This is a genomic window from Paraburkholderia phenazinium (genome assembly GCF_900100735.1).
In the GTDB taxonomy this organism is placed as follows: domain Bacteria; phylum Pseudomonadota; class Gammaproteobacteria; order Burkholderiales; family Burkholderiaceae; genus Paraburkholderia; species Paraburkholderia phenazinia.
The window spans coordinates 1-55,221 of sequence record NZ_FNCJ01000028.1; the positions used below are offsets into that span (position 1 = coordinate 1).

55 protein-coding genes (1 of these 55 only partly in view) are annotated in these 55,221 nt (G+C 62.3%); 28 read left to right on the top strand and 27 right to left on the bottom strand.

The window, feature by feature from the left end:
* Positions 1-385: 385 nt before the first annotated feature.
* Both hpnH and ispH read right to left on the bottom strand, forming a co-directional pair.
* Positions 386-1,537, bottom strand: coding sequence for an adenosyl-hopene transferase HpnH (hpnH, locus tag BLQ92_RS35695; protein WP_090694608.1), 1,152 nt, complete (start codon positions 1,535-1,537; stop codon positions 386-388).
* Between the two features lie 10 nt (positions 1,538-1,547).
* Positions 1,548-2,492: a 4-hydroxy-3-methylbut-2-enyl diphosphate reductase gene (ispH, locus tag BLQ92_RS35700; protein ID WP_090694614.1), complete on the bottom strand. Its 945-nt coding sequence runs from the start codon at positions 2,490-2,492 to the stop codon at positions 1,548-1,550.
* A gap of 295 nt (positions 2,493-2,787) precedes the next feature.
* Here ispH and hpnC point away from each other — a divergent pair, with 295 nt between their 5' ends.
* Together hpnC and BLQ92_RS35710 are read left to right on the top strand one after the other, a co-directional pair.
* Positions 2,788-3,654 carry a squalene synthase HpnC gene (gene hpnC / locus BLQ92_RS35705; protein ID WP_090694619.1) on the top strand — a complete coding sequence of 289 codons (867 nt, stop codon included), beginning with the start codon at positions 2,788-2,790 and terminating at the stop codon, positions 3,652-3,654.
* Positions 3,654-4,829, top strand: coding sequence for a glycosyltransferase (locus tag BLQ92_RS35710; RefSeq protein ID WP_090694623.1), 1,176 nt, complete (start codon positions 3,654-3,656; stop codon positions 4,827-4,829). Before hpnC ends, BLQ92_RS35710 begins: the two co-directional genes overlap by 1 nt.
* A gap of 119 nt (positions 4,830-4,948) precedes the next feature.
* On the opposite strand, the gene BLQ92_RS35715 is transcribed toward BLQ92_RS35710, so the two are convergent.
* Together BLQ92_RS35715 and hpnA are read right to left on the bottom strand one after the other, a co-directional pair.
* A complete protein-coding gene (locus BLQ92_RS35715; protein ID WP_090694627.1) occupies positions 4,949-5,572 on the bottom strand; it encodes a hypothetical protein in 624 nt (207 codons plus the stop codon).
* A gap of 138 nt (positions 5,573-5,710) precedes the next feature.
* Positions 5,711-6,721, bottom strand: coding sequence for a hopanoid-associated sugar epimerase (hpnA, locus tag BLQ92_RS35720; RefSeq protein WP_090694631.1), 1,011 nt, complete (start codon positions 6,719-6,721; stop codon positions 5,711-5,713).
* Positions 6,722-6,878: 157 nt separating this feature from the next.
* Between hpnA and BLQ92_RS35725 the strand changes: the two genes are divergently transcribed.
* Complete coding sequence (locus tag BLQ92_RS35725) at positions 6,879-7,175, top strand: acylphosphatase (RefSeq protein WP_090694637.1); 297 nt, start codon at positions 6,879-6,881, stop codon at positions 7,173-7,175.
* A gap of 67 nt (positions 7,176-7,242) precedes the next feature.
* On the opposite strand, the gene egtD is transcribed toward BLQ92_RS35725, so the two are convergent.
* A complete protein-coding gene (gene egtD / locus BLQ92_RS35730; RefSeq protein WP_090694641.1) occupies positions 7,243-8,211 on the bottom strand; it encodes an L-histidine N(alpha)-methyltransferase in 969 nt (322 codons plus the stop codon).
* 376 nt (positions 8,212-8,587) lie between these two features.
* Here egtD and rarD point away from each other — a divergent pair, with 376 nt between their 5' ends.
* Positions 8,588-9,484, top strand: coding sequence for an EamA family transporter RarD (gene rarD / locus BLQ92_RS35735; RefSeq protein WP_090694645.1), 897 nt, complete (start codon positions 8,588-8,590; stop codon positions 9,482-9,484).
* Between the two features lie 75 nt (positions 9,485-9,559).
* Here the strand turns inward: rarD and BLQ92_RS35740 are convergent, their stop codons facing one another.
* Entirely contained in the window at positions 9,560-10,105 is a 546-nt protein-coding gene (locus BLQ92_RS35740; RefSeq protein WP_090694649.1) for an Mpo1 family 2-hydroxy fatty acid dioxygenase, read from the bottom strand.
* Between the two features lie 104 nt (positions 10,106-10,209).
* Here BLQ92_RS35740 and BLQ92_RS35745 point away from each other — a divergent pair, with 104 nt between their 5' ends.
* Positions 10,210-10,932 carry a Crp/Fnr family transcriptional regulator gene (locus BLQ92_RS35745; RefSeq protein ID WP_090694653.1) on the top strand — a complete coding sequence of 241 codons (723 nt, stop codon included), beginning with the start codon at positions 10,210-10,212 and terminating at the stop codon, positions 10,930-10,932.
* A gap of 119 nt (positions 10,933-11,051) precedes the next feature.
* Here BLQ92_RS35745 and BLQ92_RS35750 read toward each other — a convergent pair whose 3' ends face one another.
* The 5 genes from BLQ92_RS35750 to BLQ92_RS35770 form a co-directional block, all read right to left on the bottom strand.
* The gene (locus BLQ92_RS35750; RefSeq protein ID WP_090694656.1) at positions 11,052-11,465 is read right to left on the bottom strand and encodes a hypothetical protein; all 414 of its coding nucleotides are present in this window, start codon (positions 11,463-11,465) and stop codon (positions 11,052-11,054) included.
* Between the two features lie 286 nt (positions 11,466-11,751).
* Complete coding sequence (locus BLQ92_RS35755) at positions 11,752-12,906, bottom strand: glycosyltransferase family 4 protein (RefSeq protein ID WP_244106120.1); 1,155 nt, start codon at positions 12,904-12,906, stop codon at positions 11,752-11,754.
* Between the two features lie 194 nt (positions 12,907-13,100).
* Entirely contained in the window at positions 13,101-13,361 is a 261-nt protein-coding gene (locus BLQ92_RS35760) for a hypothetical protein (protein WP_090694660.1), read from the bottom strand.
* A complete protein-coding gene (locus BLQ92_RS35765) occupies positions 13,354-14,103 on the bottom strand; it encodes a DNA/RNA non-specific endonuclease (RefSeq protein WP_090694664.1) in 750 nt (249 codons plus the stop codon). The genes BLQ92_RS35760 and BLQ92_RS35765 overlap by 8 nt, the downstream gene beginning before the upstream one ends.
* Before the next feature lie 123 nt (positions 14,104-14,226).
* Entirely contained in the window at positions 14,227-14,586 is a 360-nt protein-coding gene (locus tag BLQ92_RS35770) for a DUF3564 domain-containing protein (RefSeq protein WP_090694668.1), read from the bottom strand.
* Positions 14,587-14,816: 230 nt separating this feature from the next.
* On the opposite strand from BLQ92_RS35770, the gene BLQ92_RS35775 reads away from it, so the two are divergent.
* From BLQ92_RS35775 to BLQ92_RS35790, 4 genes are all read left to right on the top strand, one after another.
* The gene (locus tag BLQ92_RS35775; RefSeq protein ID WP_090694671.1) at positions 14,817-15,239 is read left to right on the top strand and encodes a rubrerythrin family protein; all 423 of its coding nucleotides are present in this window, start codon (positions 14,817-14,819) and stop codon (positions 15,237-15,239) included.
* 216 nt (positions 15,240-15,455) lie between these two features.
* Positions 15,456-16,793, top strand: coding sequence for a heterodisulfide reductase-related iron-sulfur binding cluster (locus BLQ92_RS35780; protein ID WP_090694676.1), 1,338 nt, complete (start codon positions 15,456-15,458; stop codon positions 16,791-16,793).
* 28 nt (positions 16,794-16,821) lie between these two features.
* Entirely contained in the window at positions 16,822-17,403 is a 582-nt protein-coding gene (locus tag BLQ92_RS35785) for a DUF3501 family protein (protein WP_090694681.1), read from the top strand.
* Between the two features lie 30 nt (positions 17,404-17,433).
* Positions 17,434-18,471 carry a type II toxin-antitoxin system PemK/MazF family toxin gene (locus BLQ92_RS35790; protein ID WP_090694684.1) on the top strand — a complete coding sequence of 346 codons (1,038 nt, stop codon included), beginning with the start codon at positions 17,434-17,436 and terminating at the stop codon, positions 18,469-18,471.
* A gap of 155 nt (positions 18,472-18,626) precedes the next feature.
* Here BLQ92_RS35790 and BLQ92_RS35795 read toward each other — a convergent pair whose 3' ends face one another.
* From BLQ92_RS35795 to BLQ92_RS40340, 7 genes are read right to left on the bottom strand one after another with little or no spacing between them, the layout of a single operon-like run.
* A complete protein-coding gene (locus tag BLQ92_RS35795; protein ID WP_175772165.1) occupies positions 18,627-19,835 on the bottom strand; it encodes a multidrug effflux MFS transporter in 1,209 nt (402 codons plus the stop codon).
* A 14-nt stretch (positions 19,836-19,849) separates the two neighbouring features.
* Entirely contained in the window at positions 19,850-21,091 is a 1,242-nt protein-coding gene (locus BLQ92_RS35800; RefSeq protein WP_090694694.1) for an aminotransferase class V-fold PLP-dependent enzyme, read from the bottom strand.
* 45 nt (positions 21,092-21,136) lie between these two features.
* The gene (locus BLQ92_RS35805) at positions 21,137-22,258 is read right to left on the bottom strand and encodes a trans-sulfuration enzyme family protein (RefSeq protein WP_090694698.1); all 1,122 of its coding nucleotides are present in this window, start codon (positions 22,256-22,258) and stop codon (positions 21,137-21,139) included.
* The gene (locus BLQ92_RS35810) at positions 22,258-23,547 is read right to left on the bottom strand and encodes an adenosylhomocysteinase (RefSeq protein ID WP_090694702.1); all 1,290 of its coding nucleotides are present in this window, start codon (positions 23,545-23,547) and stop codon (positions 22,258-22,260) included. The genes BLQ92_RS35805 and BLQ92_RS35810 overlap by 1 nt, the downstream gene beginning before the upstream one ends.
* A gap of 52 nt (positions 23,548-23,599) precedes the next feature.
* A complete protein-coding gene (locus BLQ92_RS35815; protein WP_090694707.1) occupies positions 23,600-24,442 on the bottom strand; it encodes a class I SAM-dependent methyltransferase in 843 nt (280 codons plus the stop codon).
* A gap of 22 nt (positions 24,443-24,464) precedes the next feature.
* Positions 24,465-25,343 carry a homocysteine S-methyltransferase family protein gene (locus BLQ92_RS35820; protein ID WP_175772164.1) on the bottom strand — a complete coding sequence of 293 codons (879 nt, stop codon included), beginning with the start codon at positions 25,341-25,343 and terminating at the stop codon, positions 24,465-24,467.
* A 50-nt stretch (positions 25,344-25,393) separates the two neighbouring features.
* Positions 25,394-26,209, bottom strand: a complete 816-nt coding sequence (locus BLQ92_RS40340; protein WP_175772163.1) for a crotonobetainyl-CoA--carnitine CoA-transferase — start codon at positions 26,207-26,209, stop codon at positions 25,394-25,396.
* A 345-nt stretch (positions 26,210-26,554) separates the two neighbouring features.
* Here BLQ92_RS40340 and BLQ92_RS35825 point away from each other — a divergent pair, with 345 nt between their 5' ends.
* On the top strand, positions 26,555-27,232 hold the full coding sequence (locus BLQ92_RS35825) for an autoinducer binding domain-containing protein (RefSeq protein ID WP_244106119.1): 678 nt from the start codon (positions 26,555-26,557) through the stop codon (positions 27,230-27,232).
* 78 nt (positions 27,233-27,310) lie between these two features.
* Here BLQ92_RS35825 and BLQ92_RS35830 read toward each other — a convergent pair whose 3' ends face one another.
* On the bottom strand, positions 27,311-28,132 hold the full coding sequence (locus tag BLQ92_RS35830; RefSeq protein ID WP_090694717.1) for a dienelactone hydrolase family protein: 822 nt from the start codon (positions 28,130-28,132) through the stop codon (positions 27,311-27,313).
* Between the two features lie 94 nt (positions 28,133-28,226).
* Between BLQ92_RS35830 and BLQ92_RS35835 the strand changes: the two genes are divergently transcribed.
* On the top strand, positions 28,227-29,210 hold the full coding sequence (locus BLQ92_RS35835; protein WP_090694721.1) for a GlxA family transcriptional regulator: 984 nt from the start codon (positions 28,227-28,229) through the stop codon (positions 29,208-29,210).
* A 66-nt stretch (positions 29,211-29,276) separates the two neighbouring features.
* Here BLQ92_RS35835 and BLQ92_RS35840 read toward each other — a convergent pair whose 3' ends face one another.
* Positions 29,277-30,431: an MFS transporter gene (locus BLQ92_RS35840; protein ID WP_090694725.1), complete on the bottom strand. Its 1,155-nt coding sequence runs from the start codon at positions 30,429-30,431 to the stop codon at positions 29,277-29,279.
* Positions 30,428-31,222, bottom strand: a complete 795-nt coding sequence (locus BLQ92_RS35845; RefSeq protein WP_090694728.1) for a DeoR/GlpR family DNA-binding transcription regulator — start codon at positions 31,220-31,222, stop codon at positions 30,428-30,430. Before BLQ92_RS35845 ends, BLQ92_RS35840 begins: the two co-directional genes overlap by 4 nt.
* Positions 31,223-31,769: 547 nt before the next feature.
* On the opposite strand from BLQ92_RS35845, the gene BLQ92_RS35850 reads away from it, so the two are divergent.
* Positions 31,770-32,702, top strand: coding sequence for a LysR family transcriptional regulator (locus BLQ92_RS35850; RefSeq protein ID WP_090694732.1), 933 nt, complete (start codon positions 31,770-31,772; stop codon positions 32,700-32,702).
* 20 nt (positions 32,703-32,722) lie between these two features.
* On the opposite strand, the gene BLQ92_RS35855 is transcribed toward BLQ92_RS35850, so the two are convergent.
* The 4 genes from BLQ92_RS35855 to BLQ92_RS35875 all read right to left on the bottom strand — a co-directional run bounded on the left by BLQ92_RS35855 (position 32,723) and on the right by BLQ92_RS35875 (position 36,038).
* Complete coding sequence (locus BLQ92_RS35855; RefSeq protein WP_090694736.1) at positions 32,723-33,124, bottom strand: nuclear transport factor 2 family protein; 402 nt, start codon at positions 33,122-33,124, stop codon at positions 32,723-32,725.
* A complete protein-coding gene (locus BLQ92_RS35860) occupies positions 33,121-33,672 on the bottom strand; it encodes an FMN-dependent NADH-azoreductase (protein WP_090694741.1) in 552 nt (183 codons plus the stop codon). The genes BLQ92_RS35855 and BLQ92_RS35860 overlap by 4 nt, the downstream gene beginning before the upstream one ends.
* 433 nt (positions 33,673-34,105) lie before the next feature.
* Entirely contained in the window at positions 34,106-34,738 is a 633-nt protein-coding gene (locus tag BLQ92_RS35865) for a class I SAM-dependent methyltransferase (protein ID WP_090694744.1), read from the bottom strand.
* A gap of 547 nt (positions 34,739-35,285) precedes the next feature.
* Positions 35,286-36,038, bottom strand: a complete 753-nt coding sequence (locus BLQ92_RS35875; protein ID WP_090694748.1) for an SDR family NAD(P)-dependent oxidoreductase — start codon at positions 36,036-36,038, stop codon at positions 35,286-35,288.
* Positions 36,039-36,701: 663 nt separating this feature from the next.
* Between BLQ92_RS35875 and BLQ92_RS35880 the strand changes: the two genes are divergently transcribed.
* Positions 36,702-37,370, top strand: coding sequence for a DUF4410 domain-containing protein (locus BLQ92_RS35880; RefSeq protein ID WP_090694752.1), 669 nt, complete (start codon positions 36,702-36,704; stop codon positions 37,368-37,370).
* A gap of 133 nt (positions 37,371-37,503) precedes the next feature.
* Here the strand turns inward: BLQ92_RS35880 and BLQ92_RS35885 are convergent, their stop codons facing one another.
* Positions 37,504-39,201 carry an acid phosphatase gene (locus tag BLQ92_RS35885; protein WP_090694756.1) on the bottom strand — a complete coding sequence of 566 codons (1,698 nt, stop codon included), beginning with the start codon at positions 39,199-39,201 and terminating at the stop codon, positions 37,504-37,506.
* A gap of 198 nt (positions 39,202-39,399) precedes the next feature.
* Here BLQ92_RS35885 and BLQ92_RS35890 point away from each other — a divergent pair, with 198 nt between their 5' ends.
* Positions 39,400-40,356 (top strand): IclR family transcriptional regulator, encoded by a 957-nt coding sequence (locus BLQ92_RS35890; RefSeq protein ID WP_090694760.1) that lies wholly within the window; start codon positions 39,400-39,402, stop codon positions 40,354-40,356.
* Between the two features lie 80 nt (positions 40,357-40,436).
* Here the strand turns inward: BLQ92_RS35890 and BLQ92_RS35895 are convergent, their stop codons facing one another.
* Positions 40,437-41,477, bottom strand: a complete 1,041-nt coding sequence (locus BLQ92_RS35895; protein WP_425194904.1) for a porin — start codon at positions 41,475-41,477, stop codon at positions 40,437-40,439.
* A 473-nt stretch (positions 41,478-41,950) separates the two neighbouring features.
* On the opposite strand from BLQ92_RS35895, the gene BLQ92_RS35900 reads away from it, so the two are divergent.
* From BLQ92_RS35900 to BLQ92_RS35965, 14 genes are all read left to right on the top strand, one after another.
* Positions 41,951-42,265 carry a non-heme iron oxygenase ferredoxin subunit gene (locus BLQ92_RS35900; protein WP_090694765.1) on the top strand — a complete coding sequence of 105 codons (315 nt, stop codon included), beginning with the start codon at positions 41,951-41,953 and terminating at the stop codon, positions 42,263-42,265.
* A 1-nt stretch (position 42,266) separates the two neighbouring features.
* Positions 42,267-42,578, top strand: coding sequence for a recombinase-like helix-turn-helix domain-containing protein (locus tag BLQ92_RS35905; protein WP_090694770.1), 312 nt, complete (start codon positions 42,267-42,269; stop codon positions 42,576-42,578).
* A gap of 59 nt (positions 42,579-42,637) precedes the next feature.
* On the top strand, positions 42,638-43,738 hold the full coding sequence (locus tag BLQ92_RS35910; RefSeq protein WP_090694775.1) for an aromatic ring-hydroxylating dioxygenase subunit alpha: 1,101 nt from the start codon (positions 42,638-42,640) through the stop codon (positions 43,736-43,738).
* Positions 43,731-44,504 (top strand): SDR family oxidoreductase, encoded by a 774-nt coding sequence (locus BLQ92_RS35915; RefSeq protein WP_090694779.1) that lies wholly within the window; start codon positions 43,731-43,733, stop codon positions 44,502-44,504. The genes BLQ92_RS35910 and BLQ92_RS35915 overlap by 8 nt, the downstream gene beginning before the upstream one ends.
* A 27-nt stretch (positions 44,505-44,531) precedes the next feature.
* Positions 44,532-45,059: a cupin domain-containing protein gene (locus tag BLQ92_RS35920; RefSeq protein WP_090694782.1), complete on the top strand. Its 528-nt coding sequence runs from the start codon at positions 44,532-44,534 to the stop codon at positions 45,057-45,059.
* Positions 45,060-45,188: 129 nt separating this feature from the next.
* Positions 45,189-46,088 (top strand): alpha/beta fold hydrolase, encoded by a 900-nt coding sequence (locus tag BLQ92_RS35925; protein WP_090694786.1) that lies wholly within the window; start codon positions 45,189-45,191, stop codon positions 46,086-46,088.
* Positions 46,089-46,973, top strand: a complete 885-nt coding sequence (locus BLQ92_RS35930; protein ID WP_090694791.1) for an IclR family transcriptional regulator — start codon at positions 46,089-46,091, stop codon at positions 46,971-46,973.
* Positions 46,973-47,779 carry an SDR family oxidoreductase gene (locus BLQ92_RS35935; protein WP_090694795.1) on the top strand — a complete coding sequence of 269 codons (807 nt, stop codon included), beginning with the start codon at positions 46,973-46,975 and terminating at the stop codon, positions 47,777-47,779. Before BLQ92_RS35930 ends, BLQ92_RS35935 begins: the two co-directional genes overlap by 1 nt.
* Entirely contained in the window at positions 47,772-49,430 is a 1,659-nt protein-coding gene (locus BLQ92_RS35940; protein ID WP_090694884.1) for a thiamine pyrophosphate-binding protein, read from the top strand. The genes BLQ92_RS35935 and BLQ92_RS35940 overlap by 8 nt, the downstream gene beginning before the upstream one ends.
* The gene (locus BLQ92_RS35945; RefSeq protein WP_090694798.1) at positions 49,423-50,253 is read left to right on the top strand and encodes an aspartate dehydrogenase; all 831 of its coding nucleotides are present in this window, start codon (positions 49,423-49,425) and stop codon (positions 50,251-50,253) included. The genes BLQ92_RS35940 and BLQ92_RS35945 overlap by 8 nt, the downstream gene beginning before the upstream one ends.
* Positions 50,254-50,280: 27 nt before the next feature.
* Positions 50,281-51,786, top strand: coding sequence for an aldehyde dehydrogenase (locus BLQ92_RS35950; protein WP_090694888.1), 1,506 nt, complete (start codon positions 50,281-50,283; stop codon positions 51,784-51,786).
* Between the two features lie 17 nt (positions 51,787-51,803).
* On the top strand, positions 51,804-52,769 hold the full coding sequence (locus BLQ92_RS35955; protein ID WP_090694802.1) for a VOC family protein: 966 nt from the start codon (positions 51,804-51,806) through the stop codon (positions 52,767-52,769).
* Positions 52,762-54,018 (top strand): NAD(P)/FAD-dependent oxidoreductase, encoded by a 1,257-nt coding sequence (locus BLQ92_RS35960; protein ID WP_090694806.1) that lies wholly within the window; start codon positions 52,762-52,764, stop codon positions 54,016-54,018. The genes BLQ92_RS35955 and BLQ92_RS35960 overlap by 8 nt, the downstream gene beginning before the upstream one ends.
* 24 nt (positions 54,019-54,042) lie before the next feature.
* Positions 54,043-55,221, top strand: partial view of an MFS transporter gene (locus BLQ92_RS35965; RefSeq protein ID WP_090694809.1) — the 5' portion only. 225 nt of this gene lie beyond the right edge of the window; 1,179 of the gene's 1,404 nt are visible here — the first part of the coding sequence; the start codon lies at positions 54,043-54,045; its stop codon lies off the right edge, out of view.

Genomic DNA, 55,221 nt, shown 5'->3' on the forward strand with positions numbered 1-55,221 from the left:
GGGGCGCGCAGCGCGACGCTGGAACGGATGACTGCTGTGTCACTAACGTGGGAAATGCGAGGGCAGGTCTCGTCTTGGGCCGTTTCCGGCTCAAGACGAGAGATGGCTCACTACGAGCTAGCGGTGTGAAGCCCGCTTTCTTTGCTTACTTTCTTTGCGGCGGCAAAGAAAGTAAGTGCCGCCCCGCGCAGGGGCGAAGCTAATAGACCACTAAGAAATCAAGGAAAGGCCAACACCCTAAGAAAACCAAAAGCGCCGCAGGCAAAACCCACCTGAAAAGGGCAACAAAAAAAGCAAAAAGCGCACCGTCAAAACCCCGATGCGCTTCAAGCAAACAACAAGAGCAAGAGGAAGCCCCGCGAAGGGCCCCAAAAGCGGGCAGCTTTTAGTGAGCTGTAGCCGTTTGAACCTTCTTCCCCTTCCCAGCCCTGCCAATTTCCTCAAGCTTAATCTCAACATGCCGCGAGAAAACATACTCAGCAGGCCGCTGCTTATCCAGAGGAATATCCTTAACAAACTCACCAGTAACCTTAGGCCCGCGCAGCGAAACCTTAAGAGCCTTCAGCGGATGAGTCACCGTATCCATCACAGCGGTAGCCTCAAACCCACAGTGCACCATGCAATCAGCACACTTCTCATAGTTACCGGTACCGTACTTCTCCCACTCCGTCGTCTCCATCAGTTCCTTGAAGGTCTTCACATACCCTTCGCCGACCAGATAGCACGGCTTCTGCCAGCCAAACACCGTACGCGCCGGATTGCCCCACGGCGTGCATTGATACGTCTGATTGCCGGCCAGGAAGTCCAGGAACATCGCCGACTGGCTAAACGACCAGTTCTTGCCATTGTTGCCGCGCTTGAAAATCTCGCGGAACAGGTGCTTCGTCTTGTCCCGGTTCAGGAAGTGCTGCTGATCCGGCGCGCGTTCATACGCATAACCCGGCGAGACGGTAATGCCGTCCACGCCCATTTCCTTGACCGTATCGAAGAACTTCGCAACGCGCTCCGGCACGGCGTCGTTGAACAGCGTGCAGTTGATGTTGACGCGGAAACCGCGGCGCTTCGCTTCCTTGATCGCGGCGACGGCCTTCACGTACACGCCTTCTTGCGACACCGAGTGATCGTGCGCCTGCTCGTCGCCGTCCAGATGCACCGACCACACGAAGTACGGATTCGGCTGGTAGTCGTCCATCTTCTTTTCCATCAGCAGCGCATTCGTGCACAGGTACACGAACTTCTTGCGCGCGATGATGCCCTTCACGATCCGCGGCATTTCCTTGTGCAGCAGCGGCTCGCCGCCTGCAATCGAAACGACCGGTGCGCCGCATTCGTCCACTGCGCCGAGACACTCTTCGAGCGACAGGCGTTGGTTCAGGATGGGATCCGGATAGTCAATCTTGCCGCAACCATTGCACGCAAGATTGCAGCGGAACAGCGGCTCGAGCATCAGTGCCAGCGGATAGCGCTTATTGCGCGACAGGTGCTGACGCATGATGTATGCGCCAACCCGGACTTTCTGGAGCAACGGAATAGACAAGATGTCCTCCTTAAACTTCGCGTGCGGCGAGAGGTTGCGTCAGCTTTGACGGCAACTTGAACTCAACTTTTTCTTCACGGCCCGCCATCGTCGATACGTCGACAGGCCCCAATGCGCGCAGCGCATCGATTACGTTTTCAACCATTTCTTCAGGCGCCGAAGCACCTGCCGTGATGCCGACCGTCTGCACATTCGCAAACCATTCCGGCTTCACTTCCGAACCATCCGCAACCAGATAGCTCGGGACGCCCGTTTCGCTGCCAATCTCGCGCAGCCGGTTCGAGTTCGAACTGTTCGTCGCGCCCACCACCAGCAACACTTCAACCTGCGTGCTCAACTCGCGCACCGCTGCCTGGCGGTTTTGCGTGGCATAGCAGATGTCCCGCGTATCCGGGCCGACAATGTTGCTGAAGCGGCGCTGCAATGCGTCGATGATGCCGCGCGTGTCGTCCACCGACAGTGTCGTCTGCGTCACGTAGGCAAGCGGTGCGTCCAGCGGCAAGTCCAGATGCGCGACCTCGGCCTCGCTTTGCACCAGCAGCACCGGGCCGGGGATCTGGCCAATCGTGCCTTCAACCTCGGGATGCCCCGCGTGGCCGATCAGGATCAGCGTGCGGCCGGCGCCCACGTACTGGCGCCCCTGCACGTGCACCTTGGTGACGAGCGGGCAGGTCGCGTCGAGCACGTCGAGGCCGCGTTGTTCCGCGGCGCGTTCGACGCTCTGGGCTACGCCGTGCGCGCTGAAAATCGCCACGGCGCCTTCCGGCACCTCATCGAGTTCTTCGACAAAGCGCGCCCCTTTTTGACGCAGGTTGTCGACCACATGCCGATTGTGGACGATTTCGTGACGCACATACACAGGTGCGCCGTGTTGCTGCAACGCGCGATCGACGATTTCGATCGCCCGGACCACCCCCGCACAAAAGCCACGGGGTTGAGCAAGGATGACTCGCATAGGCTGCCGAACTCCGACTGACGCAGGTTTCGAAGAAGCCGGTAAAAACGACTTTATCGCCGCGACCATGATAATAATTGATGTCTAAAACCCGACGTAAAGCCGGTAGACGAAAACCAAACGCGCATTCTAACGCTATCGGGCGCGCTTTGCTCTGGCCGGGTCCGCCTCAAGTAGCCTGTAAGGCCCGTCCGGCAAGAATTGCGCGCTGCAGTCCCGGTGCGGAACCCTTAAACTATGTGGCCCTGCGGTGGATTATTACAACCGCATTACGAATAGATTCGAGGCTCGCCGCATGGAAGCCGACCAATACGAAAACTTTCCGATCGCCGGTGCATTTCTGCCAAAGGCGTTGCGGGCTCCCGTCGGCGTGATCTATCAGGTCGCCCGTACGGCTGCGGATATCGTCGAGGAAGGCGACTGGAGCGCCGCTGAGCGCCATGCGCGCCTCGCCGATTTCCATGCTGGCCTCGACGCCGTGGCCAGCGGCTACCTGGCGCCGGTGCATCCGCTGCTGTTCGGCAAGCTCGCTGGCGTGGTTGCACAGTATAAACTGCCGCTCGCGCCGCTCTACGATCTGGTCGCGGCGCTCCATCAGGAGATCGACACCACCCGCTTCGCGGACCGCTCGGTATTGCTCGCGTATTGCGGGCGTTCCGCGCACCCGGTGGGTCAGTTGTTGCTGCACCTGTTCGGCGCGGCGAGCCCGGCCAATCTGGCCGATTCCGATACGATCTGCACGGCGCTGCATCTGATCAATTTCTGGCAGGACATCGCGATCGACTGGAAAAAAGGCCGCGTCTACCTGCCGCAAAGCGATCTCGCGCGCTTCAAGGTGCGCGAGGCCAGCATCGCTGACGGCGTGGTCGACGATGCGTGGCGCGCCATGATGGCCTACGAGGTCGCCTGCGCGCGCACGATGCTGATCCGCGGGGCGCCGCTCGCGCTGCGCCTGCCCGGCCGCGCGGGGCTCGTGCTGTGCGGCATTGTCCAAGGTGGTCTGCGGATTCTGGAGCGCTTCGAGCGCGCAGGCTACGATGTTTTCCGCCATCGGCCGGCGCTCGATGGCTTCGACTGGTTTGTTGTCACGGCGCGCGCGCTCGCGATGTGGCTGTCCCGGCGCGTCAGCATGCGCGCCACTTCGATTGAGGGCAACGCGTAATGCAGGTGGTTCTGTTTCTTCTGTCGTGTCTTTCGCTACTGATCTGGTGTGTGCTGCTGTTTTTCCGCGGCGGGTTCTGGCGGGCGCGTCCCGCGGCGCCGCTCGCGAGCACGCCGCGCGACGCCTGGCCGGCGGTGGCCGCCGTGGTGCCGGCGCGCAATGAAGCCGATGTGATCGCGCAAGCGGTCAGCACGCTGCTCGCCCAGGAGTACCCGGGTCCGTTCCACGTGATCGTCGTCGACGATCACAGCACCGACGGCACCGCCGACGCTGCCCGCGCCGCCGCGCTGCAGTTGCAGTGCCCCGACCGCTTGACGGTGCTCACCGCAAAGCCGCTGCCGCCGGGCTGGTCCGGCAAGGTCTGGGCGCAGTCGCAAGGTATCGAGGCGGTGCGGACGTTGGGTCTGCCGGCCGACTTTCTGCTGCTGACCGATGCGGACATCGGCCACCCTGCGGATGCGGTGACGCAGCTCGTCGCCCGTGCCGATGCGGAACAGCGCGACCTCGTCTCGCTGATGGTGCGGCTGCGCTGCGACTCGTTCTGGGAAAAGGCGCTGATTCCCGCCTTCGTGTTTTTCTTCGCCAAGCTGTATCCGTTCTCGTGGGTCAACAACCCGCGCAACAAGACGGCCGCGGCGGCCGGCGGCTGCATGCTGGTGCGGCGCACGGCGCTGGAAGAAGCGGGCGGTATCGAGTCGATCCGTGCCGAACTGATCGACGATTGCAGTCTCGCTGCGCGTATCAAGCATCGGGGCCAAGGGCGTCATCCGATCCGGCTGGACGTGGCGGCGCGCAGCATCTCGCTGCGCCCCTACGACAACTGGCGCGAGATCTGGAACATGATCGCGCGCACCGCGTTCACGCAGTTGCACTACTCCGCGTGGCTGCTGGCCGGGACGCTGGCGGGTATGACGATCATCTATCTGATCCCGCCGGTCGCGGCGCTGGCGCTCGGGCCGCTGTGCTGGCCCGCGTGGCTCGCCTGGGCGGCGATGTGCTGCGCGTATGCGCCAATGCTGCGCTATTACGGCCGCTCGCCGCTGTGGGCGCCGTTTCTGCCGCTCGTGGCGTTGTTCTATGTCGGCGCGACGTTTGCGTCAGCGGTGCGTTATTGGCGCGGCAAGGGTGGTCAGTGGAAGGCGCGTGTGCAGGCGCCGGTGCAGCAGGATCGGTAAGGCCGCGAGGTAGAACTGCAGGGCGCGGCGGCGTGCAAGGCGTCGCCGCTTGTTGCAACACGGGTTTCAAGACGGTGCGGCCAGCGCGGCGGTAGCGCCGCCGCATCAAAACCCGTGAATTACCGCTGCGTCAGCAGCGCGTACAACTGAATCACGTTATCCGGCGACAACGAGAACGGCACCCAGCCGTGGCCGGTATGACGCATGATCAGCAAGCGGTCGCCGTTCGACTGCTTCTGCACGGCCATGACCGGATTGCGGGTCGACACGAAGCGCCAGCCGGGCGGCACGCCCATGGGCGGCTCGGGCGTCATCGAGGCACGCGCATTCGACAGCTCCTCGATCAACTGACCCACCTGCTCGGGACGCAGCGACACCGTCTTGCCACTGATGGTCATCGTGATTTCGTTCTGGGCCGGGCGGCCGATCGATAGCGTGGGCTTCTCTTCTTGCGCGGCGGTTGCTGCTGCGGCAGCTTGCGTTGCCACTTCTGCGTGCGTTTCTTCCGGTGCTGCCGCTGCAGCATCCGTCGCAACTGCCGGCGTGTTTTCGCTCGCCACGGCCGGTGCCGAGGCCGGCGTGGATGCAGCCTGCACAGCCGCTCCAGCCTGCTGAGCAGGCGCCTCGGGCGTTGCGTTTGCTGCGGATGTCTCTGGGATGTTTTGGGCCTGCGGGGCCACGACAGCCTGGATAAGCTGATCGACGCCCACTTCAAGCGCGCCGAGCTGTTCGTGAAGGTTCATGCGAGGATTCTCTGGTAAGACCCGCGATTTTACCTGTTGCGCGCGGGCTGCGGCCCGCCGCGGGTCGGGCGACGTTGTAACAAAGTGCGTGCGGGTCTGTCCAGAGGTTTGATGCGGGTCAGTCCAGATGACCCGTCGTTACGCCTTCAGATACCCCGCTTGCCTGAACCACTCGAGCGCATCGGCCAGACCCTCGCGGTAGGGCCGGGCACGGTAGCCGAGCTCGCGTTCCGCCTTCGCGGACGTGAAGTACATCTTGTTCTTCGACATCTTCAGACCGTCGACGGTCACAAACGGTTCTCGCTTGGTGATCTTCGCGACCGCCTCGGCGCCCATCGCCAGCGGGTAGAGCGGCCAGCGCGGCAGGCTGATGGTCGGAGCTTTGCGCCCGGTGAGCGCGGCGATATCGGCGAGCATCGCCTGCAGCGGCAGGTTCTCGCCGCCGAGAATATAGCGCTCGCCGATCTTGCCGCGTTCCAGCGCAAGGAAGTGCCCGGCCGCGACGTCATCGACGTGCACGAGGTTCAGCCCCGTGTCCACGAAGGCCGGGATCTTGCCGAGCGCCGCCTCGACGATGATGCGGCCGGTCGGCGTGGGTTTGACGTCGCGCGGGCCGATGGGCGTCGACGGATTGACGATCACCGCGGGCAGGCCGTCCTTCGCAATCATCCGCTCGACCGCGCGCTCGGCCAGCACCTTGCTGCGCTTGTACACGCCGATCGCCTGGTCGGCCTTGAGCGGCGACGTCTCGTCGGCCGACTGGCCGGAGCTTGTCACCTTCAGCGTCGCCACGCTGCTGGTGTAGACGATGCGTTCGACACCTTCCTTGAGCGCCGCACGCATGGTGGCTTCGGTGCCTTCCAGATTCGAGCGTTCGATCTCGCTCGGGTCCGGCGCCCACAGCCGATAGTCGGCCGCGACGTGCAGCAGATAGCGCACGCCGCGCAGCGCGACGCGCATCGATGCTTCGTCGCGCATGTCGCCCACGACGATTTCCGCGTCGAGCGCCTCGACGTTACGGCGCGGACTGGTGGCGCGCACCAGCACGCGCACCTTGAAACCCTTCTCTTGCGCGATGCGCGCTACCGCCGAGCCGACAAAGCCGGAAGCGCCGGTGACGAGTACGAGATCGCGGTTCTGATCCATCATTCTTTTCCAATTCCCTGCGTGGCGGTCGTCGGATTGTACGTGGCGCGTGCGCCGCGTGTCGCGCCGCGAGTCATTCTTATGCTTAATCTCGTGCAAGCATTCTCGTCACGACGCGACTAGAATGCCGGCTTGAAAGATTGCTCACAGAGAGGATGGCATGACAGGCCCGGATCTGGATTCGCGGATCGAAACGTATTACGTGCGGGTGCGCGGCGTCGTGCAAGGCGTGGGTTTCCGCCACGCGACGGTACGCCAGGCGCACGCGCTCGGTATCAAAGGATGGGTGGCCAACCTCGACGATGGTTCGGTTGAAGCCATCTTGCAGGGACCGGCCAATCAGGTAGACCGGATGCTCTCGTGGCTGCGCCACGGGCCGCCGGCCGCTCGCGTGAGCGAAGTGGCCGGCGAAGAGCGGTTGACGGAGAAGCGCTACGACCGCTTCGAGCAGCACTGAGCGAAGTGCCGCGGATGACGTGGCGCGCGTGATGGCGAGACGCCGTCGCGCGCACGTCAAACCAACCCTATTGCGCCACCAGCAGGCTCTCCGCGAATCCCCATTCCCGCTCGACCCACTGATGACTGCAGGCGAAACCGGCGTCGTCGGCGATCGCATGAACTTCTTCGGCCCGGTACTTGTGGCTGCTCTCGGTCCAGATGGTCTCGCCTGCTTCGAGCGTCACCGTCAGTTGCGCGGCGCGCACGTGCGCCGTGACGGGACGCCGCGCGCGCAGATGCATTTCGATGCTGCGTGCGTCGGGATTGAAGCGCGCCACGTGCTCGAACGCATCGAGCGGAAAATCGCCGCCCAGTTCGCGATTGATGCGCGCGAGCAGGTTCAGGTTGAAGGACGCGGTGACGCCGATCGGATCGTCGTAAGCGGCCACCAGCACCGGGATCGGCTTCTCGAGATCGGTGCCGAGCAGCAACGCGTCGCCGGGCGCCAGCATGCTGCGGATCGAACGCAGAAAGCGCGTCGCTGCGAGGCGGCCGAAATTGCCGATCGTGCTGCCGAGAAACAGCACCAGCAACCGTTCGCCGGACGCGCGTTTCTTGCTCACCTCCGCGAGACCCGCCAGGTAATCGCGCTCGTAGCCGACGATCGAAATGCGCTCGATATCGCCCAGTTCGCGCCGACACAATTGCAACGCGCTGCGCGAAATTTCAATCGGACAGTACGAAGTGGGGCGCTTTTTACACAGCGCTTCCAGAATTCGCCGCGTCTTGCGCCCGCTGCCGCTACCCAGTTCGGCAACGGTGACGTCGTGCGGAAGCTGCGCCACGATGTCCGCCGCGTGCTTGGCGAGGAGCCGCTCTTCCGCACGCGTGACGCCGTATTCGGGCAGCACGGTGATCACTTCGAACAGCGCGGAGCCGACTTCGTCATACAGGTATTTGGACGGCAACTCCTTCTGCGGCGCATGGGTGAGCCCGGCGCGAACCTCGGCGGCGAAATCGGGCGAGACATCCTGCGATAGGGCTGGCTGAGTCATGCTTGCTCCAGTTTTCACGTTCCGGTGACGGTTTTCTGTCAGCAGGGGTGTTTACGGGCGCGACACTGAACGGTGTCGCGAGCGTCAGGAAGGAGCGGACTGAGTGTCCGCAGGGACGGCGCATTCGCCGGACGAGCCGGGGTGATCAAGCAAGAAGCGCGCTTGCGCGCAAACACGCGGCGGCGCGTCTTACCGGCAAGACGTCTAGAATGCCGGCTTGCGTCATGAGCATCATCAAACTGAAACGAATCGCGATGACTAGCGCCGCATGTCAGGCGCTGCGCGTTTGAGAGACAAATTTTCCAATGAGAATACACCGTGCCGCGTCGCCTTGCTCGGCGCGTGCTACGCATGCCCGCATGAGGGCATCCATCCGATGAACACTTATGAACCGGGACGGGGCATCGCACTGTCGGTCAGCGCCTCGACGTTGTTTGCATTGCTATCGGCCTACGTCAAACTGCTCGCGCCTTTGAGCGGGCTCGATATTTTCGCGTGGCGCGTGGTCTGGACCGTCCCCGGCGCACTCTTGCTGATTGCCCTGCGGCAGCGCCTGCCGCTGTTGCGGCAACTGGTGGCGCGAGCCGTGAGTGAGCCGCGTATCGGCCTTGCGCTCGCGGCCAGCGCGGCGATGCTCGGTGCGCAGCTTTGGGTGTTCCTGTGGGCGCCGTTGCACGGTCGCATGCTGGAAGTCTCGCTCGGTTACTTCCTGCTGCCGCTGACGATGGTGTTAGTGGGGCGCCTCTACTATCGCGAACGCATCGACGGCTTGCAGTGGCTCGCGGTGGCCTGCGCGGCAGTGGGCGTCGCACATGAACTCTGGGCGACGGGAGCGTTTTCATGGCCGACGCTGCTGGTCGCGCTCGGCTATCCGCCGTACTTCGTGCTGCGCCGCAAAATCAACGCGGATTCACTGACGGCGTTCGCGCTGGAAATGACCTTGCTGCTGCCGTTCGCGATTGCGCAAGTGGTGATCGGCGGTTCGCTGACGTTGGTGGCGGGGCGCCTCGATATGATTTTCCTGCTGCTGCCCGGCCTCGGCGCGCTGAGCACGGTTGCGCTGGCGTCGTATCTGAAGGCGAGCCGCCTGTTGCCGATGGCGCTGTTCGGCATCCTCGGCTACGTGGAACCGGTCTTGCTGGTGCTGGTGTCCGTCACGCTGCTGGGCGAGACGTTGACCGCGCAACAACTTGCCACCTATGTGCCAATCTGGCTGGCGGTAGGCCTGACGGCATTGCACGGCGTGCGGCTGGTGCGTTTTGCGCCGCGCTGAAGCGCGTTCAGCGAACGCTAACCCCAGCGTATTACAGCGTTTGTGCGATTGATTCTGTCTGCGCCGCCGGACGCGTCAACGCCCGTGATGCGCTGGCGCGCGATCCGGATTGATACGCGTCGCGCCCACTTCGGCTTCGATCGCTTCGCGTAGCGCCGGGCGCCAGCCAAAACCGAACAACGCTTCGGCCAGCACGAACAGCGGACCGATCAGCAGCCCGACCAGATCGTCGACGAAGGCGGGCTTGCGATGCTCGTAGGCCATGTGGCCGACAAACTGAAACACCCAGCCGACCACGAAGAGACCAATGCCGGCAGCCAGCCAGGTCAGCGTGGATTGGGCGGCAAGCCATTGGCCGCAGGCGAGGCATAGTGCCGAGACGACGACCATCATCAGGCCGAGCGGCACATCGAGCACAAGATAGTAGAGCGTGGCCACTACGAACAACACCCATGCCGGGGAGACCGGTAACGGCAGCGCGGCGACCATCCATGCAGGGCGGCTCAACAGTACCGCGAGCGCCAGCACGATCATTGGAATGCCGACGAAATGCGTGGCGATATTGCGCCGGTCGCGGTGGTAGGCCGCGTACTGGGTCAACTGCTCGGTCAGCGTTCTCATGGGTGCCGCTCCTCGGTCAAAGTCATCATAATCGTGCCCAAACGGAATTCAAACCTTCGGGTAGCCGACAATCCCCGCACTTCAGTCCTGCACGGTGCCAGCCTATGAGTTCATCCTTCTCCTCGAATGACCCGCTCGCGGTGCTCGAACGCAGCGCGTGGTTTCGCGCGGCGCCCGAGGCGTTGCGCTCGCAACTAGCGGAACTCGGCCGCGTGGAGCGCCTGCAGGCAGGCGAGCGGCTCTTCATGCGCGGCGATCCCGACGACGGACTCTACTGCCTGCTGGATGGTCTCGTGCGCATTGGTGCGGCGAGCGCTGCCGGCAAGGAGGCGTTGCTCGCGGTGATCGAGCCGGTCAACTGGTTCGGCGAGATTGCATTGTTCGACGGTCGCGCGCGCACGCACGACGCGTATGCCGAACGCGACTCCGTGTTGTTTCATATCCCACGTGCGGAACTGGCGGCGCTACTCGAACGCATGCCGCAATACTGGCACCCGTTCGGCCTGCTGCTGACGCAAAAGCTGCGGCTTGCTTTCGATGCGATCGAGGAAGCCGCGCTGTTGCCGGCGGCGCAGCGCATCGCGCGCCGCTTGCTGCTGATGGCGGGCGGCTACGGCGAACCGGGCGTGTCGCGGCGCGTGCTGAAGGTGCCGCAGGAAGATCTCGCGATGATGCTGGCGTTGTCGCGGCAAACAATCAATCAGATTCTTAAGCAGTTCGAAATGCAGGGCGCATTGCAACTGCGGTATGCGGAAATAGAAATCGTCGACGTCAATAAATTGATGGCGTTAGCCGATCCCGACGAAAATAGACGCCCGTCGGTTTGAACACGGTCCGCATGGCAACTACGTAAAAAAGGCGAGTCCGCAAACTCGCCTTCCCCAACGGCATATTCGGCTTCGACTGTTAAGACCTGGCGGCCGGATTATGTCGAGAACCGAGCACCTTAATTGGTTTTAGCGGTGTCGGTCTTGGCGCCGTCCGTCTTGACCGGCGCGGTGCTGGCCTCCTTGCTGGCTTCCCCGGTGGCTTTGGTCTTTTCAGCGCTGGCAACGGCGGCGTGCTTCTTCTTGCTGACCTTCTTGGCCTGGGTCTTTTGTACGTGAGCAGTTCCGCTCTTGGTCTTCTTGGCCTTCACCTTGGCTTCGGTCTTGTCGGCACCCGTGCTGGCTTGCTTGGCCGAGGCGTCGGTCTTCGCTGCGTCGTTGGAGGTGGCGCCGCCAGCCTTGAGGTTGGCCTGACCAGCCGCTTGAGTTTGTTGATCGCCTGACATGGCCGGTGCCGCAGTCGGAGCAGCAGTCTGTGCGAAGGCCGTCGAAACGAGCAGGGCGGAAGCGAGAGCAGCGAAAATCTTCTTCATGATTTAACTCCTTGTGTGGCGGCTGAAAAGGTTCAGCGCTGCCGGTTTAACGCTAGCCGGATCAAAGGAGTTGACGCTGTTCTGGTGACAAAACGTAACGGCGGATACATATGCTTCTCAAGAAGCATAGAGGCGCATTTAACCCTCACCTATATGACGATTTAAGTTTTCCTTAAGAAATGTGAATACCGAATTGGCGAGCTCTTCAGAGCGATGCGTCTGAAGAAGCGGCAACCGGTTCGAGAGATGCCGCGCTGCTTGCGCGATGGCGGCAGGGGCGTGTCGCTCAGTACGTCTCTATTGCGTCGCGATAGACTTCGGCGATTTGCGCTGCGACTACCGCATCGTCGAAATGCTTGCGTGCGTAACGCCGGCAAGCATCGGCGCTCGGCATCACGCGCACGCCGCGCAACGCGTCGGTAATTCCATTGCCGAGCGCCTGGTAACCACCCGACGACAGCACCAGATGATCCGATAGGCGCGCTACCGTTTCCGCGGCGCCACCTTCGGCTGTCACCAGAACCGGGGTACCTGTGGCGAGCGATTCGATTGCGGTCAGCCCGCAGTCTTGCATCGCGACGGTAGGCACGACCGTCAGATCGGCGGCGCGGTAGTACTGCGGTAACGCATCGTCGGAGACGAAGCCCGCGAGCTGCACCTGGGCTTCGAGGCCGCGTGCGACGATGCGGGCGGCGAGCGACTCCTGCTCCGGCCCGGCGCCGACGATGACAAGAAATACGTCGGGCACCACCAGCTTGACCACAAAGATCGCGTCGATCAGTTCGTCAAGCCCCATGCGCGGGATGAGCGGCCGCACGCACAGCAGCACCGGCCGGTCTTGCGGCATGGCGAGGCGCTTGCGCGCCTGCTTCCTGGTGGCGCGCAACGCAAAGCGCGAGGTATCGACACATCCTGGCACCACACGAATCCGCTCCTCCGGTACGCGGTAGCGCATATGCAGGACGTCGGCCGACTCACGCGACAGCACGATATGACGCGTGCCGCCGTGATACACCGTCCACTCGAGACCGTAGCGCAAGGGGCCGAGCAAAGCAGCGCTGCGGTCGGTACGGTGTTCGTCGACCCACGAGCCATGAAAATGGACGACGCGCGGCACTTTGCCGAACTTGCCGAGGATTGGCGCAGCGTGTGGCGCGAAGTGCAGCGCGACCAGATCGGGTTTGCTTTCGGGTTCGAGCGCATCCGGCTTCACGACTGGCCGCCGGAGCAGTTTTCCGAGGCTTGCCTGCGCGTTGGCCAACGTCAGCAGCATGGAACTTGATGAGGTGGGAGCGGTAGGCGTGGCGGCGCTTGGACTGCGCACATTGACACCTTGGCCAGGCAACGCTGCGGCCATGGTCTGGAGCATCCGGTCGAGACCGTCGGGGCGTGCCAGCGGGCGGCGCATGCCGATCTGCAGGGAATCGATGGGCGTGTTCACGATTGCACGTGCGCCGGCAACTGCAGATATTCCGAGTCCATTACTGCCCCTGCGCGGCTTGCTTGTGTAGCGGGAGAGGTTGAGCTGAGGCATTGCTCATCCGTCGTCGTACACGGTACGTCTGCAAATTGCGAGCTTCTGTGTGCTACCGCACTTAATCAAATTAAGCATCGCGTCCACCGTAGCGCTGCTCGTCACTTGAACGGATTGTCGACCACTCCCGGTTTGGCATCCGGTTCGTCCTTGATCCGCTCAGGCAGGTTGGCCTGAGCCCGCAATGTTCCGACAATAGCGTCGAGCGCTTCCTTCAACGCGAGCGCCGCCTTCAGGCCGCGTTGATCTTTCGTCAGCTCAAGTGTGCCGGTCAGCGTGATGCGGGTCGCGCCGTTGCTGAGCGTCAGCGCATCGCCCTGAATATTGAGTACCTCGTCGTCGTTCGAGAAAGCGTTAAACACCTTTGAGTCCTCCAGGACGCTGATCTTTCACTGACTCGGGAATGCCCGGAAAGCGGATGCCGCTCATGGCTTCGAGTTCGTGAACGGATTTGATGTTGTAGCGATTCGTCGAGACATTGTCGACCACTACCGCGAATGCCATCTGCGTCGACGGCACGTACACCACCTTGAACAATTGCGTCGGCACGAACACGCGCGTCGGTCCGATGGTCTGCAATTGCTGGCCGGTGAACATCGGCCCGGTTACCACGTAGGTGTCGTCGTAGCGGGTGGCGATCTTGCGCACCGAGGTTTCGATGCGCGCCCACAGGCGCTGATTGTTCTCGCGATTCTGCGGCACGACATTCGCCAGCGAAAACGACTGTGCCATCCCCTGCTGATTCCAGCGGTTGCCTGCCGGGCTCATATGGCCGCGGTCATAGCCGCTGCGCTTGTAGTCGGCAAGCGTCGCGCCTTCGCCGTCCGGCAGACGCGCGTCCTCGAAAAACTTGTTGGTGCGCACCATGTCCTGGGCGGCTTCAATATGATCGCGCGTCAGATGTTCGGCGGACCAGAGCGGTCCATGCGTGATGCCGGAGTGCAGGACCGCGAAGTCCGAGTAACAGAGCATGCGCGTCTTCGGCGCCATCTTCTGGTTGGTCAGCACCGGCCACTGGGCGTTGGGCGTGAAGTCGGTGCAGGAGGAGGCAGCTATCGCGTGCGCCGCGACAGCAAACAGCAGGGAGGCAAACCACTTCTTCATGGGTCAGGCAGCGGAGGAACGGGGGCAAAAGTATAGCGTCGCGCGTGCTACTTGCGCGACCCAAGCCTCACGTCCGAAGCCTGTGTTCAGGAAAGGGGCGCAATGGCGCCCCGGCTTCTCAGCCTAGCTATCGAAAACGCGGTGTTCCGCATGAATGGGCTGACGGTCGACAGCCTGCAGCCGCCAGTAACCGGTTGCCGGCGCACGCGCCGGCACGCACGTCCAGGCGGCCGAGCCCTCCGCCGAACTGACGCGCTGCTTGCGGTCCACGTGCAGGCCGCGCAGTGTACACAGCGGCGCGTCGGTGCTGGGCGCGCACAGGGTGGTGACGCCGTCGGCGTCGTGGAGTTCGCCCCAGGGGGGCAGATCGATCCCTTGATGCGCTTCTCTCGACCACCGATGCTCATCGGTATCGAGCCATAGCACAGCGTAGTCGTGATTGACGGTGGGATCGGAACCGTTGATCAGAATGGTCAGGCGCATGGCAGTTCCGTTACACAGAGTGCGAAGTATCGCCTTAACAGTCTAGACCGACCTTTGCGTTATGCAAGGCCAATGACTATCGACGGCATTGAAAAACACAATTGGGGAACGTCTTGCACAGCTTCTAGATTAAAAGATGCGGTGCAGCCACGCGCGTCTGCCCGGCAGTCCTGCGGACGAACTCGTCCACCGTCGCGCGCCCCACATTACAGGCTTGCATGGAGGTTCAGATGTCGCAACTCAAGGGTTCGAAGACCGAGGAGAATCTGAAGGCAGCGTTCGCCGGTGAATCGCAGGCGAATCGTCGTTACCTGTATTTCGCAGCCAAGGCAGACGTTGAGGGCCAGAACGATGTCGCGGCGCTATTCCGCTCGACCGCCGAAGGCGAAACGGGTCATGCACACGGCCACCTCGAATATCTCGAAGCAGTAGGCGACCCGGCCACTGGACTGCCGTTCGGTTCGTCGCGGCAAAACCTGCAGGCGGCGATTGCCGGCGAAACCCATGAATACACCGATATGTATCCGGGCATGGCAAAGGCCGCACGCGAAGAGGGTTTCGACGAGATCGCCAACTGGTTTGAAACGCTCGCCAAAGCTGAGCGTAGTCACGCCAACCGCTACACGAAGGCGCTCGAAGCATTGGTCGATTGACGCCGCACGCAGCGGCGCGAACGCCAGCTTCACTGAAACAGACTGAAGAAACAGCGGGAGCTTGCGGTAAGGGTCCGCAGGCTCCCGTTCGTGCCGGCGCGACGCATGGTGCGGCGCACGGTCGCCGTCGTGGCAACCGCCACGGCTGTGCGCGCTCATGTGCACGTTCCATAGTCTGAAGAGAAAAGCGCAAAAGCATTCAAGGAGTCTGACTCCATGCCCCACAAAGAAGGCAGCCTGGAGGCGCCTACCCGGCATCCGCTCGATTGGCTTTCGGATGCGTTCTACGATCAGGAGGCGCTTGACCAGGAGTTGGCGCGCGTCTTCGATATCTGCGCGGGGTGTCGCCGCTGCGTCTCGCTGTGCGGCGCGTTTCCCACGCTGTTCGACCTGGTCGACGCCACTGACACCGGCGAAGCGCACGAGGTCGACAAAGCCGAGTTCGGCAAGGTCGTCGATCAGTGTTACCTGTGCGACCTGTGCTACATGACCAAGTGCCCCTATGTGCCGCCGCATGCGTGGAACGTGGATTTTCCGCACCTGATGCTGCGCGCCAAGGCGGTCGATTACAAACGCGGCGACGTCAAGCTGCGCGACAAGTTTCTCTCGAACACCGACGCGCTCGGCCACTTCGCGGGCATTCCGGTGGTCACGCAGACGGTCAACGCGGTCAATCACACGGCGGCTGCGCGCGGTGTGATGGAGAACGCGCTGGGCGTCGACAGGAACGCCTGGCTGCCCGATTTCGCTACGCGAAAATTTCGCAGTGCGGCAAAGAAGTCGCCGGACATGCCAGTGCGCGACGGTGAACGTACGCCCGGCAAAGTCGCGATTTACGCTACCTGTTATGTGAATTTCAACGAACCGGGGATCGGTCACGATCTGCTGGCCGTGCTTGCGCACAACGAGATTCCCTACGAACTGGTGAAGAGCGAAGCGTGCTGCGGCATGCCGTTGCTCGAACAGGGCAATCTGGAGGGCGTCGCCGCCAAGAAGGAAAAGAATCTGCCGGTGCTCGCGAAATATGCCCGCGAGGGCTACGCGATCATCGGCGCGATTCCGAGTTGCGTGCTGATGTACAAGCACGAACTGCCGCTGATGTTCCCCGACGATGCCGATGTGCGCGCCGTCAGCGAGGCGTTCTGGGATCCGTTCGAATACTTCGTGTCGCGCAATCGCGACGGTCTGCTGAAAACCGACTTCAAGACCGCGCTGGGCAAAGTGTCGTATCACGTGCCCTGCCATGCGCGGGTGCAGAACATCGGCCGTAAAACCTCCGAAACGCTGGCGCTGGTGCCCGATACACAGGTCACGGTCGTCGAGCGCTGTTCAGGACATGCCGGCACGTTCGGCGTCAAAAAGGAGTTTCACCGCACGGCGATGCAGATCGGCACGCCGGTTTTCAAGGCGATGGCCCAGCCGCACCCCGACTATATTTCGTCGGACTGCCAACTGGCCGGCCATCATATCGAACAGGGGCTCGACGAAAACGGTTTGTCGAAAGGACAACTTGCGCATCCGCTCACGCTGCTGCGCAAGGCGTACGGCCTCTGATAACCCCACTGACTGGAAGGACACCGAGATGAGCATCGCCCGCAATTCGCTGCTGTCGCTCGAGAATTATTCGAAGTCGCGCATTACCCTGCGCGCCCAGGTGATCGAGCACAAGAAAGATCGCACCGTGCCGCTCGGCAACCACGTCACGTTCCTGTTCGAAGATGAAACCACGATCCGCTATCAGATTCAGGAGATGCTCCACATCGAGAAGATTTTCGACGAGGACGGCATTCAGGGTGAACTGAACGCTTATTTGCCGCTGGTGCCGGATGGCAGCAATCTGAAGGCGACGATGCAGATCGAATATGAAAACGAGATCGAGCGGCAAGCGGCGCTAGCGCGGTTGATCGGCATCGAGGATCAGGTGTTTTTGCAGGTGGAGGGCGAGTCACCGGTCTATGCGATTGCCGATGAGGATCTTGAGCGCGACAACGATCAGAAGACTTCGGCGGTGCACTTTGTGCGCTTCGAGCTCACACCGGCGATGAAAGCGCGGCTGCGCGACGGGGCGGCGTTGCAGATTGGCTGCGATCATCCGAATTATCCGGTGCCTACGGTGACGATCGAGCCGCGGGTGCGGGCAGCGTTGGTGAAGGATCTTGCTTGAGGCGTGCGGCCCAGTGCAACGCAGTGGTGAATGCGTTTGCTGGGGACTCAATGCTGCATCGCGGGCGAATGGGGCGCAGGCGATCCGGCGACTGGCGCAATCTCGTATCTCACGCTTGGTTCCGAATCCCACACAAGTATCGACGAAGTACTGTTGCCGAGCGAGCCGAAGCCTGACGCCCCGATCTTTTTTACGAAGAAGTTCGCGGGGCATCCGGAGTATCGGTGGCAGGTATTGGCGGTTTACCGAGACCCGGTGGCCGCGCCGCTCACGTATATCGTTACGCTCCATCGGCGCGCGCAAGTCGGCAGCCAGTATTATCTGAAGGAAATCGTTGTCGCCCGCAGGAGTCAAAAGATTCGCTCTTTTTTGCACCCTTGGTCGCTCGTCGAGGTCGAGTTTGGACACTCGCTGAGCGTTGGTAAAGCAACCGGGCTTTTTTTTGATGGTAATAAGCGCTACGTGGACACCGTCCAGCTGTATAGCATGCCAAAGCGCCGGCTGGCTATCGTCAATCAGGTTCTCCCGCGTTCCAGGGAAGACTTGATTCAAGTGATACCCATCAGCTCTCGTCGCCCGGACCCTTCCGAGAAGGCGTCAGTGGAGGTCACCTCTGAGCTTGCGAAGATGGTGAACTATCAAAATCCCAGCTGGGCCGTGTGTCGCATGATTCAAACGGTAACCGCTAGCCGTGTCATCGCACCGTTGGTCCAGCGTACGGCGTACAACCAGCAGAGGGATAAGGGTTTTCGACAGCAGGTCCGTGCCCCGGTTCGTGAGGAGCTAAAAGACGCGCTCATGTATGGCGTCGCCGCCGACGGGCGTGTCGCCGACTCCAAGGCGCTCGCCGCAGTACAAGCGACATTGGCGCAGCTCAACTCCGAGGTGACCAACCTCACCCAGCAACTGGCCACGCTCCAAAGCCAAGTCACGTTGTATGACCAGCTCGCGAACGATTCCGGTCTGACGCTGGAGGAATTGCGCGAGTTGTACGAAGATTCCATAACCCCCCGAGCTTTCGGTGAACACGCTAGGCCGGTGCAAGGGCAGTATTGCAATATGTCCTGAATTTGGTTACGGTCTTTTTATATTGGTGGTGGACTACCGGACTGGACCGGCCACCGCGACGGTTAAGAGCCTCCAGCGCATGAACTTCTGTAAGCAAAACCCGCCCTCAAGGCGGGTTTTGTCTCTTAGCGCGTCGGACAGCGATGTCGTCAGGTCTATTCGCCGGACAGCTCCAGGACCCGTCGGCGGCGCCAGCTCAGGCGGATCGCGGCCACTGCGATTGCCGCAACGGTGAACATGAGCGCCACGAAGCGCCACATGTCGCGGCCAGCGAAGCTGGCCAGCAAGCTGCTGAGCGTAGCGCACGACACCATGGCGGTGGCGAACATGGCCATCTTGGCGCCGGCCGGCTCGGCGCTTCCGTCCATTGCCATGCGCTGGAAGATCGCGAACGTCAGGCCGTTACCCACGTTGTAGACGAATACACCTGCAAGAAGTGGCCACACGGATTCGAACGCCCACCCGGACAGCAACATCAGCAGGCCTCCTGTGAACGCCAGCGTGATGCCGGCGCGCGTGAACACTTCCTTTCGTAACGCCGATACCTGTCCGTTCACCACGGCTGCGCCGATCATGAAGCCGATGAACAGCAGAAGCTGGGTCAGCCCGTACCGAACGGGGCTGTAGCCTTGCACCTCGACCAACAGATGCGGGCTGGATACGATCCACGCCAGCGTGCCGCCGAAGAGGATTGCCGCGGACGCTGTATTCACCATAAAGGCCGGACTGCCGAGCACGCGGCGGTAACGCGCGATGACACCGCTCATTTGCAGCGAGGTGCGGCGCGCCGCCGGATGACTTTCCGGCACGCGCCACGCGATCAGCAAGACGATGATCGCGGCCGCCGCGCCGATCAGCCCGAAGATCGGACGCCACGCCCACCACTCGACGACGATGCCGCCGAGCGTGGGACCGAAGGCCGGCGCCAGCACGGTGAGAAAGCTCATCCAGCCGAGCGTTTTGACCGCCGCCGTCTCGTCCATCAATTCGTGGATCGTCGCGTAGCCGCATACGGCGACGGCGGCCACGGTTGCCCCCTGGAGGAAACGCGCCGTCAGGAAAGCCGCGATGTCGCTGGTTGTGGCGCAGACCAGCGAACTCGCGCAGAACAGCACGCCCCACGCCAGCAACACCGGCTTGCGTCCGAAACGATCTGACACTGGGCCCAGCAGCAGATTGAATACGGCGCCACCGAGGAACCACAGCGTCAGTGTCTGCTGAGCCAGGCTGGTGCCAGCGGACAGGTCACTACGCATGACCGGCAGCGCGGGCAGGAACATGTCGTTGGACAGATAGACCGCCAGTTCAAACATGGCCAGCAGGAGAGGAGTCCAGGTCAGGGCAGAGCGCGAGGAGAGCGACATGGCGGCTGGTCCGTTCAGTGCAGGAAGCGCGACGTCGGGTGTTCCTTTGTCCATTGCCCGGGTTTGACGCTGACCAGAGCCTCGGCCACTTTGTCGATATCGGCCGGCGTGTTATAGACGCTGAACGACATGCGCACGGTACCCAGAACGCCCAGGCTGTCGACGAGCGGTATTGCACAATGCACGCCAGTGCGTACAGCGATGTCGAAATTGTTCAGGTGGTTACCCACGTCGTAAGGATGCAGGTCGCGGATGCCGAACGACAGGATGCTGCCCGGCTCGCCGGGTGCGCCGAACAGCTGTACTCCCGGCAGGCCGCCAAGCTGCTTTACGGCATGGAAGAACAGCTCTTGATCGTGCTGCTGAACGGCGTCGAGACCGAAGGCGGCGAGGTAGCTGGCCGCGCGCGCAAGTCCGACGGCGCCCGCCACGTTGGGCGTGCCGGCCTCGAAGCGGTGCGGCGCCGGCAGGTAATGCGTCACGCGTTCGTAATTGACGCCATAGGCGACGCCGCCGCCTGTCTGAAACGGCGCGAGCCATTCCGTCTGGCGCGGATGGATATACAGGACGCCGATGCCCTGCGGCCCATACATCTTGTGACCGGAGAAGCAGTAGAAATCGACATCGAGATCTTGCACGTCGACCTTCAGGTGCGCGATGGCCTGAGCGCCGTCGATCAGGACGGGAATATCGCGTTCGCGTGCGAGACGGGCCATTTCCTTCACCGGATTGGTGACACCTAGAACATTCGACACGTGGGCGATCGCGACCAGCCGGGTCTGGGGCGACAGCAGCGCCTGGTAGTCCTCCAGCCGGATCCGTCCCGTTGCGTCCACCGGCACCACGCGCAGGGTGGCGCCTGCCTCCTCGCAGGCCGTCTGCCAGGGCAGCAGGTTGGAGTGGTGCTCCATGCCGGTGACCACGACCTCGTCGCCCGGCTTCAGGCATCGTTTGGCGAAATTCTGCGCGACGAAGTTGATCGCTTCGGTGGTGCCCTTGGTGAAGACGATGCTGTTGCTCGAAGCGGCATTGACGAACTGTCCGAGGGTCTGGCGGCTGGCTTCGTAGGCTTCGTGCGAACGGTTACTGAGCTTGTGGACACTGCGCCCGACGTTCGCATTGATGTGACTGTAGTAGTGCGTCATGGCATCGATGACCGAGGCTGGCTTTTGTGTCGTTGCCGCGTTGTCGAGATAGATCAGGCCTTCGTCATGCGTGAAGATCGGGAAATCTTTCTTGGCTTGGTGGAGAGACATGATGACCTTTTGCTTGAAAGGGGAGCGAACGCGATGGCGTCGGGGTTACAAATAGCGCGCCAGATCGGCAGACAGATCGGCGATATCCTCGATGCCGACTGACAGGCGAATCAGGTTCGGGGTGATGCCGAGGCTGCGCTTGAGTTCGTCCGGCACGGCGCGATGTGTCATGAGCGCGGGACATTCGATTAGCGAGAACACGGCACCTAGACTCACGGCGCAATGGAAATACTTCAGCCCATGCATCAGAGCCGTTACGTCGCCGAGATACTCGAACGAGATGATCGCGCCCGGGCCGGTCATCTGCCGCGCGCATAGCGCGTGCTGCGGATGCGAGTCGAGACCGGGATAGATGACACGCGATACCTTCGACGATCGCAGCAGCAGCTCGACCAGTACCCGCGCGTTGGCGACCTGGCGCTCGACGCGCAGGCCCAGCGTTTTGACACCCCGGTGAACCAGGTAGCAGTCGAGCGGGCCGGGCACCGCGCCCGTCACCGTGCGATGCCTGGCGAGAGCGCGGTGATGTGACTCGTCGCGCGAGATCAGGGCGCCGCCGATGACATCGCCGTGACCGGCGAGGTATTTAGTCGTGCTGTAGAGAACGAAATCGGCGTCGAGATCGAGCGGGCGCTGCAGATACGGGCTGGCGAAGGTGTTGTCCACCAGTACCAGCGCCTCGCGCCGCTTCGCGAGCGCGCAGATCGCCCGCAGGTCCGCCAGTTTTAGCGTCGGATTGGTGGGTGTCTCGATCCACACGAGACGCACTCCACGGGAGAGGGCGGCATCCACGGCCTCCAGGTCGCTCATGTCGACCTTGTGGTGTCGCAGGCCGCTGCTTACCTCCAGCGCCAGGAACAGATCGAGCGTCCCGCCATAGACGTCGTCCGAGCACAGGAACGTGTCGCCTGGGCGCAGCAAACTCAGCGCCGCGGCGCCCGCAGCTTGCCCGGAGGCGAAGGCGAGCGCGTACCCGCTGCCTTCCAGTGCGGCCAGGCAGCGTTCGAGTGCTTCACGGGTCGGATTCTCACCCCGGCCGTAGAAATAGCGCAGCGGCTCCTGGTGTTCCTGCGCGAACGTCGTCGCCAGATGAAGGGGCGGGACGACTGCCCCCGTGACCGGATCCGGCTCCTGGCCGACATGTACCGCGATCGTGTCGAATTTCATCAGACGACGCTCTCGACTTCGAGATCCTTCTTCGTGCCTTCCTCCCAAGCGTCGAGATAGGCCTGCTGCTCGGACGTGAGCACGTCGATCTCGATGTCGCGCGACGCGAGCTTCAGCGAGGCGATCATCGTGTCGACATCCGCCGGCATATCCAGCACGCCGACCGGCAGGCCTGGATGTTTGAGCAGATACTCGCAACCAAGTGCCTGGTTCGAGAACGACATGTCCATCACTTCGGCCGGGTGCCCCTCGGCCGCGCACAGATTGACGAGGCGCCCCTCGGCCAACACCGAGATGCGTTGTCCGCTCGCTAGCGTGAACTGCTCGATGTCCGAGCGGATCTTCTGGGTACCGGTGGACAGGGCGCGCAAGCGAACCAGATCGATCTCGCAATCGAAGTGGCCGGCATTGGCAAGCACGACGTTGTCCTTCATCGCGGCGAAGTGACGGTCGTCGATGATGGATTTGTTGCCCGTCACGGTGACGAACACGTCGCCGAGCGGCGCTGCCTGTTCCATCGGCATGACACGGAAGCCTTCCATGACCGCTTCAAGAGCGCGGACCGGATCGATCTCGGTAACGATCACGTCGGCGCCCATTCCTGCCGCGCGCATTGCCACACCGCGACCGCACATGCCGAATCCAGCCACGACGAATTTCTTGCCGGCCAGCAGCATGTTGGTCGCGCGGAGGATCGCGTCGACGGTCGATTGGCCGGTGCCGTACCGGTTGTCGAACATATGCTTGGTCTTGGAATCGTTGATCGCGATGATCGGATACTTGAGTCCGCCCATGCGCTCCAGGTTCTTCACGCGGATCACGCCGGTGGTCGTTTCCTCGAGTCCGCCGACGATGTTCGCGGCGGCGGACGCGTAGTCCGAATGCAGCAGTTTGGTGAGATCGCCCCCGTCGTCGATCACCACGTGCGGTTGCGCGTCGAGCACCATGTGGCAGTGGCTCTCGTAGGTTTTCAGATCCTCGCCGTGAATCGCGTAGACATGTATGCCCTGCGACGATAGATAGGCGGTGACCGGGTCTTGCGTGCTGATCGGATTGGATGCGCAGAGGAACACCTTGGCGCCGCCGGCACGCAGCGTTTCGATCAGATTGGAGGTCTCAGCCGTGATATGCAGACATGCGCCGATGACGCGGCCCGCCAGCGGCCGTTCGCGCTCGAAGCGCTGGCGGATCGATTCGAGAACGGGCATGCTGCGCCGCGCCCACTCGGTCAGTTCACGGCCTTCGTCGGCCAGGTTGATATCGGCGATATGCGACGGATGAATGCTCATGCAGGCACCTTGTTGAGAATTATGAAAATGAGGCAAAGAATGGCTTCGCCGCTCATCGTTGGGCGGAGAAGCAGAGGGCGTGGGAAGGCAGCGATACGGTGCCATCGGCCCGCACGAAGCGGCCGGCCGCTTCGGCGAACTTCGTCCACAAGGCGGCGATCCGTTCCGGCGAGGCGCGTTCGGCGATAGCCGCGCCGATGCCGGGTGGGATCAGGTCGCGGGAGAAGCGGACGAACTCAGCCAGGGTCTCGAACATGAACGGGGCGACAATCCGTTCGCAACGAGCCTGTCCGAAGCCCGCGGCATCGAGCTCGGCGAGTACCGCCCGTTCGTCGGCCATGCAGAACGGGTTGGGCTTGCCGGGCGGCGGCGGTGGTAGATCCAGCTCGCGAACGAAGAAGCCGACGGCTAGGCTGATCATCGGTACCTTGTCTGGTGTACTCCAGGTGGAAAAGACGAGCCGTCCCCCGGGTGTCATTGCGTCCCGCAAGCGGAGCAGGCACGCCTGCCGATTCGGCATGAACATCAGCCCGAACCGGCTCGTCACGACTTGATAGCGCGAATCCGGTACGAAATGTTCGGCATCGGCCGCGACGAACGATACGTTGGTGACCGTGCCCAGGCGCCGGCGCGCTACCGCGATCATTTCTTCGGAGATGTCGATGCCTGTCACATGTCCGTTGCGTCCGACCTGCGCGGCGATGCTCAGGGCCGGTTCGCCAAGGCCGGTCGCCACGTCGAGGACGTGATCGCCGGCCTTGAGGGCGGCGCTGTCGATCAGCGCCCGGCTGACATAGCTTGCACCGCGCTCGAATGCGTCGCCCCAGTGTTCCCACGCCTGAGCGAGCGCATTCCAGGTTTGCCGCTGTTCCTGGCTCGCGGAAATCATATTCATAGGTATTCCTTATAGATGGCGCTCACATCGCGCCGGCGTCGACGAGTTTTCGCAGTGCCGCGATATATCGGGGCGATGTGCCGCAGCAACCGCCGACGAGACTCAGCCCATAGCGCGAAGCGCTCTCGCTGATGAATTCGACGAACTGTCGCGTTGAAACGTTGGGGCGCAAATAACCGCCGGGGGTGTCGGCGAGCTCGGTAGACCGGTCTTCGACATTCGGATAGGCGCCGAGGGCGAGATCGCTGACCGACGGCAAACGCGACAGCGCCAGGTGCGTCGCCGCCAGATTGCTGCAATTGACGCTGATGGCGAGGGGAGCAAATTCGGTGACGAAGCGCGTCAGCGGTGCGTAGTCCTCGCCGCTAAGCAGCAGACCGTCATGGTTGCAGACGAAGCTGACGATGAACGGAGCCTGCATCTCGCGGCATAACGCTCCAATCACCTCCGCCTCCCGCCACGTGTTGATCGTTTCCGCCAGGATGAGATCGGCACCGGCGTCGAGCAGACCAGCGATCGAATCGTGGTGTTCCTCACGCAAAATGCCGCTGGACGGTGTGTCTTCGGGACGGTAGGCGTCGCCGATGGGAGCGAGCGACCCGGCGATCAGGACCTGCCGGTCGCCGGCGAACTGGTCGATCGCTTGCCGGGCCAGGCCGATGGCGATGGCGGTCAGTTCCGCGGCGGCGATGCGCTGGTTGCTTGCCGAGACGGCCTTCCGGGTAGTCCGGAATGTGTTGGCAGTGATGATGTCCGCGCCTGCCTCGACATACTCGCCATGAATTTCCAGCAGCGCCGCGCGCCCCTCGGGCGTCAGCAAGGCCTGGGCGGACCACAGGGGCGGCTGCATCTCGAAGCCGCGGCGCTGCAGTTCGGTGGCGGTGGCGCCATCGAGCAGCACGGGCATCTTCGATGCAAGCCTCAAGCGAAGCGACATCAATTCTCGCTCGTTCATGCCGGTTGACCTATCCACGGCTCGACGACGCTCTCGCGAAACCGTTCGATCAAGCAGGCCGGCAGCAGCATCGCTTTTTGCGGAGGATAGCGCCGCGAGCGTGGCGGTGTGTAGTCGCTGTCGATGCGTGTCGGCAGGCGCAGCGTTCGATCGAGAAGGTGGGCGCCGCGGTAGAACCAGCATATCTGGCCGACTGTTTCGGTGAAAACGGCGCGGCCTGCCGTGGACGACAGCAGTTCGAGATGATGCAGTGCCGCCATGCATTCACCCTGCAGCGAAAAATCCTGGCGTGGGGAATAGTGGCAGTAGTAGTCGTGGACGGCCCGGAACAGGTCGTTGTATGTAAACCGGCAACCGTCGATCACGATGTCGCTGAGTTCAAGCATCGGATGGTCGGCCGGTGCCGAGGCATCGCTGCCATATCCACGCGAGGTCAGATAGACGTATAGCGTGCTGGTCGATGCCACCCGGGCCATCATGTCGGCTGAATTGGCATAGGGCTGCCCTTGACCAAGGAACGGGCGGACCCTGATGTCGTGCCTGGACATGAACTCGAATTGCATCAGGATCTCTTCCTTGAGAGCGTCGTATGCATCGCGGACGTTCGGGTCGTCCGGTGCGTGGGGCGTCATCTCATAGGTGATCGCCACGCGGGAGAGGAAGTGCTCCTGGACGCGTAGGCCCAACGGCTTGCGCTCCCTGAAAGGGAATTTTTCCTTGATGTAGCATTCCGCCAATAAGGTCATGAAGTCAGTCCTGTCAGCCAATTGAACTGAAGCAAATGTCTGATCGATAGCCAGTATCGAACTCATCGTGGCCCAGCCCATCGAGAGCTGGCAGAAGTGTTATTACTATTTAATCTTTTCTTATTCCACGGAAGAAGCTGCCCGAATGGGCAGGGTAGGGATACGTTGGTGTGCCGATAGGGATTTGAAGGATTTGTGTAATAAGCTGGCGACCAGATTTCTCTGGTTCCTGCCGTATGCCGCATAAATACAATGCCGATCACCGTCTTCACATTCAGAAAATGCAGCGTGAGTAACTGGCCGCTGGAATTTCGAATTAACTTATTTAATCAGCATGATTCGCAGTGCGCGTAGTCGTTTCCAGATGCATTTAACGCAGGTGCCGCCATGCATATGTGGAGAGAAACGTATTTGGATTTATTCGCATCGACTCGATCCGAGGCCGATATCTTTCGGAAATTGTCGTTTGCGGTCAGGGAACTGGGTTTCGAATACTGTGCATTCGGAACTTGCGTTCCGTTTCCGATCAGCAATCCGCGATTTACGCTCCAGTCCGATTACCCGGACGCCTGGGAAGATCGATATGTCAGCTCCAACTATTTCGCGGTCGACCCCACGGTTCGGCACAGCCTGACACAATCGATGCCGCTGGTCTGGCAAGCGGATGGCCAGACGCAAAATCTTGAGTTCTGGGAGGAAGCCGCTCATCACGGACTGCGTTACGGCTGGAGCATGCCCACAATCGCTCGAAACGGACCGGTCGGATTGGTTAGCATGGTGCGATCAGGCGAGCCGATCGACCCGCTTGAACTCGTTTCCAAGGAATACCGGATGTTATGGCTCGTCAACGCGGTCAGCGGCGCAATGCAGGCGGATTTCGCCGCTCGGTACGCGGTCGAACTGACGAGCCGTGAACGCGAAGCCCTGAGATGGTCGGCGTCGGGAAAGACCTATGTGGAAATCGGCATGATCATGTCGGTCGACGAACGGACCGTAAAATTTCATCTGGTCAACACGATGCGCAAGCTCAATGCGATGAACAAGACCGAGGCGGCGGTCAAGGCGGCGATGTTGGGCCTCCTGTGGTGACCGCGTATTCCGACGGCACACCGCGCCCATCGCGACGTGGAAGAACATCCCCCCTGCTCGCCGGCCGGGACAATGGCGCTATCCGAATGTGAGTCGCTGAACAAAGAACGACACGATCTGGTCGCGAGCCTCCGCTGTCGGCTCGCCGGCCTTATCGATCAGGTGGGCAGTCACGACACTGTGAGGGCACGCCACATGCTGGGCGAAGAACGAAGGCACGTCACGGTTGGCAGCACTATCGGGGAGCACGCGCCCGACGAAACGCTCGCCAAGTCCGGCTGCATAGGCAGCAAAGCGCTCGGCTCTGCAAAAACGGTCACCTTCAAATCGATAGGCCAACACCGTGAGGTTTTCCCGCTCGAGACGCTCTCGGACTGCCGCGAGTTCGTCGGGCGCCATCTCAATGCCACCGGGGTTGTCCAGTGGTAGCGACGGCTGGCAAAGCACAGGTGCCAGCATCGCAGGCTCAAGCATCATCGAGAGTGCAAAGTTACCGGTAAAGCACATGCCAATCGCACCGACGCCTGGGCCGCCGCACTCCTCATGTGCCAGTCCCGCCAGCGCCCTGAGCCACTGTGTCACCGGGCTCGACTGATTGCCGGCTAATGCGCGAAACTCTGCACTGACACAGGCTCGCCGGAAGACGGCTGCACCCGCTTCGGCATCCGGTACGGCGCCGTCTCGACCGAAGAGCGACGGCATGTAGACCGTCATACCTGCATCGCGCACCCAGCGGCTGAACCGTGCGACATGCGGACTAATGCCCGGCATCTCCGTCATGACGATCACAGCCGGTCCTGATCCGGCCACGTGAACGATCTTTGTCACGCCGTCGAGCGTGATTGCGCGGCGCGTGAAGTCGTCGAGGCTGTCATCCTCTTTCATGCTGGCGTTCGCCATCAACTTGTCTCCTGTTAGGGAATGCCTGCATTAGGCGCTCCAGGCGAGTAAGCTTCTAGTGTCCGTTTAGACACTTTTAAAGCGTTTTCAGTCAATGAACGATTTCACTGTTCTGGTGCTGCCGGGTGCTTACGCGACAAGCGTGGCTGCGACTCTGGATGTCCTGCATGCGGCATCGGTCCTGGCGCCGCGTCTGCATCTGGCACGTCCAACCTGGCGCGTTATGTCGCCATCCGGGGGCTCCGTACCCGTGAGCAGCGGCATGCACATCGAAGCCGCAGCGTTGCCGAAACGGTTTCGCTCTGATGGGGCGACCTGGATCGTGCCCGGATTGGGGATCGACGATGCGAGCGCAATCGCAACCCGTTTGACGCAAGAAGATGCGCGGCTGGCGATCCAGGCCGTTGCCGCGCATGCCGCCTCGGGCAGCCACGTCGCGGCGTCCTGCTCCGCAGTGTTTCTGCTTCAGGCCGCCGGGCTGCTGGCGCAGCGTCGGGTCACAACGTCCTGGTGGCTGGCGGCTCAACTACAGCGGTTAGAACCCAGTTGCATTGTCGATGCCGACAGGATGGTTTGTGCGGACAGCGCCGTGAGTACGGCCGGCGCTGCATTTGCGCAGACCGATTTGATGCTTCACCTTCTACGGACGCGGTTTGGCGTTGCCCTGGCTGACGCAGTGAGCCGGGTTCTGCTTGTAGACGCTCGTCAAGCGCAAGCGCGCTTTGTCGCGCCGACGATGTTGTCCAACGGAAACGAGTTGATCGGCCGTCTGGTGGCGCGCATCGAATCCGCGTTGCCGCATCCGCCCAGCATTGGCGTGCTGGCAGACGAATTTGCCATGTCTCAGAGAACGCTGGCGCGGCGCGTAAAAGCGGCCACGGGCAAGAGTACGTTGGCGCTGGTGCAGAGTGTGCGGCTGAATCGCGCCCGGATGCTGATCGAATCGAGCAGGATGGCCATCGAGCAAGTCGCCGAACAGGTGGGCTATGAGGATGCCACGGCCCTTAGACGCCTTATGCGCAAGGTGGCGGGTGTGAACCCCAGTCAATATCGGACGGGAGGTCAGGTGCCTGGGTAGATGTCGATACAACGTCTATCAAAAGATTCATCCCGGTCTGCAACACTGTCGCTACCGCTCAACATGCTAATTCGCGATTGTTGCCAGACTGGCGTTGCGGACAGCCTTGCCGCCCACCAGGAAAACGACCAATGCGGCGACGAGCAGCACGCACAACGCCAACCGTAACCCGACGAGCCCCGCGCCGAATCCGATCATAGGCGGCCCCACCAGGAAGCCTGCATACCCGGCCGTGGCAGCCATCGACACACCGACAGCCGGCGTCAAAGTCGAGCGTCCCGCCGCGCTGAAAATGACCGGGACGACATTGGCCAGGCCAACGCCCACGAGTGCGAATCCTACACACGCAGTCACGACGTTCGGCAGATCCAGCACGAGTGCAAGCCCCGTGGCTGCGACCAGGCCACCAAGCGCTGTGACCCTCTCCGAGCCAAAGCGACGCACGGATACATCGCCGACAATCCGGCATGCCGCCATTGAAAAAGCGAACGCCGAATAACCGATGGCGGCGACGCTCGCCTCTCCGCTCAGAACCGAGCGCAAGAACACGGCACTCCAGTCAGCTATTGCGCCCTCCATCATCATGCAAAGGAATGCCAGTGCGGCAAGTTTCATGACAGCGGCCGAGGGCAACGCCAATCCGCTAGTGGGTGCGCTGGCGCGAGGTCCAATGTCGCGCAGAGCGGCCACAGCGGCGCAGACAATCAGCACTCCGATAAATAGGCCCGGCAGCATCAGACCGCCGATGACACCGACACCCCATTTCTGAAGCATGGCGCCGGACGCGGCGCCTAAAAGTCCGCCTGCACTCCAGGCAGCATGGAACGAAGACATGATCGGTGAGCGCCATTCCGCTTCAATCGTGCTCGCGTGCCCGTTCATCGAAACGTCGAGCGCACCGTTAGTCGCGCCGAGCATGAGCAGAGCCAGACCGAGCGACAGGATGTTGGGCGCGAACGCGGGTAACGGCAGTGCGACGACGAATGCCACGCCAAGTAGCGCGGTGGCGCGACCGCTTCCGAACCGGGGCGCTAGCCGTCCGGCAAGCGGCATTGTGACAATGGCGCCCAGCGCAAAGGCAAATAGCCCCAACCCTAATGTGGTGTCGCTCAGCGAGAGGGCCGCCTTGATGCGCGGAACCTCGACGGCCCAGGCGCCGATCCCGAATCCATTGGCGAGAAACACTGCGAGGGTGGCAAAACGCTCTTTGACGGGTTTCATGGCGTGGCCACCATGACGGTGTCGCAGACTTTCTGGAGTTCGGTCAGGCTATCGGCCGAGAGTTGCGATTCCACGATCAGATAATCGATCGCAGATGCCGGCGCAACAATGAACGGCGCGGAAGTCATCAGCTTCTCCGAAGTCATCGCGATGGCGACGAGGCCGCTTGCCTTGATCATTGCTCGCTTCAGTTCGGCATCTTCGGCGTCGAATGCGGCGATGCCTTCAACTGGATCGAGTGCACACGCGCCGAGAAAGCACAGATCGGCTTTGATCTGCTGGACTTGAAGCATTGCTGTCGCGCCTATGGAGCCACCCACCTGCCTGCCGACCCGGCCGCCAATCAGGATCACATCGAAACCGGGGCGATCGAGCATGCGTGCGCAAGCCTCCGGCGAGTTCGTCACCACCGTCAGGTCCGCGTTGTCTGGTAACGCCGCTGCGATCGCGACATTGGTTGTGCCGGCGTCCAGCAAAATGACCTGCTTGGGCCGCACGATCGACACAGCGACCTCGGCGAGGCATGCCTTTCGGTCGACGCTTTCGCGCATACGGGTTGCTGCAGGTTGGTCGGCTGGCGAGGTGAGCAGGGCGCCGCCGTAGACGCGCCGGCAGTGTCCCGCGTCGGCCAGGTCGCGTAAGTGACGGCGGACGGTATGTTCAGATGTATTGAGTTCGACCGCTAGTTCGGAGGCCAGAACGCGGCCTCGGGTTCGCAGCCGCTCCAGAATGAGTCGTTCACGTTCGTCGGGTAGAAGCCCGTCCATTGCGTCCTGGCGTGTTCGCTGCATTTGGAGGTCTCAGTTTGGCTGATGAGTGAGCATAATGTAGCAAAAAATATCGTAAACGAGCATCGAGCGCAAGGGCGGATTTTCTGGCATGGTCGGCAGCCGCTGTGTTGTGGTGCTGGGCGGGGGGATGCGCAGGGCGAAGATTCCAGGCGTCGGTTCCACTCAGGAACCGGCCATCCAACTCGAAATGTTGAAGGGTTGCTTGTCGGCCGTTGCCGACATTGGGACGAGCTGGGTTCTGCGTCAGCAATGCGGCGGATTGCTGACAGTGGCGGAATCGAGCAGCCGGACGGCAGCTTCCTGCATAGGTGAACTCACACTCCCGACCCGGAGCGGTTATACGCGGAGCACCGCCGCAGTCTCGCGCAGTCGCTGGGCCTGCTCGTCGAGCGCAGCCGCCGCTTCCTCGACGAGCGACGCATTCTGCTCGGTGGCGCGCTCCAGCTGTGCGCTTCAATGGGTACCAATGATGGGGGCCGCCACCCACTCTGAGAAGCCGGTATATTGCGATGCGAGACATCCCTCTCAGAGATAGATAAAGGCTTATATGCTCGACGGCGTATCCCTCGACCAGCTCAGAACATTCATCGCCGCGGTGGACGAAGGAAGCTTCTCCGCGGCGGCTCGACGCTTGAACCGCGTGCAGTCCGCAGTCAGTGGCTGGGTGAGTGCTTTGGAGGAGCAGATCGGCATCACACTATTCGACAGGTCAGGGCGTTTCCCAAAACTAACGCCTGAAGGCGTGCTCCTTCTTGCGGATGCGCGGGCCATCGTATCGGGTGTTGACACCCTCAAAGCTCGGGCAAAGCTCATGGCCTCGGGAGTCGAGGCCGAGCTCTCCGTGGTGTTCGATGTCTTCTTTCCCACTGCCGCCATCAGCGAGGCAGCCAGAGCGTTCGCCAAGCGCTTCCCGTTGACGCCGTTACGGATCTTCGTGGAGGGTTTGGGTGCTGGGTATCAGCCGGTACTGGAGGGGCGCTGCACGTTGGGCATCCTCGCCTCACTCCCAATGGACTTCCCGTCGCTGGCTGTCGACCGCCTCGGCACCGTCCCGTTGGTGATGGTTGCTGCGCGTGGCCACCCGCTTGCAAACTTCGAGGGCCATATCCCCAAGAAGGAACTCTCCAAGCACGTGCAACTGGTCTTGACCGATCGTTCACAGCTGCTCGCTGGCCGCGACTACGGGGTCCTATCGTCTACGACCTGGCGCCTGGCCGATCTGTCCACGAAATATGCGTTGCTCAAGGACTGTGTCGGCTGGGGAGGGATGCCTCTTCACATGGTGGAGAAAGACATTGCCTCCGGTGACCTGGTCGCCCTTGACGTCGATGGTGTCCCGCGCGCCGGAGCCATGCTGACCATTTCTGCCGTCTACCCAGCCGCAACGCCTCCTGGTCCAGCTGGCCGCTGGCTCGTTGAGCATCTGAAAGACTGGTCGAGCGCAAAAGAGTCGCCTGAACCCGCAAAACTCCAGCGCTAGGCATGCAGTGCTCGATCGTCCTACACTCGCGGCTCGGATGCTCGCGCCAGTGCTTGCGTGTCAACGTACTCCCGGATGTTCGTCACCTTGCCATTTCGAACGGTCATGGCAAAGACGAAATAATCTTCGAACGGCCTATTCGTGGCCTTCACTTTTCCCCTAGCGAGGCCAGTCATCAACACCCGGTCTCCCTGCGCGACGAATTCTGGAGGCTCGGGGAATGACGTTTCCAGACCGGAGGCCTTCTGGAGCAAATCCTCCAGTCCGGCATGCCCGCGATGCGTCCCGGCCAAGGCCCAACCCTCGCCGGGAACGATCCACTCGATATCTTCGGCGCACAACGACAGCAGACGTCGTCTATCGCCGCTGCCCGTTGCTGCAAAGAAGTCTTTGACGACTTGGACGTTCTCTTCGATGCTCATCGAAAGCTCTCCATTTTCTGACCTATACGAATGCTTATGGACCGGCGGCTGAGGGCGCAGTGTTGTCGCTTCGAACATCGCAAATCGCCCCCTGCTTGGGCCATGATTGGGATCCGGGGCTGGCCATGGCCACGCACCGACGCGATAAAGGCCTTCTTGTTTTTCAGCAGACCTTCAGGGCCGGCGGCTGTATAGCTGAACGTCTTGCCGGCTACGGCGATGCGGTCGATCCAGGCCTTCAGGGATGTGGGAATCGAAAAGTTGTACATCGGCGCGCCGATCACAACAATGTCTGCTGCGAGCAGTTCGTCCAGGTAAGCGTTGCCCTTGACCAAGTCCTCATTGAGGGTCGCGTCTTCGATGACCTCGCCCATGCGCGCTGCCATGTGCGCCCCAGAGAGGTGGAGTGGTGGATCAGCCGCCAAGTCGCGGTACGTGACCGCTAGGTCAGGGAGGAGAGCGAGCTGCCGGGCAACGATCTCGGCGGACAATCGACGGCTCGCCGACACCGCACCGAGCACGCTGGAATCAAGATGAAGAAGCTGCATGGTAGACCTCGCGAATGAATGGAAACGAAGCGTTCGAACGCTCTGATTTCGAATGCTGCGGCCGAAGCGGGCTCGTGAGAAGCGCTGATATTGAGAACCGAACCATCCGTTTTAGCGATGGATAGTGCTCGTGCAACTCGGAAAGCGTGCACACGGCAGAGAATCTTTTCTCGCTTGGCACCGGCCAAGCGCGTTCCGCGTCCATGTGCTTGGACGGTAGGCCGTAGTTCAACGCGTGCGCAATACTTGTTGGCCATCCAGAAGTCGAGGCTGGCAACTGGCCCCGAGTCAGGAGGGCGGTATATTGAGATGCGAATCATCACGTGGTGCGAAAGAACGCAACTGCATGCTCGATGGCGTCTCTCTTGATCAACTCGCATCAAGTTGTCTGCACCCAGTGGCGAGCTCGACATTAAGTGGGCGGCAGGACTCGTTAGGGCTTCACAAACCGATAGGCGAAGCGATCGGTTTCACCCTTGATCGAGGGGTCGAACACTTTGCTCGAGTGCGGATCGTCCTTGTTGGCGAGAACGGTGCTTTCCGCGTCCAGTACGAAGCCTGCCGCTTCCACCTCCTCGCGCACGGACGCAGGGTCAATCCGATGCAGCGACTGGGCGTTGCTCATGCCCACTCCGGCGGCGGTGGCGTGATCGACGATGACATAGTACCCACCGGACTTCAGTCGCTCGTAGACGGCTCGGTTGAACTCCGCCGCCGTTGCGCCTTTGGCCTGCATAAGCGCAGTGTGGAGGTCGTGGTAGAACAGGTGCAGCCACAGGACATCCGCCGGTCGAGTGGCCCGCGGCATCGCCACGAGGTCCGCCGAAACGACCTCGACGTTCTCTCGGCCCGGCTCCTTCGCAAGCGTCCGCATGAGGCCGACCGGATCGTTCTTGAAGTGGGCGACTTCGGCCGGCACGAAGCTGTAGACCCGTCCTTCGGGTCCCACGACGTCTGAAAAGAGACGGGTCCAGTCGCCGTCGCCCGGGTAAACGTCGATGACGGTGGCGCCCGTATCGACGCGTGAGAAGCGGATCAACTCCGCTAGCTCGGATTGGTCGTACATGGTATCTCCTTCACGGTAGAGAATTCGACGAGCGTATGACGTGCAAGGCATCGGTCCACGGCTCATTCGCCATAGACCGCGAAGAATGCCGCTAAGGCCGGCGCTTCGCTGGCGCGGACGCGTTCCTCTGAGCGGCCCGCGCCAGCGCCAGCGCCTGCGTGTTAATGTACTCCGGGATGTTCGTGATCTTGTCGTTCAGGGCGGCAGTGGCAAAGACGAAATGGTCATCGGCACCTCCTCGGAGGCCATCTGATATGCGGCCCCCACCCCAGCGCGTCCGCGATGCGTTCCACCCAACGGCCAATCGCTGCGGGGGGATGATCCACTCGATGTCTTCGGCAACCAGTGTCAACATGCTGTGCCTATCGCACGGCTGATCGCGACGAAGAGATTCCTCACGATCTGGACGTTCTTCTCGGCGCTCATAGCATCGCCTTTGTTTTCTTTTCCATTTCCGCGGTCGGATCGCGCTCGATCGGTCGCATATGTCGTGTCGCTACCAATGAGAACGGCGTACCCGTAAGTCCAGCCACAGGACCGCGTCGGGTCAGCCCTGCGCCATCCCCCCATCGACGGGAAGATCGATACCGGTGATGTAAGAACTTTCATCAGAGGCGAGGAACGTGACTGCTGCAGCGATTTCCTCGGGCATGCCCCTGCGGCCCATTGGGATCTGCGTGGTGAATTGTGCGACTGCTTGCTCGGCCTGTTCAGCGGTAAGGCCCGTCGTAGTCGCCAAGGCCGGGGTGTCGATTGCTCCGGGGCTCATACAATTCACGCGGATCTTGCGGTCTTTCAATTCCAAGGCCCAGCCGCGCGCGAAGTTGCGCACAGCCGCCTTACTCGCGGCGTAAGCAGTAAATCCTGGAAGCCCGAGCACGTTCGAGACCGAAGAGTTCAGGATAATCGAACCGCCGTCTTTGAAGAGGGGAAGGGCCTTCTGCACCGTAAAGAACATTCCCTTCACGTTCACGTCGAAGGTCTGGTCAAAATGGGCCTCACTAGCTACCGCGAGCGGTGCGATTGTCCCTGCGCCCGCGTTCGCGAAGAGAATGTCGATGTGACCATGTTTCTCCTTCACGATAGCAAAGAGGCGATCCAGATCTTCCAGGCGCGACACATCGCCCACGACCGTCGTAACGTTTTTCTTAATGTGCGTGGCGGCCTCTTTCAGCTCTTTCTCCCGGCGCCCAGTGATTACGACATGCGCACCCTCATCCACGAAGCGCTTGGCTGTGGCCAAGCCAATCCCACTGCTACCGCCCGTGACGACTGCAATCTTGCCTTCTAAGTTTTTCATGATCTTTCATCCTTTCGTCATTAAAAAGCGGGCTCCCGCGACTGGCGGAGCCGAAGTCCAGCAACGGGACGACGACCCAAGCACCCCGCTAGAGGCGCGAGAGCTTGCAGATCGGCCCGCTGGCCGAACACGAATGGTAGGAGCGCACCGGCCTCCTGAGAAGACGACATATTGAGATGCAATCCATCTCTTCCGCAGATGGACGCCACTTACGGCCTGATAAATTTCATGCGCTGACTGTGACGGCGGCTCTGCGGACGAGACCGCAACGAACTGCAAGTGATCTCTCTCGCGTTGTCGACGGCACGGATAGCCGCCTCCCCAGCGCCGACATCTGAATGTCGGCAAAGCGACCTGGAACGGCCGCACGTGCCTGATCGGCCAACGTCGGCTCTGGCCGAATATTCGCCGGCCAGCTCGGCGGCGTGAATGGCGGTTGCGCCTTGGAAGCAGCCGTTGAGATGGCGCGAGGTCGAACGATGGTTCAGGGGCGATAGCAGGCGGACAGGAAATCAATGAGGATAGCCAATGGCGTAGCTCATCACTCAAAGCCTTATCTCGCGCGGAAAAGATACTGCTGCATTATGAGCACATACCAGCCTTGCCCCGCCGCCTTAGCCCTGTACCATAGCGGCGTCGATACTACGATCGCGGAGGCGCGTCATGGCACGTCGATGGATGCAGCCCACCGTTGCCGCGGTGTGGCTTAGCACGATGGCAGCGGCCAGCTTCGCGGCCGACCCGGCGCCGTTTCCAACACCCGCGCCCGTTGTCTACGTGGCCGACTTCGACCTCGACGTCGCCAACGTCAAACCGGACAGCGGTCCCGGCAGCCGGTTGCGGCGCTTAGGCAGCGCGTTGCCGAGCGGCCCGCTACGGCAATCGAAAGACCCCCAGACCCAAGCCAAAGAGATCGTCGCCGATATGGCAGACGACCTCATCGCCGACCTCACGAAAGCCGGCATCGACGCGCGCCGCCTTCCACCCGGCGCGGCATTACCCGCTACCGGCTGGCAAGTGCGAGGCGTGTTTCTGAGTGTCGACGAGGGCAACCGCTTGCAGCGCGCGATGGTGGGCTTCGGCGCGGGCCAGAGTAATTTTCAGGTCGCGGTCTCGCTCGACGATCTGTCCAACCCCACCTTGCCACCGCTCTACGAGAACACCGAGGAAGGCTCCAGCAAAGACAAACCCGGCGCCTTCATCAAGCTCAATCCCTACGTAATCGCCGCGAAGTTCGTGATGGCTGGCCACGACCAGAAATCCACGATCAAAAACACCGCGCAGCAGATCTCGGATTCGGTGGTGGAGAAGTTGAAGGCCAAAGCGCAATAAGGACGAAACAAGAGCGCAGGCAGGCAACTGGCGAGGTGAGTGCCTACTTACTCCCTGCATACCTGTTAACGGCAAGCGGTCCCGCCAGCCAAGCCGACGGGACCGCTAGACCCACAACAACCATTGACCCTAATCAGACAAGCGCCAACGTACTAGTCAAATCCCCCAACGGCGCCAGCCCATTCTGCGCAAACGCACGATCACGCGCCACCACCCCTTCAAGCGGCTTCAATCCATGCACCCGGGTAATGAAGCGCAGAATCGAATTGGTGTCATAGACCGTGTGATCCACATAGCCCTTCTTCGCCAGCGGCGACACCACCAGCGCAGGAATTCGCGAACCCGGACCCCAGCGGTCGCCCTTCGGCGGCGACACCGGATCCCACCACCCGCCGTTCTCATCGACGGTCACGATCACCACCGTATTCGCCCACTGCGGGCTGCGCTGCAGATGGTCGATCACCGCGGCGATATGACGGTCGCCGGATTCGACGTCCGCATATCCCGCATGCATGTTCAGATTGCCTTGCGGCTTGTAGAACGTAACAGCAGGCAGGCGCCCCGCGTCGATATCGGCGAGCAGGCGGTTGGTCGACGCGTCGTCGCCCACGCCGGCATCGCGCAGATGCTGGCGGCGCGCGTCGGTGCCCGGCGCGTAGTTGACGAAGTAGTTGAACGGCTGATGGTGGTACTGGAAGTCCGGCACGTCGCCCGTGTCCTTATGGTCGATCGCGTACTGCCACGCGCCGGCGTACCACGCCCAACTCACGCCCTTATCCGACAGACGATCGCCGATAGTCGCGTAGCTTTGCGGCGGCAGCACGCGCGGATTGGACAGATCGGCCGTGGTCGGATTGCCCCCCGGCGCAGGCGGCACGAAGCTCGGCTGATACGGCGGCGCCATGGTGTTGACGGCGTAACCGTCGGGAGTGAACAGGCCGTCGTTGACGAACTTCGGCGGGCCATCGAGCGCGGAGGCCGGCGAATGGGCCGCGACCTTGAGCCGGGTACCGGTCGGATCATCCCCTTCGATCACCGACACGAACTGCTTCGCCGCGGTGTTATGCACATCCGGTACGAGCGGCGCTTGCGCAGAGATCAGGAAGATGTGGTTGAGCCACGAGCCGCCGAAGGCCGCCATGAAGAAGTTGTCGCACAGCGTGTATTGCTGCGCGAGATTCCAGATCCGCAGCGTCTCGGCGGAGTTCCGGTAGTGCCCCATCACCAGACCACCCGAGTCGGCCCACGCGACAAACTGGTTGTTGCGCCCGGCGTTGATCTGCATCTGGTTCTGATAGAACCGGTGCCACAGGTCGCGCGTAATCACGCCGTTCGGCAGCGGTGCGCCTTGCGCATCGGTGATGCGGAACGGCTTGTTGTTCAGATCGACGATGTCACGCTCGCCGATCATGTAGCGCTTGCCGTCCACTTCCTGAGCTTGCGGCACGAGGCCGCCCCAGATCTTCGGCAACTGCGGCAGCGGTGTCTTGCCGTCGCGGTCGAGCTGCACATAGCGCTCTGCGGGCACGGCATCGAGCGGATGCTGCAAGCCCGGGAAGTTGCCGTACAGATTGGCGAAGCTGCGGTTCTCCGCGTAGATCACCACGATCTGCTTGACCTGATCGTTCAAGGCGGCGTCGAGGCGGAGGTCGGCTGCGCTGCGCGGGGCGCCCGTCGCCAGCTCTTCGGTGTTGCAGCCGGAGAGGGCGAGTCCGAGCCCCACCGCTGCGATGCCGGTTAGAACCCGGCGGCGCTCGGGGTTGTCGGGGCTGTCGTCGCCGGCAAGCTCCGCGTTCGGATGCGGCACGGGCAAATCGTCGTTCTGATTCATCGGTCTTGCTCCTCAGGTCTGGGCCACTCTTGCGCGCCGGTCATCCCAGTCGCGCCGCAGCCGGTACTTCGTGCTTTTGTGTGGCAAGCGTGGTGAGACCGTACGATGCCAGAATTCGTCCCATCAGGCCAAATTGGCCCGCGACGCTTCGCGCTATCATGCTGATCTGTAGACGATCAGCACGAACCATAGCCGGATATGGCAAAAGAAAACATGACAGGAGCGGGACGCAAAGCGGCCAAACCGCGCGGCGATGCGCCGACGGCTCAAGACGAGGCCGCAGCACCCGTTGATCTCAGCGAAACCGCCGACGAAGAGAGCGCCGGCGGTTCGACCTATCTCGTCCCGGGTCTCGAACGGGGCCTGCGCATTCTTGCGGAGTTCAGCGCACGCGAACCGGTGCTAGGCGCGCCGGAACTGTCGAAGCGCATCGGCATTCCTCGTACCACCACCTTCCGCCTGCTGCAGACGCTCGAAGCGCTCGGTTTTCTGGAGCGCGTCAATGGCGACCGTCATTTCCGACTCGGCGTCGCGGTGTTGCGGCTCGGCTTCGAATATTTGAGTTCGCTTGAATTGACCGATGTCGGCACGCCGCTGCTCGAACGCCTGCGTGATGCCACGGGACTGAGCGCGCACCTGCTGATCCGCGATCAGCGCGATGTGGTGTTCGTCGCGAAAGCCCAGGCGCATGATCCGATGTTCAGCTCGGTCAAGGTGCATGTCGGCACACGTCTGCCGGCGCATGCCACCGTGCATGGCCAGGTGTTGATGGGCGATCTGAGTTTCGAGGAATTACGCCAGCTTTATCCCGAGCCGCAGCTCGAGCGCTTTACGGATCGCACGCCGGCGACCGTCGAAGAACTCAACGAACGTGTGCGTGAAAGCGCGGCGCTCGGCTATGCCGTGAGCGAGGCTTCGTTCGAGCGTGGGATTTCGGTGGTGACGGCGCCCGTGCGCGACCAGACTGGCCGCATCGTGGCTGCGTTGACGGTCACGGTGCCGCGCTCGGATATCGGCGAGGCCGGCGACCGCGAACCGCTGATTGCGGCGGTGTGCAATGCGGCGGTGGAACTGTCAACGCGCCTTAATTACCGGCCACGTATCGAAGATCCGACTGTGGCCGAGGCGCGCCGCAGGACTGTGGCGGCCAGCTAGCCAAAGGGCGGCCCGGATGTGTGGGGCAGCCGGCTAAACGAAGCGCGGTCCGGCTGCATGGCACCCGGCCGCTTACCTCATTAGAACGAGTGGTGCACACCTGTCAGGAACACCATCTGATTGCGGCCATTCGAGACGCCTGCCGTGAAGAACGCAGCGTCCGTATTCGAACCCGCACGCTCATACAGCGCATTCACATACACCTGGGTCGACTTCGACAGCGCGTAGATATCGCCGATCTCGAACTGCGTCCAGCGGTGACCGTCGAAGCTCGTCGTCGCAGCACCGCCCGCCACGCTGTTAAACGGCGTGAACTGATAGTTCGCCCCCGCGTCGTAGGTCTGATACGTGCTCGAGTACCCCGGCGAGTCCAGCTTCACGCGCGTGTACAGGCCATGCACCAGCAGGTTGCCGAACTGGTACGACAGCCCGGCGCCCATGTTCTCGACCTTGTCCGCCGTGTAGTTGGCGGCTGCCACACCCTGGAAGTTCGTGATGCCGGTCGTGACGATCGACGGCGTCTGGTCATGCTCGTTCGAGTAGACCGCGCCTGCCTTGAACGGACCGTTCGCATAGCTGGCCGCGAAGCTCAAGGTGCGCCCGGTCGCGAAGTCAGTCGTGTTGCCGAGACCCATCATCGCGCCGAATGAGAAGCCGCTAAAGCTTGCCGAGCGGAACTTCACCGAGTTGTTGAACGGCACCACACTCGTGTCGGCCAACTGGTCGATATTGCCCGGGTGGAACGCATACCAGCTGGCGGCGAGATACCCGGTGCTCAGCGGACCCAGCACGTCGAAGTTGAACGGCGTCTGGTGACCCAGCGTCAGCGAACCGATCTGATCCGAGCTAAGACCCACATACGCCTGGCGATTCCACAACGTGCCGGCCGACGCCATTGCCCCCGTCGTCGTATAGAAGCCGTTTTCCAACTGGAAGATGGCGTGCAGACCACCACCCAGATCCTCGACACCCTTCAGGCCCCAACGGTCGGGCTGCATGTTGCCCTGTTCCGCGATCCATTTCGTACTTCCGCCGACATTGCTGATGTACGCGACTCCGGCATCCAGACTACCGTAAAGCGTGACACTGCTTTGTGCCCATGCCCCTGACGCGGCACACATGGCCGTAAGTCCGACTGCAATGATTCTTTTCACCGTTGGTTCTCCTGATCATATGACGAATAGCTAGATCCCATTCCGCCGTCTGTAGTGCATTGAGTGAGGGAGCGTTGGTCGTGGTTTATGCGCCAAAACTTCGCTTCTTGTTTGTTCCACCTATGGGCGTGTGTATCGCCTATGGAAAGTATAGGGTCTTCAGAAGTGGTCAAAATAAATTTTTGAGCCCCGAGGAAACCCGAATGCCGTGCGAAGGATTGCTTCGGATGCCGACAGAAAAGCCTTAGGGAATAGGGACGTAACGCTGGTCCCGTTGTCAGGGAGGTAAGGGCTGGGGTGTCTGCCCGACGCCACATCAGTGTTTTCCCGTAACGCCGCAGATTTTTCTTTTTTTCTCGGCAAAGCGGCTCCTATAATTGTCCATACACGAACTGCTGTTTCTTAGGTGGAACAGAAAAGGCTCCAGGAGAAGGTAGCAAATGACTGAACAATGGCGTTGCGCCGGACATGCCGGCGACCTGTCCGAAGACGCGCCGCTCGAGTTCAAGCTCGAGGGCTCGGAGATCGGCATCTACAAGGTGGGCGATGCGCTGTACGCGCTGGAAAACGTCTGCCCCCATGCGTACGCGTTGCTGACGCAGGGCTTTGTCGACGGCGATACCGTCGAATGCCCGTTGCACGAAGCCGTGTTCCATATCCCGACTGGCAAGTGCTTGAAAGAGCCGGGCGGCCGCGACCTGAAGGTGTACGCGGTTCGTCTCGCCGGTGAAGAAATCCAGATCAAGGTGGAATGACATGCGAGAGCAAGCCGTGAAATTCAATCCCTCCCTGAAGCCGTGGCTCGCGCCGCAGCCGAACAACGTGGCCGGCAAGGGCGTCATCGAAAAGCCGGGCGAGGCACAAAACCTCGTGTGGCAAACCCGCAAGGCCGAACCGACGCAATACGAGAACGACTTCGGCGACGCGCTCGAGAAGGTGTTCGATGCAGGCGCAGTGGAGTTGCAGGAAGTGGTCGACGGCTTGAATCGCGTCGGCTTCCGGACTCCGGAAGGCGCGGCATGGACCGCCGAGCGCCTGACCGCCGAATTCCGTCTGCTCGCCGAGTAAGCGCGAGCCCCGAACAACCGAGCGAACCCGTCTCACTGCACCGCATCCGGAGTCTTTCCATGACGTCCCCCACTACTACCAACACGACGGATCACGGCACAGCCGATCCGCTTCAGGCTTACCTCGACCTCGGCCTGCGCAACTACTGGTACCCGGTCGCGCCGAGCTGGCAAGTCGGCAATGCGCCGATCGGCCTGACGCGCCTGGGCGACCAGATCGTGCTGTGGCGCGATCAGGAAGGCCTGGTTCACGCGCTGGAAGACCGTTGCCCGCACCGCGGCGCGCGTCTGTCGCTCGGCTGGAACCTCGGCGGCAGCGTCGCCTGCTGGTATCACGGCATTGAAATCGACGGCGGCGGTATGGTCACGAAGGTGCCGGCGGTCTCGAACTGCCCGCTCGAAGGCCAGAAGTGCGTGAAGTCGTACCCGGTGCAGGAACACGCCGGCGCGATCTTCCTGTGGTTCGGCGACGACGCGCACAAGGAGCCCGCACCGCTCGTGCTGCCGGAAGAACTGGTGGGCGAGGAGTATGCGAGCTTCCTGTGCATGTCGAACTGGAAGTGCAACTACCAGTACGCGATCGACAACGTGATGGACCCGATGCACGGCGCGTATCTGCACGCCACTTCGCACTCGATGGCCGAAGGCGACAAGCAGGCCGACATGCGTGTGCGCAAGACCGAGACCGGTTTGATGTTCGAAAAGGTCGGCCAGCGCGACGTCAACTTCGACTGGGTTGAACTGGGCGAAACGGGCTGCCTGTGGATGCGTCTGGCGATTCCGTACAAGAAGAAGTTTGGCCCGGGTGGCAACTTCGGGATCATCGGCTTCGCCGTGCCCGTCGACGAAAACAACTGCCAGGTTTACTTCTGGCGTACCCGCAAGGTGTCGGGCTGGCAGCGCGATGCATGGCGCTTCATGTACCGCAACCGTCTCGAAGGCCTGCATTGGGACGTGCTGGAACAGGACCGCTACGTCCTCGAAAGCATGGCGCCGAATGCCCGCCAGCACGAATTCCTCTATCAGCACGATGTGGGCATGACGCGTGTGCGCCGCATGTTGCGCCAGCGCGCCCAGCAGGATTTCGAGGCGCTCGCCGCGCACCGTGCGCAAGCTGCCACCGCCGAAGCGGGTGCAGCAGCAGGACATAGCCATGCATAACGCCAACGCTGTGCTCGCGGCACTGAATGGCCGGCGCGTGATCGTCACGGGCGGCGCGCGCGGTCTCGGCGCAGCGTTTGTGCGCTCGCTGGCGCAAGCCGGCGCGCAAGTGGTGTTCGGCGACGTGTTGCACGACGAAGGCCGTGCGCTCGCCGACACGCTCCAGGGCGAAGGTCAAGCGGTGCACTTCCTGCCGCTGGACCTCGCCGAACCGTCGAACATCCAGAACTTCGTCGCTGAGGCCGTCGCGCTGCTCGGCGGACTCGACGCGCTCATCAACAACGCGGCGATCACCAACTCCGGCGGCAAGTTCGCCGGCGAGCTGACGGTCGATACGTGGGACGCGGTGATGAACGTCAACGTGCGCGGCACCTGGCTGATGAGCACCGCAGCACTGCCGCATCTGCGCGATTCGGGGCGCGGCAGCATCGTCAACATCGCCTCGGATACGGCGATGTGGGGTGCGCCGAAGCTGCTGGCGTATGTCGCGAGCAAGGGCGCGGTGATCGCGATGACTCGTTCGCTGGCGCGTGAGTTCGGCGCACACGGCATCACGGTCAACGCGATTGCGCCGGGCCTGACCGAAGTCGAGGCGACCGCATACGTGCCCGCCGAGCGTCACGAGTATTACCTGCAAGGCCGCGCGCTGACCCGCGCCCAGGTTCCCGACGATGTGACGGGGCCGGTCCTGTTCCTGTTGTCCGATGCCGCACGTTTCGTGACCGGCCAGTTGCTGCCGGTGAACGGCGGCTTTGTGATGAATTGATCTTGTCTTGACCGAAAGGAGAAAGAGATGGCGGACACCGAAATCGAACGTAAGTCGTGGGATCAACCCGCGGAAGCCAGCTTTGAGCAGTGGATGGAATCGCGCGTGGCGCGCCTCGCAACCCGTCGCTACGACTGGGACGCGCTGAAGTTCCAGGCCGACTATGACCCGAAGTATCGCCGTGCGCAGATGCGCTATGTGGGCACGGGCGGCACGGGCGTCGCGAAGGATGTCAACACGGTGCCGGCTGGCGGCTTCACGTTCTCGACCATGGTGATTCCGGCCGGCAACATCGGCCCGAGCCATATTCATATGGATGTCGAAGAAATTTTCTTCGTGCTGCGCGGCAAGATGAAGGTGATCTGCGAGCGCGACGGCCAGACCTGGGAATCGGTGCTCGGCGAACGCGATCTGATCTCGGTGCCACCGGGGGTGTATCGCACCGAAGTGAATATCGGTGAAGAAGATGCGCTGATGTGCGTGATGCTCGGTTCGCCGAAGCCGATCACGCCGACGTATCCGCCGGATTCGCCGCTGGCCAAACTGAAGCGCTAAGCCTTACGCGTCAAGCGAGAGCGGGGTGCTGCAGGTTGAGCGCCCGCTGCTAGCGATAGACAACACGGCACCGTGCGCCGCACGGTGCCGTACTGAAGCCACCACATCTTGCACTTGCAGATAGAACCCATGTCCGCTATCCCGTCCACCACTGCCGATCTCGCTGCCTCGCTCGAAGTGCGTCTTGCGCACTTCCCGATGCAGCAGCTCGTCACCGCGGAGCAGCAGATCGTGGGATATTGCGAAGCCCAACCCGCTTCTTCGGCGCGCAACGACGCGTTGCCGCTCGTATTGCTGCATGGCATCGGTTCGGGTGCGGCGTCGTGGGTGCAGCAGTTTGAAGCGCTGGGCGCCACGCGTCGTGTACTGGCATGGGATGCACCGGGGTACGGCGTGTCCAATCCGGTTGAACCCGCTTCGCCCAAAGCTGCGGACTACGCGGACGTGCTGCGCGGCTGGCTCGACGCGCTTGGCATCGAGTGTTGCGTACTGGTCGGGCATTCGCTGGGCGCGATCATCGCGGGTGCGTTCGCTGCTGCCAATCCGCAGCGGGTCGCGGGCCTGTTGCTGCTGTCGCCTGCCGGCGGTTACGGCGCGGCGGCTGCCGAGGTGCGCGAAACGAAGCGCGATCAGCGCCTCGCGATGCTGGCCGAACTCGGCCCCGAAGGTCTCGCCGAAAAGCGCAGCGCGAACATGCTGTCGCAACACGCGGACGAGACGGCGCGTGCATGGGTGCGCTGGAATATGGCGCGCATCCTGCCGCACGGTTACGCGCAAGCCACGCATCTGCTCGCCAACGCCGATCTCGCCGCAGACCTCGCCCGCTATCGCGGCCGCATCAACGTTGCAGTCGGCGCCGACGACACTATCACGCCGCCGTCCGCCTGCGAACGACTCGCTCAAGCCGCACGCACGCCTTTGCAGGTGGTGCCGCGTGCCGGCCACGCCGGATATATCGAAGCCGCTGACGCGTATACCGCGCTCATCGACACGTTCTGCCGCGCCAGCGCGGCACCACGGAGCCACTGAATGACGCCCGACACGATTAACGCCGAGCGCGTAACAGACGACGACCGAGACGACGACCGGGCCGATCCTGGCTACAAGGTGCCGGGTCTCGAACGTGGTCTGAAGATTCTTAGCGAGTTCTCGCCCCGCGAGCCGGTACTCGGTGCCCCGGAGTTGTCCCGGCGCCTGAAGATTCCCCGCACGACGGTGTTCCGTCTGCTGCAAACGCTCGAATCGCTCGGCTTTCTCGAGCGTGCCGACAAGGACCGTAACTATCGCCTCGGCGTCGCGGTGTTGCGCCTGGGCTTCGAATACCTGAGCTCGCTCGAACTGACCGACCTCGGTTTGCCGATCATCGAGGCGCTGCGCAACGATACGGGTCTGACGAGCCACATCCTGATTCGCGATGGACGCGACGTCGTGTTCGTCGCCAAGGCACAAAGCCATACGCCGATTTTCAGCTCGGTGAAGGTGAACGTCGGGACGCGTCTGCCCGCTCATGCGACGACGCATGGCCAGGTGCTGATGGGCGACCTGACGCTCGACGATCTGCGCGTGCTGTATCCCGAGCGCAAGCTGCATCGCTTTACCAAGCTCACGCCGGAAACCATCGAAGAGCTATACGAACGGATTCGCGACGACGCGCAGCGCGGCTTCGCGATCAGCGAATCGTCCTTCGAGCGCGGCATTTCGGTCGTGACCGCGCCGGTGCGCAACGACACGGGCCGCATCGTCGCGGTGATCACGACGACGATTCCACGGCCGGAAATCGATGCGTCGCTGCTCGACAGCGGCCTGATCGACAAGGTCCGCCGCGCGGCCGATGAACTCTCGCAGCGCCTGAACTACCGGCCCAAAAACGGGCCGGGAGCAGGCAGCAAATACATGAAGGCATTGGGGCTCTAATGATCCAAATCGATTTGACCGGGCAGGTAGCGGTGGTGACGGGCGGCTCGTCCGGCATTGGCCTCGCGACTGCCGAACTGTTTCTGCGTGCAGGCGCATCGGTCGCGATCTGCGGACGCGATGCCGAGCGGCTCGCACAAGCGGAAGCGTCGCTAAAGGCGCAGTTTCCGGCGGCGCAACTGCTGGCCGCGCGCTGCGACGTGCTTGACGCCGCGGAAGTGAACGCTTTCGCGCAAGCGGTGCAGGCGCGCTTTGGCCGCACCGACATGCTGGTGAACAACGCCGGCCAGGGCCGCGTCTCGACCTTCGCCGACACCACCGACGACGCCTGGCGCGAAGAACTCGACCTCAAGTATTTCAGCGTGATCCGCCCGACCCGCGCGTTCCTGCCGATGCTGCGCGATGCGGCCGGCACGGGCAACGCCTCGATCGTCTGCGTGAATTCGCTGCTGGCGCTGCAGCCGGAGCCGCATATGGTGGCAACGTCCTCGGCGCGCGCCGGCTTGCTGAGCCTCATCAAGTCGCTCGCGGTGGAACTCGCACCGCAGCGTATCCGCGTGAATTCGATTCTGATCGGCATCGTCGAGTCGGGCCAATGGCGCCGCCGCTTCGCCACGCAAGCCGAGCCGGGCCAGAGCTGGGAAGACTGGACCGCAGAACTCGCACGCAAGAAAAACATTCCGCTTGGCCGCTTCGGCCGTCCCGAAGAGGCCGCACAGGCACTCTTTTATCTGGCTACCAACCTGTCGTCCTATACGACGGGCAGTCATATCGATGTCTCTGGAGGCAATGCACGACATGTCTAATAAAACCACCGTCGGCGAGCTGATTGCCGCCTTTCTCGAGCAATGCGGCGTTCGCACCACGTTCGGCGTGATTTCGATCCACAACATGCCGATCCTCGACGCGATCAACAATCGCGGCAAGATCCGCTATGTCGGCGCACGCGGCGAGGCCGGTGCCGTCAACATGGCCGATGGTCTGGCGCGCGTCTCGGGTGGCCTCGGTGTGGCGTTCACCAGCACGGGCACGGCAGCCGGTAACGCGGCGGGTGCGATGGTCGAAGCGCTGACTGCCGGCACGTCGTTGCTGCATATCACCGGCCAGATCGAAACCGAATACCTCGATCAGGACCTCGCGTATATCCACGAAGCGCCGGACCAGTTGTCGATGCTGTCGTCGATTTCGAAGGCGGCGTTCCGCGTGCGCACCGCTGAAACCGCGCTGCCGACCATTCGCGAAGCGGTGCGCGTGGCGCAAACCGCGCCGAGCGGCCCGGTGAGCGTCGAGATTCCGATCGACATCCAGGCTGCGGAAATCGAATGGCCGGCTGATCTTGGCGCGCCGCATGTGACGACTTTGACTCACGATAGCAAGCGCGTCGCACAACTCGCCGAAGAACTGGTCAAGGCCAAGCGCCCGTTGCTGTGGCTGGGCGGCGGTACGCGCCATGCACGTGCAGCAGTGGAACGTCTGGTGGCGCTGGGCTTTGGCGTCGTGACCAGCGTGCAGGGCCGCGGCATCCTGCCGGAAGATCATCCGGCGACGCTCGGCGCGTTCAACGTGCATGCGTCGGTGGAAAGCTTCTACAAGACTTGCGATGCGGTTCTCGTGGTCGGCTCGCGTCTGCGCGGCAATGAAACGTTGAAGTACAAGCTGGCGCTGCCGCAACCGCTGTACCGCATCGACGCCGACGCACTGGCCGACAACCGTGGCTATCGCAACGATCTGTTCGTGCATGGCGATTCCGCTGTGGTGCTGGAAGAACTCGCAACGCTGCTCGAAGGCCGCCTGAAGGTGGATCCGACGTTTGCCGCCGATCTTGCCGCCGCCCGCGAAATCGCCGTAGCAGATGTGGGCAAGGGCCTCGGCCCGTACAAGCGCCTCGTCGATGCACTGCAACGCTCGGTAGGCACGGACTACAACTGGGTCCGTGATGTGACGATCTCGAACAGCACATGGGGCAACCGCCTGCTGAAGATTTTCACGCCGCGCGCAGGGGTTCACGCGCTGGGAGGCGGTATCGGCCAGGGCATGCAGATGGCAATCGGTGCGGCGCTGGCTGAAACGGCTGCGAAGACCGTATGCCTGGTCGGCGACGGCGGCTTGATGGTCAACGTCGGCGAACTCGCTACGGCCGTGCAGGAAAACGCCAACGTAATGATCGTGCTGATGAACGACCAGTGCTACGGCGTCATCCGCAATATTCAGGACGCGCACTACGGCGGCCGCCGCTGCTTCGTGGATCTGCATCAACCGGACTTCGCACAGTTCTGCGAGAGCTTGAAGCTCACCCACTACCGCATCAAGTCGCTCGACGACGCGGACGAGATTATCCGCGAAGGTCTGGCGAAGACTGGCCCGGTACTGGTGGAAGTGGACATGCTGTCGGTCGGCTCGTTCGCCACCGCGTTTGCCGGCCCTCCGGTCAAGAAGCAGGAGCCGGAACATGCGTGATCGTCAGCACATGGGACATCACGCGCCCGTGGATGTTGCGATGATCGGCTTTGGCGCGATCGGCCAGGCGGTGTATCGCTCGGTCGCGGCGGACCCTCAGGTGCGCGTGTCGCACGTGATCGTCCCCGAGCGTCATGCGGCGGCGGTGCGTGAAGTGGTGGGCGCGTCGGTGGATGTGGTGTCGTCGGTGGCGGCGTTGAACAGCCGCCCGCAGTTCGCGCTGGAATGCGCGGGCCACAGCGCGCTCGTCGACCATGTCGTGCCGCTGCTGAAGGCCGGCACCGATTGCGCAGTGGCTTCGATCGGCGCGCTCTCGGATGTGTTGTTGCTCGACGCACTCTCCGCCGCGGCGGACGAAGGCGATGCGACGCTCACGCTGCTGTCCGGAGCGATTGGCGGCGTGGATGCGCTGGCTGCGGCAAAACTGGGTGGTCTCGACGAAGTGCTGTACACCGGCCGCAAGCCGCCGACCGGCTGGCTCGGCACGCCCGCCGAAGAGGTCTGCGACCTGCACAGCCTGACGGAAGAGCGGATCATCTTCGAAGGCAGCGCGCGCGAAGCGGCGCGGCTTTATCCGAAGAATGCCAACGTGGCGGCGACGATTGCGCTGGCCGGTCTCGGGCTTGATCAGACGATTGTGCGGCTGATTGCGGACCCGGCGGTGTCGCGCAACGTACACAGGATTCTGGCGCGTGGCGCGTTCGGCGAGATGTCGCTTGAAATGTGCGGCAAGCCGCTGCCGGACAACCCCAAGACTTCCGCGCTGACCGCGTTCAGCGCGATCCGTGCCCTGCGCAACCGCGCGGCGCGTTGCGTGATTTGATGAGATGTAACTGAGCGGATGACCGACATGACTCACTTCGATACCAGCCTCGTGCCCACCGGCGATATTTTCATCGGCGGCGAATGGCGGCAGGGGCGTGGCAACCCGTATAAAAGCCTGTATCCGGCGGATCAGTCGGTCAACATGGAAATCTCGACGGCCAACGCCGACGATGCTCGCGACGCGGTCGAAGCTGCGGACGTAGCATGGCGCAAGGCGGATTGGGCCGGTCTCAAGCCGCATCAACGCGCGCTGATCCTGTACCGGATCGCCGACCTGATCATGGCGCGTCACGAAGCGCTGGCGAATCTGCAACGGCGCGATAACGGCAAGCCGATCGGCGAAACACGCGTGCTGGTGGCAAGCGCGGCCAACACGTTCCGCTACTTTGCCGCTTGCCTTGAAACGCTCGATGAAGAACTGACGCCTTCGCGCGGCGACTACATGACGATGAGCGTGCATGAGCCGATTGGCGTGATCGCGGCGATTACGCCGTGGAACTCGCCGATCGCCTCGGATGCGCAAAAGCTCGCACCCGCGCTTGCTGGTGGTAACGCGGTGGTGTTGAAGCCTGCTGAAGTCACGCCGCTGGTCTCGCTCGCTTTGGCGCGCATCTGTGAAGAGGCGGGTGTGCCGAAGGGCGTGCTGAGCGTACTGCCTGGCAAAGGCTCGGTGATCGGTGACGTGCTGGTGCGCCATCCGCTCGTGAAGAAGGTTTCGTTTACCGGCGGCACGGAAGTGGGCCGCGGCATCGCCCGCATCGCTGCCGACAAGCTGATGCCCGTGTCGCTCGAACTGGGCGGAAAGTCGCCGACCATCGTGTTCGATGACGCGGATCTCGATCACGCCGTCAACGGTGTCCTGTACGGCATCTTCAGCTCGTCGGGCGAAGCATGCATCGCAGGCTCGCGCTTGTTCGTCCAACGCTCGATCTACGACGCCTTCATGAAGCGTTTGACCGAAGGCGCACGCAAGCTGCGCGTCGGCGATCCGTCACAACCTGAAACGCAAATGGGTCCGTTGATTACGCCAGCGCATCGCGAATCGGTGGAACGGTATGTCGCTTTGGGCCTGGAAGAAGGCGGACGCCTGCTGTGCGGCGGCGAACGGCCGGTGGGCGACGGACGCGAACAGGGCAACTTCTATCAGCCGACGATTCTCGACGGTCTGTCGAACAGCGCTCGTATCTGCCAGGAAGAAATTTTCGGACCGGTGCTGGTAGCGATGCCCTTCGACGACGAGGCCTCGCTGCTCAAGGAGGCCAACGACAGCGTGTTCGGTCTCGCCGCCGGCATCTGGACGCGCGACTACAAGCGCGCCTGGCGCGTTGCCCGTGCGCTCGAAGCCGGCACCGTGTGGATCAACACCTACAAGCTGTTCTCCATCTCGACGCCGTTCTCCGGCTGGAAAGAGAGCGGCATGGGCCGCGAGAAAGGGCGCCTCGGCATCCGCGAATACATGCAACAGAAGAGCCTCTACTGGGGCTTGAACGACGCGCCGCTGGCGTGGGCTAATGCGCCCCAGGCGAACTAAGTAACACGAGGCACGACATGACGATTCTCGGCATTGAACAGATTACCTACGGTGTAACGGACCTCGAAACCTGCCGGCGCTTTTTCGCCGACTGGGGTTTGAAAGAAGTCTCCCACGACGAGACGCGTGCCCGCTTCGAATCGCTGAACGGCTGCACGGTTCTCGTGGTCGATTCGAACGATCCGTCGCTGCCGCCTGCTTTCGAAGAAGGTCCGACGTTGCGCGAAGTGACGTGGGGTGTAGCGACGCGTGCTGAACTCGATGCGCTGCGTGGCCGCTTTGCCGGTCAACCGGGTCACTTTGAGAACGACAACGCCGTGGGTTGTATCGACCCGAACGGCATGGCGATTCGCGTTGAGGTGACACGTAAGCGCGAAGTCGAAACGCACGGCTCGCCGTCGAACGTGTGGGGCCAGACGCTGCGCGTCAACCAACCCTCGCCGATCTATGAACGCGCGGAGCCGGTGGAAGTCGGGCATGTGGTGTTCTTCACGAATAACCTGGCCGAGACGGAGAAGTTCTATCAGGAGATGCTGGGCTTCGAGATGTCGGACCGTTATCCGGGCCGTGGCGCATTCCTGCGCTGCGCGCCGCACGGTGGCCATCACGACCTGTTCCTGTTGGCGCTGCCGAACGGCAAGCGTGGCCTGAACCACGTGGCGTTCACGGTGCGCGATATTCACGAAGTGTTCGGCGGCGGCATGCATATCAGCCGCTGCGGATGGGATACGCAGCTCGGCCCGGGCCGTCATCCGGTGTCGTCGGCTTACTTCTGGTACTTCCAGAACCCGGCCGGCGCGCTGATCGAGTACTACGCGGATGAAGACCAGCTCACGCCCGAGTGGCAGCCGCGCGACTTCGAGCCGGGTCCGACGGTGTTCGCCGAATGGGCGATCGATGGCGGCATCGACGGCAACACCCGCCGCCAGAAGAATGCGAAGGCGCCGGAAGGCAAGTTCATGACGGAGCGCAAACATGACTGACGCTGCTGCATCAAACGGACACGCAGCCTTGGAGGCACCCCGCACGATCGTCGTGATCGGCGGTGGCCAGGCAGCCGGTTGGGTCGTGAAGACGCTGCGCAAGGAAGGCTTCGATGGCCGCCTTGTGATGATCGCCGATGAGATCCATCTGCCGTATGAACGTCCGCCGCTTTCGAAGGCGGTGCTGGCAGGCGAAGCGGACATCGACAGCGTGCGCCTCGTCAAGCCGGACGACTTCGACGCGCTGAATATCGAAGCGTGGCAACCGGACACGGCCACCTCGATTGACCGTGTGCAGCGCATCGTCCGCACGCAGTCGGGCCGCGAAGTGCAATACGATCGGCTGGTCATCGCCACGGGCGGTGCGGCGCGCCGCTTGCCGAACGCGCTGGTGAAGACCTCGAACATCGCATACCTGCGCACGCTCGATGAAGCCGTCGCGCTGGGCGAACGCCTGCGGGCGAGCCAGCACGTGCTGGTAATCGGCGGCGGCTGGATCGGGCTGGAAGTGGCGGCGACCGCGCGCAAGCTCGGCGTGGCCGCGACGGTAGTCGAAGGTGCGCCGCGCTTGTGTGCCCGCTCGGTACCGCCGGCGATCTCGGATTTCCTGGTTGAACTGCATCGGGCGAACGGCGTGGATGTGCGCCTGAACTCGGGCCTCGTCTCGCTCGACGATCACCCGAACGACGCTCGGCGCGTGCGCGCCACGCTGGCCGACGGCACGACGCTCGACGCCGATTTCGCCGTCGCCGGTATCGGCCTCACACCGCATACCGCGCTGGCAGAAGGAGCCGGACTCGCGATTGCGGACGGCATTGTGGTCGACCACTTCGGCGCAACCTCGGACCCGCGCATCTTCGCGTGCGGCGACGTGGCAAACCATCCGAGCGCGTGGCTGAAGCGCCGCGTGCGGCTCGAATCGTGGGCGAATGCGCAGAACCAGGCCATCTCCGCGGCGAAGGCATTGCTCGGCGTATTCGAGCCCTATGCGGATATTCCGTGGTTCTGGTCCGATCAGTACGACGTCAACCTGCAGATTCTCGGCGACATTCCCAACGACGCACAACTCGCGGTGCGCGGCGATCTGCCCGGCAAACGCGCGACGCTTTTCTACGTGGAAGACAGCGCGATTCGCGGGGCGATTGCGATCAATACACCGCGCGATTTGAAACTCGCGCGCAAATGGATGAACCAGGGCCGCACGATCGACCTTGCAACTCTGACTGACGCCAGCACGGCGCTCGCGTAACTCTTTTCGGACGGCGACAACGGCATGAGAACCATCGACAACACTATGGGGGACCGCAGCGGCGCCGGTGTCTCAGGCCCTGTGACCCGGGGCTCGATCATTGCGCGCCTGGAACGCTTGCCGGGTAACGCGATGCAGGTCCGCGCGCGGATCCTGATCGGTCTCGCAACGTTCTTCGACGGCTTCGATGTGATCGCCATCGCAGCGACGCTGCCAATCCTGATCCAGAAATGGGGGCTCACGCCGTGGGAGATCGGCTTTCTGATCGCATCGGGATCGATCGGGCAACTGGTGGGAGCGTTCGTGTTTCCCTGGTACGCGGAACGCAAAGGGCGAGTGCGTGCGATTGCGTTGAGCTCAGGGATTATCGGCGTGACGAGTATTGCGTGCGGCTTCGCGCCGACGTTTGCGGCGTTCGTCGTGCTGCGGATCATTCAGGGCTTGGGTCTTGGCGGTGAGTTGCCGGTGGCGGCCACCTATATCAACGAGATCAGCCGCGCGCATGGCCGTGGCCGCTTCGTACTGCTGTATGAAATCGTTTTTCCAGTGGGGTTGCTGGCGTCAAATGCGTTGGGCGCCTGGATCGTGCCGCGCTTCGGCTGGCAGGCGATGTATTTCATTGGCGGCTTGCCATTGATTCTGTTCTTCGTGTTGCGCAAGCTGGTGCCGGAGTCGCCGCGCTGGCTGGCCGAGCGTGAGCGGATGGCCGATGCGGATGCCGCCGTGCTGGCATTCGAACGCGCGGCTAAGGGTCCGCTCGCGCCTGTCGAACATGCAGCCGAGTTCGATGCGCTGGCGAACCGTCATCCGAAGCGCCGGATGGGCGATCTGTTCGGGCCGGCTTATTTGAAGCGCACGCTGGCAGTGGCGATGCTGTGGGTGACGTGCGGCTTTATCCAGTACGGTCTTTCCACCTGGCTGCCGACCATCTATCGCACGGTGTATCACGCGCCGTTGCAACTGGCGCTGAACCTGGCGGTGGCGGCTTCCGTGCTGGGCGTGATCGGTTCGCTGACCTGTGCGTTGCTGGTCGACAAGGTGGGGCGCAAGCCGATTATCAATCTGTCGTTCGTGCTGTGTGCGGTGTCGTTGGCGCTGGCGGGTGTGTTCCACAATTCGTCCGTGTATGTGGTGGCGACCTGCTGCGCGTTTGCGCTGGGCTTCCTCGCATGCGGCTTCATCACGGCATATGTGTACACGCCG

What these genes read in the sequence shown, in the direction of transcription:
- BLQ92_RS35885 (WP_090694756.1), bottom strand. Translation starts at nt 39,201, where the DNA reads ATGAATCAGAACGACGATTTGCCCGTGCCGCATCCGAACGCGGAGCTT.
- BLQ92_RS35860 (WP_090694741.1), bottom strand. Translation starts at nt 33,672, where the DNA reads ATGCAGCTTCTTCATCTTGATTCCAGCGTGCTCGGTGCGGTGTCGGCG.
- BLQ92_RS35945 (WP_090694798.1), top strand. Translation starts at nt 49,423, where the DNA reads ATGCGTGATCGTCAGCACATGGGACATCACGCGCCCGTGGATGTTGCG.
- BLQ92_RS35815 (WP_090694707.1), bottom strand. Translation starts at nt 24,442, where the DNA reads ATGAATATGATTTCCGCGAGCCAGGAACAGCGGCAAACCTGGAATGCG.
- BLQ92_RS35955 (WP_090694802.1), top strand. Translation starts at nt 51,804, where the DNA reads ATGACGATTCTCGGCATTGAACAGATTACCTACGGTGTAACGGACCTC.
- BLQ92_RS35880 (WP_090694752.1), top strand. Translation starts at nt 36,702, where the DNA reads ATGGCACGTCGATGGATGCAGCCCACCGTTGCCGCGGTGTGGCTTAGC.
- BLQ92_RS35920 (WP_090694782.1), top strand. Translation starts at nt 44,532, where the DNA reads ATGGCGGACACCGAAATCGAACGTAAGTCGTGGGATCAACCCGCGGAA.
- BLQ92_RS35770 (WP_090694668.1), bottom strand. Translation starts at nt 14,586, where the DNA reads ATGCGCCTGACCATTCTGATCAACGGTTCCGATCCCACCGTCAATCAC.
- BLQ92_RS35810 (WP_090694702.1), bottom strand. Translation starts at nt 23,547, where the DNA reads ATGAGCATTCATCCGTCGCATATCGCCGATATCAACCTGGCCGACGAA.
- hpnA (WP_090694631.1), bottom strand. Translation starts at nt 6,721, where the DNA reads ATGATGGATCAGAACCGCGATCTCGTACTCGTCACCGGCGCTTCCGGC.
- BLQ92_RS35750 (WP_090694656.1), bottom strand. Translation starts at nt 11,465, where the DNA reads ATGAAGAAGATTTTCGCTGCTCTCGCTTCCGCCCTGCTCGTTTCGACG.
- BLQ92_RS35935 (WP_090694795.1), top strand. Translation starts at nt 46,973, where the DNA reads ATGATCCAAATCGATTTGACCGGGCAGGTAGCGGTGGTGACGGGCGGC.
- BLQ92_RS35855 (WP_090694736.1), bottom strand. Translation starts at nt 33,124, where the DNA reads ATGAGCATCGAAGAGAACGTCCAAGTCGTCAAAGACTTCTTTGCAGCA.
- BLQ92_RS35895 (WP_425194904.1), bottom strand. Translation starts at nt 41,477, where the DNA reads ATGTGTGCCGCGTCAGGGGCATGGGCACAAAGCAGTGTCACGCTTTAC.
- BLQ92_RS35910 (WP_090694775.1), top strand. Translation starts at nt 42,638, where the DNA reads ATGACGTCCCCCACTACTACCAACACGACGGATCACGGCACAGCCGAT.
- BLQ92_RS35830 (WP_090694717.1), bottom strand. Translation starts at nt 28,132, where the DNA reads ATGGCGAACGCCAGCATGAAAGAGGATGACAGCCTCGACGACTTCACG.
- BLQ92_RS35930 (WP_090694791.1), top strand. Translation starts at nt 46,089, where the DNA reads ATGACGCCCGACACGATTAACGCCGAGCGCGTAACAGACGACGACCGA.
- BLQ92_RS35715 (WP_090694627.1), bottom strand. Translation starts at nt 5,572, where the DNA reads ATGAACCTTCACGAACAGCTCGGCGCGCTTGAAGTGGGCGTCGATCAG.
- BLQ92_RS35900 (WP_090694765.1), top strand. Translation starts at nt 41,951, where the DNA reads ATGACTGAACAATGGCGTTGCGCCGGACATGCCGGCGACCTGTCCGAA.
- BLQ92_RS35845 (WP_090694728.1), bottom strand. Translation starts at nt 31,222, where the DNA reads ATGCAGCGAACACGCCAGGACGCAATGGACGGGCTTCTACCCGACGAA.
- BLQ92_RS35805 (WP_090694698.1), bottom strand. Translation starts at nt 22,258, where the DNA reads ATGAAATTCGACACGATCGCGGTACATGTCGGCCAGGAGCCGGATCCG.
- BLQ92_RS35905 (WP_090694770.1), top strand. Translation starts at nt 42,267, where the DNA reads ATGCGAGAGCAAGCCGTGAAATTCAATCCCTCCCTGAAGCCGTGGCTC.
- BLQ92_RS35790 (WP_090694684.1), top strand. Translation starts at nt 17,434, where the DNA reads ATGCGTTTGCTGGGGACTCAATGCTGCATCGCGGGCGAATGGGGCGCA.
- hpnC (WP_090694619.1), top strand. Translation starts at nt 2,788, where the DNA reads ATGGAAGCCGACCAATACGAAAACTTTCCGATCGCCGGTGCATTTCTG.
- BLQ92_RS35745 (WP_090694653.1), top strand. Translation starts at nt 10,210, where the DNA reads ATGAGTTCATCCTTCTCCTCGAATGACCCGCTCGCGGTGCTCGAACGC.
- BLQ92_RS35740 (WP_090694649.1), bottom strand. Translation starts at nt 10,105, where the DNA reads ATGAGAACGCTGACCGAGCAGTTGACCCAGTACGCGGCCTACCACCGC.
- BLQ92_RS35775 (WP_090694671.1), top strand. Translation starts at nt 14,817, where the DNA reads ATGTCGCAACTCAAGGGTTCGAAGACCGAGGAGAATCTGAAGGCAGCG.
- BLQ92_RS35890 (WP_090694760.1), top strand. Translation starts at nt 39,400, where the DNA reads ATGGCAAAAGAAAACATGACAGGAGCGGGACGCAAAGCGGCCAAACCG.
- BLQ92_RS35925 (WP_090694786.1), top strand. Translation starts at nt 45,189, where the DNA reads ATGTCCGCTATCCCGTCCACCACTGCCGATCTCGCTGCCTCGCTCGAA.
- BLQ92_RS35875 (WP_090694748.1), bottom strand. Translation starts at nt 36,038, where the DNA reads ATGAAAAACTTAGAAGGCAAGATTGCAGTCGTCACGGGCGGTAGCAGT.
- BLQ92_RS35725 (WP_090694637.1), top strand. Translation starts at nt 6,879, where the DNA reads ATGACAGGCCCGGATCTGGATTCGCGGATCGAAACGTATTACGTGCGG.
- BLQ92_RS35915 (WP_090694779.1), top strand. Translation starts at nt 43,731, where the DNA reads ATGCATAACGCCAACGCTGTGCTCGCGGCACTGAATGGCCGGCGCGTG.
- BLQ92_RS35960 (WP_090694806.1), top strand. Translation starts at nt 52,762, where the DNA reads ATGACTGACGCTGCTGCATCAAACGGACACGCAGCCTTGGAGGCACCC.
- BLQ92_RS35865 (WP_090694744.1), bottom strand. Translation starts at nt 34,738, where the DNA reads ATGTACGACCAATCCGAGCTAGCGGAGTTGATCCGCTTCTCACGCGTC.
- BLQ92_RS35800 (WP_090694694.1), bottom strand. Translation starts at nt 21,091, where the DNA reads ATGTCTCTCCACCAAGCCAAGAAAGATTTCCCGATCTTCACGCATGAC.
- BLQ92_RS35795 (WP_175772165.1), bottom strand. Translation starts at nt 19,835, where the DNA reads ATGTCGCTCTCCTCGCGCTCTGCCCTGACCTGGACTCCTCTCCTGCTG.
- BLQ92_RS35710 (WP_090694623.1), top strand. Translation starts at nt 3,654, where the DNA reads ATGCAGGTGGTTCTGTTTCTTCTGTCGTGTCTTTCGCTACTGATCTGG.
- BLQ92_RS35780 (WP_090694676.1), top strand. Translation starts at nt 15,456, where the DNA reads ATGCCCCACAAAGAAGGCAGCCTGGAGGCGCCTACCCGGCATCCGCTC.
- BLQ92_RS35850 (WP_090694732.1), top strand. Translation starts at nt 31,770, where the DNA reads ATGCTCGACGGCGTATCCCTCGACCAGCTCAGAACATTCATCGCCGCG.
- BLQ92_RS35840 (WP_090694725.1), bottom strand. Translation starts at nt 30,431, where the DNA reads ATGAAACCCGTCAAAGAGCGTTTTGCCACCCTCGCAGTGTTTCTCGCC.
- BLQ92_RS40340 (WP_175772163.1), bottom strand. Translation starts at nt 26,209, where the DNA reads ATGAGTTCGATACTGGCTATCGATCAGACATTTGCTTCAGTTCAATTG.
- egtD (WP_090694641.1), bottom strand. Translation starts at nt 8,211, where the DNA reads ATGACTCAGCCAGCCCTATCGCAGGATGTCTCGCCCGATTTCGCCGCC.
- rarD (WP_090694645.1), top strand. Translation starts at nt 8,588, where the DNA reads ATGAACACTTATGAACCGGGACGGGGCATCGCACTGTCGGTCAGCGCC.
- ispH (WP_090694614.1), bottom strand. Translation starts at nt 2,492, where the DNA reads ATGCGAGTCATCCTTGCTCAACCCCGTGGCTTTTGTGCGGGGGTGGTC.
- BLQ92_RS35835 (WP_090694721.1), top strand. Translation starts at nt 28,227, where the DNA reads ATGAACGATTTCACTGTTCTGGTGCTGCCGGGTGCTTACGCGACAAGC.
- BLQ92_RS35765 (WP_090694664.1), bottom strand. Translation starts at nt 14,103, where the DNA reads ATGAAGAAGTGGTTTGCCTCCCTGCTGTTTGCTGTCGCGGCGCACGCG.
- BLQ92_RS35950 (WP_090694888.1), top strand. Translation starts at nt 50,281, where the DNA reads ATGACTCACTTCGATACCAGCCTCGTGCCCACCGGCGATATTTTCATC.
- BLQ92_RS35785 (WP_090694681.1), top strand. Translation starts at nt 16,822, where the DNA reads ATGAGCATCGCCCGCAATTCGCTGCTGTCGCTCGAGAATTATTCGAAG.
- BLQ92_RS35940 (WP_090694884.1), top strand. Translation starts at nt 47,772, where the DNA reads ATGTCTAATAAAACCACCGTCGGCGAGCTGATTGCCGCCTTTCTCGAG.